Annotated in this window: 31 protein-coding genes and 1 riboswitch (1 of these 32 running past the window's edge); of the genes, 19 read left to right on the top strand and 12 right to left on the bottom strand. The window is 59.7% G+C overall.

Annotated elements, in window-relative coordinates:
- A partial coding sequence (locus AACP59_RS08765) for an InlB B-repeat-containing protein (RefSeq protein ID WP_339352940.1) occupies window positions 1-840 on the bottom strand: 840 nt, incomplete at its 3' end.
- Between the two features lie 315 nt (window positions 841-1,155).
- Here AACP59_RS08765 and AACP59_RS08760 point away from each other — a divergent pair.
- Both AACP59_RS08760 and AACP59_RS08755 read left to right on the top strand, forming a co-directional pair.
- Entirely contained in the window at window positions 1,156-2,283 is a 1,128-nt protein-coding gene (locus tag AACP59_RS08760; protein WP_297317414.1) for an ABC transporter ATP-binding protein, read from the top strand.
- Between the two features lie 164 nt (window positions 2,284-2,447).
- Window positions 2,448-3,959: a DUF4032 domain-containing protein gene (locus AACP59_RS08755; RefSeq protein WP_297317413.1), complete on the top strand. Its 1,512-nt coding sequence runs from the start codon at window positions 2,448-2,450 to the stop codon at window positions 3,957-3,959.
- 89 nt (window positions 3,960-4,048) lie between these two features.
- Here AACP59_RS08755 and rlmB read toward each other — a convergent pair whose 3' ends face one another.
- The 3 genes from rlmB to AACP59_RS08740 all read right to left on the bottom strand — a co-directional run bounded on the left by rlmB (window position 4,049) and on the right by AACP59_RS08740 (window position 6,826).
- Entirely contained in the window at window positions 4,049-5,032 is a 984-nt protein-coding gene (gene rlmB / locus AACP59_RS08750; protein WP_339350879.1) for a 23S rRNA (guanosine(2251)-2'-O)-methyltransferase RlmB, read from the bottom strand.
- Window positions 5,033-5,309: 277 nt separating this feature from the next.
- A complete protein-coding gene (locus AACP59_RS08745) occupies window positions 5,310-6,077 on the bottom strand; it encodes a carboxymuconolactone decarboxylase family protein (protein ID WP_339350877.1) in 768 nt (255 codons plus the stop codon).
- Between the two features lie 104 nt (window positions 6,078-6,181).
- Entirely contained in the window at window positions 6,182-6,826 is a 645-nt protein-coding gene (locus AACP59_RS08740; protein WP_339350875.1) for an NAD(P)H-binding protein, read from the bottom strand.
- A gap of 250 nt (window positions 6,827-7,076) precedes the next feature.
- Here AACP59_RS08740 and AACP59_RS08735 point away from each other — a divergent pair, with 250 nt between their 5' ends.
- Window positions 7,077-10,298, top strand: a complete 3,222-nt coding sequence (locus AACP59_RS08735) for a cation-translocating P-type ATPase (RefSeq protein ID WP_370466006.1) — start codon at window positions 7,077-7,079, stop codon at window positions 10,296-10,298.
- A gap of 20 nt (window positions 10,299-10,318) precedes the next feature.
- On the opposite strand, the gene AACP59_RS08730 is transcribed toward AACP59_RS08735, so the two are convergent.
- On the bottom strand, window positions 10,319-11,989 hold the full coding sequence (locus AACP59_RS08730; protein ID WP_339350874.1) for a sugar transferase: 1,671 nt from the start codon (window positions 11,987-11,989) through the stop codon (window positions 10,319-10,321).
- A gap of 615 nt (window positions 11,990-12,604) precedes the next feature.
- On the opposite strand from AACP59_RS08730, the gene AACP59_RS08725 reads away from it, so the two are divergent.
- The 4 genes from AACP59_RS08725 (at window position 12,605) to AACP59_RS08710 (ending at window position 17,311) form a co-directional block, all read left to right on the top strand.
- On the top strand, window positions 12,605-13,414 hold the full coding sequence (locus tag AACP59_RS08725) for a glycosyltransferase (protein ID WP_297317280.1): 810 nt from the start codon (window positions 12,605-12,607) through the stop codon (window positions 13,412-13,414).
- Window positions 13,411-14,556 (top strand): glycosyltransferase, encoded by a 1,146-nt coding sequence (locus AACP59_RS08720; protein WP_339350873.1) that lies wholly within the window; start codon window positions 13,411-13,413, stop codon window positions 14,554-14,556. Before AACP59_RS08725 ends, AACP59_RS08720 begins: the two co-directional genes overlap by 4 nt.
- Window positions 14,557-14,760: 204 nt before the next feature.
- Window positions 14,761-15,843, top strand: coding sequence for a polysaccharide pyruvyl transferase family protein (locus AACP59_RS08715; RefSeq protein WP_297317278.1), 1,083 nt, complete (start codon window positions 14,761-14,763; stop codon window positions 15,841-15,843).
- A 61-nt stretch (window positions 15,844-15,904) separates the two neighbouring features.
- Window positions 15,905-17,311, top strand: a complete 1,407-nt coding sequence (locus tag AACP59_RS08710; protein ID WP_339350871.1) for a lipopolysaccharide biosynthesis protein — start codon at window positions 15,905-15,907, stop codon at window positions 17,309-17,311.
- Here AACP59_RS08710 and AACP59_RS08705 read toward each other — a convergent pair whose 3' ends face one another.
- The 5 genes from AACP59_RS08705 to AACP59_RS08685 all read right to left on the bottom strand — a co-directional run bounded on the left by AACP59_RS08705 (window position 17,312) and on the right by AACP59_RS08685 (window position 24,296).
- The gene (locus AACP59_RS08705; protein ID WP_297317276.1) at window positions 17,312-18,520 is read right to left on the bottom strand and encodes an EpsG family protein; all 1,209 of its coding nucleotides are present in this window, start codon (window positions 18,518-18,520) and stop codon (window positions 17,312-17,314) included.
- Between the two features lie 147 nt (window positions 18,521-18,667).
- Window positions 18,668-20,401, bottom strand: coding sequence for a DUF4012 domain-containing protein (locus AACP59_RS08700; RefSeq protein WP_339350869.1), 1,734 nt, complete (start codon window positions 20,399-20,401; stop codon window positions 18,668-18,670).
- Between the two features lie 253 nt (window positions 20,402-20,654).
- Complete coding sequence (dcd, locus tag AACP59_RS08695) at window positions 20,655-21,236, bottom strand: dCTP deaminase (RefSeq protein WP_297317274.1); 582 nt, start codon at window positions 21,234-21,236, stop codon at window positions 20,655-20,657.
- 636 nt (window positions 21,237-21,872) lie between these two features.
- A complete protein-coding gene (locus AACP59_RS08690; protein WP_339350868.1) occupies window positions 21,873-23,291 on the bottom strand; it encodes an MFS transporter in 1,419 nt (472 codons plus the stop codon).
- A 12-nt stretch (window positions 23,292-23,303) separates the two neighbouring features.
- Window positions 23,304-24,296 (bottom strand): nucleoside hydrolase, encoded by a 993-nt coding sequence (locus tag AACP59_RS08685; protein ID WP_297317272.1) that lies wholly within the window; start codon window positions 24,294-24,296, stop codon window positions 23,304-23,306.
- Between the two features lie 311 nt (window positions 24,297-24,607).
- Here AACP59_RS08685 and fbaA point away from each other — a divergent pair, with 311 nt between their 5' ends.
- The 5 genes from fbaA to ilvC all read left to right on the top strand — a co-directional run bounded on the left by fbaA (window position 24,608) and on the right by ilvC (window position 31,572).
- Complete coding sequence (gene fbaA / locus AACP59_RS08680; protein WP_297317271.1) at window positions 24,608-25,669, top strand: class II fructose-bisphosphate aldolase; 1,062 nt, start codon at window positions 24,608-24,610, stop codon at window positions 25,667-25,669.
- A gap of 254 nt (window positions 25,670-25,923) precedes the next feature.
- Window positions 25,924-27,225, top strand: a complete 1,302-nt coding sequence (locus AACP59_RS08675; protein ID WP_339350867.1) for an adenylosuccinate synthase — start codon at window positions 25,924-25,926, stop codon at window positions 27,223-27,225.
- 13 nt (window positions 27,226-27,238) lie between these two features.
- Window positions 27,239-28,363: an FAD:protein FMN transferase gene (locus tag AACP59_RS08670; protein ID WP_339350865.1), complete on the top strand. Its 1,125-nt coding sequence runs from the start codon at window positions 27,239-27,241 to the stop codon at window positions 28,361-28,363.
- Between the two features lie 564 nt (window positions 28,364-28,927).
- A complete protein-coding gene (locus tag AACP59_RS08665) occupies window positions 28,928-30,202 on the top strand; it encodes an MFS transporter (RefSeq protein ID WP_339350884.1) in 1,275 nt (424 codons plus the stop codon).
- A gap of 320 nt (window positions 30,203-30,522) precedes the next feature.
- Window positions 30,523-31,572, top strand: a complete 1,050-nt coding sequence (gene ilvC / locus AACP59_RS08660; protein WP_297317161.1) for a ketol-acid reductoisomerase — start codon at window positions 30,523-30,525, stop codon at window positions 31,570-31,572.
- A 143-nt stretch (window positions 31,573-31,715) separates the two neighbouring features.
- On the opposite strand, the gene AACP59_RS08655 is transcribed toward ilvC, so the two are convergent.
- Entirely contained in the window at window positions 31,716-33,188 is a 1,473-nt protein-coding gene (locus tag AACP59_RS08655) for an amino acid permease (RefSeq protein ID WP_297317162.1), read from the bottom strand.
- A gap of 528 nt (window positions 33,189-33,716) precedes the next feature.
- On the opposite strand from AACP59_RS08655, the gene AACP59_RS08650 reads away from it, so the two are divergent.
- From AACP59_RS08650 to AACP59_RS08620, 7 genes are all read left to right on the top strand, one after another.
- Window positions 33,717-35,042, top strand: coding sequence for an extracellular solute-binding protein (locus tag AACP59_RS08650; protein WP_297317163.1), 1,326 nt, complete (start codon window positions 33,717-33,719; stop codon window positions 35,040-35,042).
- Between the two features lie 225 nt (window positions 35,043-35,267).
- Complete coding sequence (locus AACP59_RS08645; protein WP_297317174.1) at window positions 35,268-36,134, top strand: carbohydrate ABC transporter permease; 867 nt, start codon at window positions 35,268-35,270, stop codon at window positions 36,132-36,134.
- Window positions 36,131-37,066, top strand: coding sequence for a carbohydrate ABC transporter permease (locus AACP59_RS08640; RefSeq protein ID WP_297317164.1), 936 nt, complete (start codon window positions 36,131-36,133; stop codon window positions 37,064-37,066). The genes AACP59_RS08645 and AACP59_RS08640 overlap by 4 nt, the downstream gene beginning before the upstream one ends.
- Window positions 37,067-37,148: 82 nt before the next feature.
- Window positions 37,149-39,314, top strand: a complete 2,166-nt coding sequence (gnpA, locus tag AACP59_RS08635; protein ID WP_339350863.1) for a 1,3-beta-galactosyl-N-acetylhexosamine phosphorylase — start codon at window positions 37,149-37,151, stop codon at window positions 39,312-39,314.
- A gap of 94 nt (window positions 39,315-39,408) precedes the next feature.
- Window positions 39,409-40,491, top strand: a complete 1,083-nt coding sequence (locus tag AACP59_RS08630) for a phosphotransferase enzyme family protein (RefSeq protein WP_339350862.1) — start codon at window positions 39,409-39,411, stop codon at window positions 40,489-40,491.
- Window positions 40,491-41,996 carry a UDP-glucose--hexose-1-phosphate uridylyltransferase gene (locus AACP59_RS08625; RefSeq protein ID WP_339350861.1) on the top strand — a complete coding sequence of 502 codons (1,506 nt, stop codon included), beginning with the start codon at window positions 40,491-40,493 and terminating at the stop codon, window positions 41,994-41,996. The genes AACP59_RS08630 and AACP59_RS08625 overlap by 1 nt, the downstream gene beginning before the upstream one ends.
- A 223-nt stretch (window positions 41,997-42,219) precedes the next feature.
- Entirely contained in the window at window positions 42,220-45,594 is a 3,375-nt protein-coding gene (locus AACP59_RS08620) for an endo-alpha-N-acetylgalactosaminidase family protein (protein ID WP_339350859.1), read from the top strand.
- Here the strand turns inward: AACP59_RS08620 and AACP59_RS08615 are convergent.
- Window positions 45,589-47,091: an amino acid permease gene (locus tag AACP59_RS08615; RefSeq protein ID WP_339351235.1), complete on the bottom strand. Its 1,503-nt coding sequence runs from the start codon at window positions 47,089-47,091 to the stop codon at window positions 45,589-45,591. The two genes, AACP59_RS08620 and AACP59_RS08615, sit on opposite strands and share 6 nt — an antisense overlap.
- A 107-nt stretch (window positions 47,092-47,198) precedes the next feature.
- A riboswitch (Lysine riboswitch) is annotated at window positions 47,199-47,314 on the bottom strand; it runs 63 nt beyond the window's last position.

Raw genomic sequence — 47,314 nt, 5'->3', positions numbered from 1 at the left:
GGGTGTGTTCCGCTGGTTGGTGGTGCCGTCGCCGAGCTGGCCGTAGTAGTTGTATCCCCAGGCGTATGCGGCGCCGTCGCTGCCCAGGCCCAGCGAATGGTTATTACCCCCGGACACCTGCGCGAAGCGGACGGGGTCCGTGGGCGACTGCGTCCTCACGTCCGTCCCGCCCTTCCACGGGCCCCGCTCGGGACCCGACGACCACCGGCCCCACCGGGCCGTCAGCGTCACATCACCCGTCACGGGCCGGGTGAAGTCCCAGGCGACGTCCCCGTCGAACCAGCCGTCGAAGGTCCAGCCCGGACGCGACGGATCGTCATGCGGCCAGGCGGCCGGCCTGCCGTCGGGCACGCGCTGATCGGCCGGCATGCCCACGGCCCCCGCCTCGGACGTGAATCGCACCGTACGCAAGACGGCGCGGGGGTTCGCGCCACCGGAACGGGCCTGCGTCGCGGGCGAGGAGACTCCGGCCGAGGGGCCCGGTGTCGCCAGCGGAGAGGACACGGCCCCGAGTCCCTGCGGGGTGGCAGGTGCTGTCGCCGGCGCGTCGGAGGATGGTGCGGATGTGGTGGGCGATGGCGCCGGGTCCTTACCTAATGTCGGGGTCTGACGACCCCCCCCCCCCGTTGATTTCAGCGTGCTGGGACTGTTGGGTCTGATCCGTGGCCTGATCGGCCCTCGCGCTGCCTGTCGCGCCAGCCAGTCCCAACCCCATGGCGGCCAGAACAGCGAAAGTGGCGATAAACGAACGACCGGTATGCTTACCGGTGGTGATGCTGTGGCGCATGGGTAACAGGTCTCCTCCCCCAACAGCCATTCCCCGCGTATGCTGCCCCGCATGTCCCCGAACCCCGTCACCCCCATGACGGAATGAATGGGAACCAGGAATGGCCCCTTCAACAAAAAGCTATCAGAATTGTAGCATACCCGTGTCTGGGCCCCGATGGACATCGATTACAGGTCCGGAAGGTGCCTGTTCCGGTTACTGGTGTATAGTGGGCCTTGGCTCAAGGGAGAGTTTCTCTTAACCGCAAAACAGAAGACCGTTGTACGGCCCTGCCGAAGTCGGCCTGGTCCCAAGACGGAAACCACAGTGAAAAATCAACCCTTCACTACGGATCGTTCGGCACGTACCTGCCGATGAAAGGATGAACAATGGCAGAAGTGGTATTCGACCACGTCACTCGTATCTACCCGGGCAATGACGAGCCCTCGGTGAGTGACCTCAGTCTTGATATTAAGGACGGCGAGTTCCTGGTCCTGGTTGGCCCCTCGGGTTGCGGCAAGTCCACGACCCTGCGCATGCTGGCCGGCCTGGAGGAGGTCAACAAGGGCCGCATCCTCATTGGCGACAAGGACGTCACGACCATGCAGCCCAAGGACCGTGACATCGCCATGGTCTTCCAGAACTACGCCCTCTACCCCCACATGACCGTCGCCGACAACATGGGCTTCGCCCTGAAGATCGCCGGCACCCCCAAGGACGAGATCCGTCAGCGGGTCGAGAAGGCCGCTGAGGTCCTTGACCTCACCGAGTACCTGGACCGCAAGCCCAAGGCCCTCTCCGGTGGTCAGCGTCAGCGTGTGGCCATGGGTCGTGCAATCGTGCGTCAGCCCAAGGTCTTCCTGATGGACGAGCCCCTCTCCAACCTGGATGCCAAGCTCCGTGTGCAGACCCGTACGCAGATCGCCGCCCTGCAGCGTCAGCTGAACGTCACCACCCTGTACGTCACCCACGATCAGACCGAGGCTCTGACCATGGGCGACAGGATCGCCGTCATCAAGCTGGGCGTCCTGCAGCAGGTCGGCGCCCCCACCGAGCTGTATGACCGCCCCGAGAACGTCTTCGTGGCGGGCTTCATCGGCTCGCCTTCGATGAACATCAACATCCACCCGGTGGTCAACGGCCAGGCCAAGATCGGTGAGGACACCGTCAGCCTGCCCCGCGAGGCGGTCGACAAGCTGACCCCCGAGGACGAGGGCAGAATCGTCGTGGGCTTCCGTCCCGAAGATGCCACCCTGGCCGGTCCGGCCGAGCCGGATGCCTTCTCCCTGAAGGTCGCCAACGTGGAGGATCTGGGTTCCGACGGATACATCTACGGCAACATCCTGACCGACAACAGTGCAGCCGAACAGACCACCGTCATGTCCGACCAGAACAAGCTGACCACGATCCGCGTCAACCCGCGTGACCTGCCCAAGGTCGGCGATGTGGTGAAGATCCATATCGATCCAGCGAAGATGCACCTCTTCTCCCCGGCCACCGAGCTGCGTCTGAACTGATTCCACCGTGTTCCTTGTGGCCGTGTCCGAATGAATCGGATGTGGCCACACGGTTCCTTTCCTTCTTCTCCTTTTCCTATTGGTCGGGTGACCAGGAGCCCTGTGCGAGAGGTTCGCGCGGGGCTCTTCCCGTATGGGAAGGGCGACGATTAGATTGGTGAAGCATGACCAGTGTGAATCTCAACCGGGCCACCGCCTCCTCCCTGGACCCCAGAGCCGTCAAGGCCACATCCATCCAGGCACCGGATGATGCCCTGCCCGAGCGGGAACCCGCCGCCCTGCACATCACCGCCTCCAGTTCCAACCCGAAGATGTTCACCCTGCCCTGGGAGAAGCCGCTGGCGACCTGGCCCCAGGAGCTCCTGGCCAACCTGCCCCGGGGCATCTCCAGGCACGTGGTCCGCTTCGTGCATGTGGGCGACGATGTCTATGCCATGAAGGAGATTACCCAGCGGGTGGCCGAGCGGGAGTATGAGCTCCTCCGGAAGCTCCAGAAACTGGAGCTGCCCACGGTCAATCCGATTGCCGTGGTCACTGGGCGCCACACCCGTGACGGCCAGCCGCTGGAGGCCATGCTGGTTACCCAGCACCTGAAATTCTCCCTGCCCTACCGGGCGCTCTTTGCCCGCAACCTCCGCCCCGATACGGCCGAACGCCTGATCGACGCCCTGGCCGTCCTCTTGGTCAGGCTCCACCTGGGTGGTTTCTACTGGGGCGACGTGTCACTGTCCAATGTGCTCTTCCTGCGCGATGCCGACGCCTTTTCGGCCTTCCTGGTCGACGCCGAGACCGGCGACCTCCATGCCAGCCTGACCGATGGCCAGCGCGAATACGACATCGACCTGGCCCGGACCAACATCATCGGCGAGCTGATGGATCTCAATTCGGGCAACCTCCTCTCCGGCGACGTGGACGAGGTGGACGTGGGCAATCGCCTGGTGGACCGTTACCACTCCCTGTGGAGTGCCCTGACCGACGTGGACAGTTTCGACCCGGACGAGATGTGGAAGATCGAACGCAGGGTCAACAAGCTGAACGACCTGGGCTTCGACGTGGACGAACTGGAGATGAAGACCGAGGAGGGCGGGAACCGTGTACTGGTGCGGCCCAGGGTGGTCGATGCCGGGTACGCCTCCCGGAAGCTCCTGCGCCTGACCGGCCTGGATGTGCAGGAGAACCAGGCCCGCCGGCTCCTGAACGATCTGGATGCCTACCGGGCCTCGACCTGGCGGCAGGGCGAGGACCTGGAGATTGTGGCCACCGACTGGATGCGTGAGGTCTTCGAACCCACCGTGCGGATGATTCCGGCCGAATACCGCAGCCAGATAGAACCGGCCCAGTTCTTCCACGAGGTGTTGACCCACCGCTGGCTTCTGGCGGAGAAGGCCGGGCATGATGTGCCCATGGCGGAGGCCGTGCAGAGCTACATCAATGAATCCCTGCCCGAATACAAGCTGGACTCGGAAGACATGAAGACCATCAATGAGGAGGCCGACTCCGGTGTCGTCGATGATGAGATGCACTGGAAGAAGCAGGGTGGCGATGGCGGCCAGACCGAGATTGGCCAGACCGGTACCGTGAATCCCCCAGCCTCCCGGCACGGGTTCGCCCCCGGGAGTCTGGAGGCCGCCGCAGACCAGGACGATCAGGATGACGCGGTATGGGCTTCCAGCTGACGACCGTTCGCTGATCAACGATTCAGCCGACCCCGGGGCCTGACACCCGGAGGTCGGCTGAATGCGGTCTGGATGGTTCTGGTGACCGCCTACTCGACGGACTTCCGCCGGGCTGTGGACACGGCATAGAGACTGATGCCGGCCGCCACCGAGGCGTTCAGGGATTCCACCGAGCTGGAGATGGGGATGGAGGCCAGGGCATCGCAGCTCTCACGGACGAGGCGGCTCAGCCCCTTGCCCTCGGATCCCAGGACCACAATCAGGGGATCGGTTTCGAAACCTGTCTCGCCCACAATCGCCCGGCCCTCACCGTCCAGCCCCACGGCATAGTAGCCGCGCTCCTTGAGCCCCTGGATGGCCTTGGTCAGGTTGACCACCCTGGCCACGGGCAGGTGGGCGGCCGCTCCGGCCGACACCTTCCAGGCCGCTGCGGTGACCGAGGCGCTGCGCCGCTCGGGCAGGATGACCCCGGAAGCTCCGAAGGCCGCCGCCGAACGGATCACGGCCCCCAGGTTCTGCGGGTCGGTTACCCCGTCCAGGGCGATGAAGAGGGGGCGGGCATTGACCTTCGCGGCCCCCTCGGCCTTGTCCAGGGCGGCCGCGTGCTTCTCGGCCCGGTCGACCAGTTCCTGCAGGGAGGAGTACTGGTAGGGCTGCACCTTGAGCACCACGCCCTGATGGTTGCCGGACCGGGCTATGCGGTTCATCTCCAGGCGGTCGGCTTCGAGGAGGTTCAGGCCCTCCTGCCCGGCCAGACGGACAATCTCCCTGGTCCGGTCGTCGTGCTCCATCCGGGCGGCCAGGTAGAGCTGGCTGGCCGGCACACCCACCCGCAGGGCCTCCAGTACGGCGTTCCGGCCAATGACCAGATCATCGGAGTCCGAGGTGAACCGGTCGGCACGACGGCGTGCCGCCAGGCGTGGGTCGGCGGCCTGACGGCGGCGTGCCGCCAGCTTGGCCTTGTAGGCCTTGTGGTAGACGCGGTCCTCGGCCTTGGGGGTGGGCCCCCTGCCGCGGAGCTTGTTGCGGTGCTTGCCGCCCGAACCCTTGGTCGGGCCTTTCTTCATAGCCATGTCTTCCATACTAGGGGCAGGCTGGAACCGACCGGCCTGCCGTGAAGAGCAGGCCGACCTGAGAGGTCTGCCGGGCGATCAGGTATTGAAGATGCTTGTCCATGCGATCGAAGGCTTTCGTGATGGCGGCTCGGTGGCGAGGCCCGGAAGGACTGCCTGCGCGGTTCCGGGGATTCTTGCGGATGGTCCCTTGGATTTGCCCGGGTCCGGCAGACCCCATGACGACCCGTCCGAAGAGTCCGGAGGAACGTCTGCCGTCACTCTGTGCGTCTTGGTATCAGCCCAGGGCTGCCACCTGCTCGGAATCGGGGAAGTCCAGCCACTCGACCGGGGACTGGCCGTTCTGGGCCGGGGTGATGGCGACGTGGGTCATGGAGGAGTTCCTCGACGCCCCGTGCCAGTGCCTGACCCCCGCAGGGCAGAAGACCACATCGCCCGGCTTGAGCTGCCGGGGTTCATGACCCTCCTCCTGTTCCCAACCCAGGCCGGCCGTAACCAGGAGGAGCTGGCCATGGGGGTGGGTGTGCCAGCGGTTGAAGCAGCCGGGGGCGAAGGTGACGTTGCCTGCCGAGCATTCCGCATCCGGTTCGGTCAGGTGGTGCAGCCAGGCATGACCGGTGAAGTTGGGGCCATCGGCCGGGTCGCCCAGGGGGTAGGGGCCGGAGTCGGGAAGATCGCTGGTCTGGTCTCCGGCCCGGGTTCCGCCCTCGCCTGCCGCCGTGTCCTCGTTGCCGAAGATCTCCTTGGCCAGGTTGAAGGCGCTCCAGGCCTTGGGCCATCCGGCATAGAAGGCCAGCTGGGTGATCAGTTCCACCATCTCGGATCGTGTGACCCCGTTGCGCCTGGCCAGGTTCATGTGGCTCTGGAGCTGGGGGAAGAGGCCCATGGCCATCAGCCCGGCGCAGGTGATCATGCTGCGATCGTGGGCCGAGAGCTCCTTCTCTCGGGACCAGACCTGGCCGAAGAGCACATCGTCGTTGAAGTGGGCGAAGAGGGGTGCGAAGTCGCCGAGCTGGTCGTGCCCAGCCGTCTGTTTGATTGCCATGATGGTTTCTCCTTCTTTCATATCTGCCGTCGTCACTGATACATCAACGATATCCGGCCCTCCCGGGTCTTGCCTATCAGGGCACTCGGGTGCCCGGAATGCCGTCAGCCCACCCAGACCGGCCTGTCGCCGTCTGTGCCTGGTCGGGATATCCCCAGGCTGGCGCGGCTGTGTTCGGCAGGGCAGGCCAGGATCTTTTCAATCAGGTCCGCTATGGAATTCCGGGATACGGTCGTCCCCCTGTACGGCTGACCCTTCTCGGTCAGTTCGTAGTCCCTGTCGGGCTGGTCATCCATATAGGCGGCGCGGATGATTGTGTAGTCCAGGTCGGAATCCTCGATGATCCGTGCCGCCCGGCGGGTATCCTCCATGACCTCATGACCGCAGGACTCCTCGACCCACCGGCCGAATTCGCCCGGCACCTCATGGTAGAGCCCGAGTCCGGTAATCCAGATCAGACGCTTGACCCCTGCCTGGTCCATGGCCCGGACCGTCTTCTTGGCCATGGGTTCGAATCGGCCACCCAGATCGGCGAGGACCATGGTCTGGCCCTGCATCGCTTGGAGAAGATGGGGGTAGTCGTTCACGTCCCCTTCGGTGATGGTCTCCCTGGATGGGTCGAGGACGGGAAGTCGGTCGGCGCTGCGCAGGTACTCGGTCAGGTGGGTGTCGTCCTCGCCGGCCAGCAGATCCTTCCGGACCAGGCGGGCTATACGACCATTGGCGCCCAGTATCAGCAGATTTGTCATGGTGCCTCCCGATGGCGTGTTCCTGAACTCCATCTATACGCCTTGAAGTGGGCTTGAAGTCAAGGGGCCTGCGCAGGTGAAGGATTCGTCTCAAAGCGAGAGTCGGAACTGGAGCTTGTGCGGGCATCTGTGTAATATCTGATACCAACTTGGTAGATATCCACGCAGCGTTTCGGGTTTGGCCCCTTCCGACTTCGTTCGACAGGCCCCCGAAGCGTTGACTACTCCGTGGCATGAGCAGGAGAGTGGTATGACTGGGTCAACCAGCGGTTCCAAGCAGACACAACCCCTCGTAACAGGCGGAACTCCGTCCGGACAGGGGCATCCCTTCCCTGATGGGGCCGCCTCGGTGGCCCCGGCCGACCAGGCGGCGACCGCCCGGTCGGGGAATTTCGATGCCCGACTGGATGATCCCTCGGTGCTTGAGGTGGATCAGGTCTGCAAAGCCCTGAATGTCGATCCGGCCCACGGGCTGGATGAGGACGAGGCCGCACGGCGGCTGGGGAGGTTCGGCCCCAACGAGCTGGCCGGCGCCCCTCCGGTGCCAGCCTGGCGCAAGTTCCTCCAGCAGTTCAAGGACCCCCTGGTCTACCTCCTCCTGGCCGCCACGGCCATATCCCTGGTGGCCTGGGTGGTGGAGCGGTCCCACCCCTCGGCCGGTGGGGGCGAGCCCCTCCCCTTCGATGCCATCGTGATTGTGGCCATCCTGCTTCTCAACGCATGTCTGGGTTATGCCCAGGAGGCCAAGGCCGAACGTGCCGTGGATGCCCTGGCCGGCATGACGGCCCCCCACGCCTCCGTCCTGCGTGGGGGGCAGGTGGTCAGTCTGGAAACCAGCCTGATCGTTCCGGGTGATGTGGTCATTCTGGCCGAGGGTGACACGGTCAGTGCGGATGGCCGCCTCCTGACCGCGGCCGGCCTACGCGTGGCCGAGGCCTCCCTGACCGGCGAATCCCTGCCCGTAAGCAAGCGACCGGCCAGGCTGAGCGGGACCACCGCCCTGGGTGACCGGACCAACATGGCCTTCAACGGCACCGCAGTGACCCAGGGCACGGGCCGGATGGTCGTGACCTCCACCGGCATGGGCACCCAGGTGGGCCGCATCGCCAGTATGCTGGCCAACACCGAGGAGGAACCCACTCCCCTCCAGAAGGAGATGGCCCGGGTTTCCAAGATCCTGGGCCTGGCTGTCTGTGCCATCGCCGTCCTGGTTCTGGCCGCCCTGGCCGTCATGGAAGGCTTCCATACCATCCAGGACCTGATCGACTCCCTCCTCATGGCGGTCTCCCTGGCCGTGGCGGCCGTCCCCGAGGGGCTCACCGCCATCCTGACCGTGGTCCTGGCCCTGGGTGTGCAACGCATGGCCAAGCACCATGCCATCGTCAAGAAGCTCAGCTCGGTGGAGACCCTGGGGTCGGCCTCGGTCATCTGCTCCGACAAGACCGGTACCCTGACCCGTAACGAGATGACCGTGGAGCGGGTCGTGGTCCCCTCCGGGCAGGTCAGCCTCACTGGCACCGGGTACAATCCTGAAGGGTCGATGACCCGGGTGGCCTCGCAGGGACTGTCGGCCGATACGGATGTGGACCCCTCCCTGGTCGACGAGGTCATGCAGACCCTGATGGTCGGGTCCGTCGCCAACGATGGAGGTCTGCGCCAGGAGGCTGGTGACTGGTCCGGGGCCAACCACGGCTCGGGCTCAGGTCCCCGATCCGGCTCGGGCTCAGGTTACGATTCCGGCTCGGGTTCCGGCTTGGGCTCGGCTGCCGCCGACCAATGGCGGCCCATCGGCGACCCCACCGAGGTCTCTCTGATCGTGGCCGCCCGCAAGGTCGGGGCCGACACCCGGGCGAACGGGTACGACCGTCTGGCCGAGATCCCCTTCACTTCGGAGCGCAAGCTCATGTCGGTCCTGGCCCTGCCCAGGCAGGGGTCCGGCGACTCCCCCCATGCACAGGGTGCCCGGCTCTTCTGCAAGGGTGCCCCCGACGTTCTGCTCGGGCGTTGTGACCGGATACTCCAGAAGGGCCGAGTGCGCCCTCTGACCGACGGGGACCGGGAGGGAATACTGGCCCAGGTCAGCCACCTTTCCGGTGATGCCTACCGTACCCTCGGGCAGGCCTACCGCCCCCTGTCCATCCGAGAGCTGGCCGACCTGGCTGACCCGGATGCGGGCCGGTCGGTGGACGGAGTCCGTACCGAGGCCCAGGGCCAGCCGACAGACACACTCGCCCTATCGGCAGATGCAGTGGTGGAAAGGGGCGAGTCCCTGGAATCAGGTCTGATCTGGACGGGCATGGTCGGCATCATCGACCCGCCCCGTACCGAGGTTCGCCAAGCCGTGGCACAGGCCCACAAGGCAGGCATCAGGACCGTCATGATTACCGGTGACCACCCTCTGACCGCGGCCAGGATCGCCGGTGACCTGGGTATCATCGAACCCGGTCAGCCCGCCTGCACCGGCGACCAGCTGGATGCCATGGACCAGGACCAGCTGAGGGAGACCACCTCCAAGGTATCGGTCTATGCGCGTGTGGCCCCAGAGCACAAACTCAAGATCGTAGACTCCCTTCAGTCCCAGGGCCGGGTCGTGGCCATGACCGGCGACGGCGTCAACGATGCCCCGGCCGTCAAGGCCGCCGACATAGGCGTGGCCATGGGGATCACCGGAACCGAGGTGACCAAGGAATCGGCCAAGATGATTCTGGCGGATGACAACTTCGCCACCATCGTCGAGGCCGTGCGCGAGGGCCGCGGCATCTTCGACAACATCCGCAAGTTCCTGCGCTACCTGCTCAGCTCCAACATGGGTGAGGTCTTCACGGTCTTCGGAGGCGTGGTCTTCGCCGGCCTTCTGGGCATCTCCCAGCCCGGCAGCCTGGGCGTCACCGTCCCTCTCCTGGCCACCCAGCTCCTCTGGATCAACCTCCTGACCGATGCGGCCCCGGCCCTGGCCATGGGCGTGGACCCCCAGACCGACGACCTGATGGACCGCCCGCCCCGCAGGGTGATCGATCGGGTGATCGATCGGGACATGTGGATCGACATCATCTACATCGGCCTGGTCATGGCCCTGGTCACCCTGATCGGCATGGACATGCACCTGAGCGGGGGGCTCTTCACCGACCGTTCCCTCCAGGCCATCGGCCATGAGGCCCAGATGCGGGAGGCCCGGACCATGGGCTTTACCATCCTGGTCTTCGCCCAGCTTTTCAACGCCTTGGCTTCGCGCTCGTCCCGGAAGTCCGCCTTCGTCGGCCTCTTCAGCAATGCCTGGCTGTGGGGCGCCATCGGCGTCTCCATCCTCCTGCAGATGGCAGTGATCTACCTGCCCTTCCTGGGCGAGGCCTTCGGTACCGTGCCCCTTCAGCCCCAGGCCTGGCTGGAGTGCATCGGCCTGGCAGCCTTGGTCCTGGTCGCCTCGGAGCTGCGCAAGCTGGTCATATGGGGTGTTCGCAGGTTGCGGAGATGAAAGGCTGTGCACATGCGGGTTCAGTATGAGCCGCGGTGACTCAGAACCGCCACCACGGTCTTGGCCAGAATCGCGATATCTCCGGTGATGCTCCATCGTTGGATATAGGAGACATCAAGCTGCTCGGCTTCTTCCCTGGTCAGGTCCGAACGGCCTGATATCTGCCAAGGGCCGGTAATGCCAGGCTTGACCAGGAGCCGTGTGGAATAGAGAATGCCGTAGGTGTCGACCTCGTACTGTCGCTGGGGACGAGGGCCCACCAGAGACATATCGCCTTTCAGCACATTGAAGAACTGAGGGAATTCATCAATGGAGTATTTACGGATGACCCTGCCGACCTTGGTCACTCGCGGATCCTCCTTGACCTTGAAAAGAGCATTCAGATCCTGTCCTTGTTGCTTAGCCAGCCGAGAATCCATCTTTTCGGCATCCAGGCACATGGAACGTAGTTTGTAGCAGTCGAACGGAACCCCGTTCATCCCTATCCGCTTCTGCTTGTAAAACACAGGCCCATGATCTTCGTGTTTGATGGCGATTGCCGCGGGCAGTATGACAAATGGCACGGAGACGATCAATGCCGCAAGAGAGCCGATGATGTCCATGGTTCTCTTGATGAAACGTGTGGTTGTGGAGTATTGCGGGAGGCTTGCCACCATGATGGGTTGGAAACCGGAATGGTCCAAGTCGATGCGATGGCTGCCGATGTCCGCGACAGTAATGGAAAGGGCGAACTCGACACCGAGTGATTCCACAGCCAGTGGCAAGGCGTGCATGATCTTGCTGTCGCGGGTGATGACATCGGCGATTATGACGATCTGTGCCCCGAGGAGTTTGACAGTACGGGGGAAATGCGAATTGAAAGCAATGACTTTCGGCTCTTCCGGTTGTGACGGATGAGTCTGATAAGGAACGGATATGATGCTTCCATCATGTGCGTTGGGATCCGGTGCTATGGGGCATATTGCGATAGGCCGGTAACCGCTGGCCTGGCTGCTGCCCAGTGTCGCCAGCATTTCGTCGATTCCCTCGGGGGACCCGACTATCACGGCATCGTAGCGGCACAGTCCACGTAACCGACAGCGATGAAGTAACCGCCGCAGGAGCCATCGCGCCACTATATCGAGCGCACAGGCCAGAGCAGGAGCCGCGATGACCGAAGTGCGGGGGAAGTGCAAATCGAGCATATATACGGCACAACTGGTGAGTACTATGGTCAGCAGACCCGAGTTGATGATTTTGGTATACATGTCATATCCCTCCGACATGACATGTCGGTGATAGGTGCCGCAGATCAATAGGCAGAGTAGCCAAGTGGCACATTGGAGGATGCTGAATTGCCAGAGGGATATCTCGGACTCCAATGAGCCCAGGGAAGAGGGATTGAGAACAGAGCAGATTCCCAATGAGACAAGCATGATGAACACATCGGTAATAATCAGCAGTGTTATGTACAGGTATCGCCAGGTTGGCACAAAAGAACGATCGTGGGTTTGCGCGCGAGATTGGTCCGTCGGGCTGAACGGCGAATTGATAAAAAGCAGTGGTGGTTCTTCCACGCCAGCTTCAGGCGAATTGGATTGGAACCGCATCTCGGGAGAATCATCTATCCCGTAGCTGCTCACTCTGCGGCTGACGAACGAGGATCGTCTTGTGGTAAAGTTATCTGTCCTGTGAACATTGTTCCTGGCCATCCTCGTTCAGTTCCTCTTTAGGGCGCTTCCTAGTACCGTTCCATTCTCACGTCACTGCGATGTAACCTTGACGATTACTGATAGCAAATAATTTATCATACGTACGTTGAGTTTCAAAGTCGCGAACGCGGCCCTCGTATGGTTGCAGTGTCTTGAAATTCGCGAACTTAATGCCATCCGGGAGCGGTGTGGCCATCAAATAATCATTGAAAACACACTATTTCTGACTGTGGTTGCGGGACCAATGCGACCACCGTCCGCGGGGATTTGTGAACCGTTCGGACACCACATGACGGTGGCAGGTCCCGCAGATGAGCAGACCGGGAATCCATAAGCAGCGTGGAATCAGGCCGAAGACGGCTCCGCTATTTTCCGGCGGCGATGGAAGAACCCTGGATAGGTCGGTTCGGATCAAGCACGAAGAGGAGCCATGGCTGTTGATACCAGGTGCCCATGCCATTGACCAAGTGCAAGTTTTGAATTGGAAGTGGGAACGACCTGAAAGAATATATTAGTTGCGTTAAATTGACCATGTAATTTTCGTTTATCGCGTAAGCCGGAACCTAAGGAAGGAGCGAAGACTCAATGCTGCGGAGGCCTCGATACAGCGTTCTCATGAGCGTCTATGCGAAGGAGGAGTCGGATAACCTTCGGCTTGCGCTTGCCAGCATTATCGACCAGACCCGGCCGCCTGAAGAAATCCTGCTGGTTGAAGATGGTCCTCTTCCCGATGCCCTCCATGGTCTTATATCGGAGTACGCGGAGGCGCACCCAGGGATGTTCACCATAGTGCCGTTGAAAGACAATTGCGGGCTTGGTAAGGCCTTGTCACAAGGGGTCCTTCGATGCCGGAATGAGATTATTGCACGGATGGACTCCGATGATTACTCATCACCCGAGCGTATGGAGGTTGAACTGCGAAAGATGGACTCGGAACATTTGGACCTGGTAGGTTCCCAGGTCACGGAGTTCATCGGCGATATGCATCATCCCATTGCCCGTACGGATCTGCCCGTGACACAGACAGGAATCAGGGCGTACTCGAAACGTCGGAATCCCTTCAGGCACCCTTCTGTCGTATTCAGGAAGAGCATTGTTGAAAAGGCGGGAAACTACAACGGTGATTACCCGTATTTCGAGGATTGGGATCTCTTCAATAGGATCATCGGGATTGGTGGCAGGGTCGGGAACATCGACAAACCGTTGGTGGCTATGCGGGTGAGCGAGGATTTCTATGTGAGGCGCGGGGGGTTCAGGTACCTGTCGGATATGTGGAGGTTCAAATATGGCCTTTGGAGACGTGGCTATTCGAGCTTTGCAGACTTCTGCATCTCCACTTTTCCCCACATGATTATCTGCCTGCTGCCGAATCGTATACGGCGAATCATCTATACGCAGGTTCTGCGTAAGGAGGTCGAGGCATGAGCGGAGCAAGGGTTCGAGTTCTGCAGGTCGTGCCGAAGATGCAGCAGGGGGGCCTGGAGAACTTCATCATGAGCCTGTATCGCAATGTCGATAGGGATCAGGTGCAGTTCGATTTCCTGGAGCATTACTCGGATGATCAGTTCTTTGATGATGAGATTCGTTCCTTGGGGGGACTGATTTACCGCATTCCTTACATGGAACGCAAGGACAGGTTCTTCGATTACCGCAACGACTTGGATCGGTTCTTTAACGAGCATCGAGAGTTCTCTCTGGTGCATGGACACATGGGCACCACAGCTCTCTTCTACTTACAGGCTGCGCAGAAGTGGGGTGTCGCCAATAGGATTATCCATGCTCATGAGAGTTCATATATCAGAAGTGTGAGAGGATATGTAAGGAAAGCCCTGATCCAGCAGTCCTGGCGGCATGCGACTCAGTTGCTGGCCTGCTCCGGCAGCGCGGGAGAGTACTACTTCGGTAATAGGCCCTTCCATATTGTTCGTAACGCGATTGATGTGCAGCGGTTCCGATTCGACATGGATACTCGAATCCGAATCCGCCAGAACCTGCATATTGATGAACAAGCCTTGGTTCTGTGCCATGTCGGGCGGTTTGCGGCCGAGAAGAACCATGCATACTTGATTGACGTGCTCGAAGCGGTAAAGAAGCTGGTCCCCTCGGTCGTGCTGGTTATGATCGGCGAGGGTGAAACCAAGGCCGATATCCAAGCCCGTGTGGCTCAGTCCCATCTGGAGGAGAACGTACGTTTCGTTGGTGTATCGGCGGATCCTGAATGGTACTACTCCGCCTCTGACGTTTTCCTGCTTCCCTCCCTCTACGAGGGGCTTCCTCTAACGGGAGTGGAGGCTCAATGCAATGGTCTGCCAAGCATCTTTTCGGAGACGGTCCCCTCCGATGTCTTCATCTCTCAAGCCGCGCATTATTGTTCGATTACCGGTCCCGCAAGTGGATGGGCGGAAGAGATCGTCAAGGACTGGGACAGGGACCTGTCGAACCGCGCCTCAGGTCTGAAAGCGGTACAAGCTGCAGGGTTTGACGTCCGGGAGACAGCGAAACACATGCAGGATTACTACCTGCGTCTTGCCAGTGGAGACAAGGCGACCAAGGCGGGAGGGCAATGATGCTGCTGGTGTGCCACAACCTGTTACTTCCGATACGAGGCCGTTGTACTGCGAGGTCGTTTTGTTTCCGGGCGCCTTCCACTGCCTGGGGTTAGCCGCATCTTGCTGTCTTTCCGGTATGCCAAGCGCCCCGGTACGAATCAGGTGTTGTTGCGGTAATGAATGGACGAGAAGAGTTTACGGTATTTGCGAGAGGGTAGGACAATGAGTCGAGACGGTACTAGTACATATGCTTCCACCGTGCAGAAAGGGCTGAAGTACCTGCGCCAATCCGCCGTGTATCTGAAGTACGAGTGCAGCACCCCACGCGATACGGGTAGCGGGCATGGGGGAGACCCGATTCTTCTGGATACCGGAATGCTGAGCTGGAACGCCGGCGACGATATCATCATGCACTATGCCAACAAACAGCTTTCGCGGTTGTTCAACCTGGAGCATATCCGCCGAATTCCAGTGCATGGGGGACGGGTTGATGTCGGTCCTGATGTGCAGGGCAGGCTCAAGATACTCTGCGGCACCAATGCCTTGAACACGCACATGAACAGACATCATTCGATAGCCCTGCCCGGGCATGTGAACTACTACCGGAACTCTGTGTTGCTGCTGGCTGTTGGACTGGCCGATGCCGCTGAGGGAACGGGATTCAATGCGCCGACCCGAAGAATACTCAGGAATCTGCTGGCTGGCGACCATATCCATTCCGTGCGAGATGGCCATACGGAGAAGGCGCTGAAGGACATCGGAATCACCAATGTCCTGAATACCTCCTGTGTGACGATGTGGGATCTGACCGAGCAGTTCTGCGCATCCATCCCACGTAAGAAGCATACTGATGTATTGACATCCATAACGGATTACAATTTCGACCCGACAATGGACGGCTATATGCTCAGGAATCTGCAGAAGCACTATCGTACCGTGTATCTGTGGGTCCAAGGAACGCAGGATGAAGACAGGTTGAGGCTCCTGCCCCATATCGGAGGGATAGAGCTCATCCGTACCGGACTGCCGGGGCTGAGGGAATTTGTCGCCACCCATAAGGACATCGATTATTTCGGCACCCGCCTGCACTGTGGTATATACTGCCTCAATCACCGCATACGTTCCAGGATTGTGTCCATCGATAACCGTGCGGCCGACATAGCAAAGGACACGGGTCTTCCCATCGCCATGCGTGCTGATTTGAAGGATTCCATGGACGATTTCATCGAGCAGGAAACGACCTTCGGCATTCACATTCCCGACCAGGCAATACATGATTGGAAGATGCAGTTCGCTGCTGAGTAAGGGCGTGGATGCATGCCGGTGCTGACGAACAGCCGTAGGCGGATGGAGTGGCTTGGAAGCTATGTCTAAGTATGGCAGACTGATTAAGAACGTTGGCGCGTTCACCGTAAGCAATGTGGCGATAAAACTCATATCATTCCTGCTGGTACCGTTCTATACGTATTACTTGACAGCCGTCGAATTCGGCATAACCGATATGCTGAACACGGTTACCGCGCTTGTTCTTCCCATAGTGACCGGTTCCGTTGCCGACGCTGTTCTGAGGTATGCCATTGACGACCGGAGCCGGGCGAATCAGTACATACGCTTTGGTTTTCTCGTCACAGGTGCCAGTTGTATCCTGGTGGCTCTTCTCCTGCCTCTTCTGGACCTGGGCTTCTTTGGCGGTCTGGGGGCCTACAAGGTCTGGTTCATCGCCGCTTATGCGACCATGGCCATCCACAACTACCTATCCGTCGTGGCCCGCGGTCTTGACAAGATGCGGACCATGATGGTCGCATCGATCCTGTCGTCTTTGGTGAATATAGGGACGGCCGTGGTTACCATAGCCGTTCTTCATCTGGGGGTTGTCGGGTTCTTCCTCTCCTGGGTCCTGGGTAATACGGCCGGATGCCTGTGGTATCTTCTGGTGGGCGGATTGCGTCATCAGTGCTTTGGGACATTTAATCTGTCCAGGAGCCTCCTCTCCCTCTTCGCCTATTCCCTGCCCCTTGTGCCCAATGCCCTCTTCTGGTGGGTCAGTCAGAGCATCAACAGGTTCTTCATCACCGGTTTCATCGGTATCGGCGCTTCAGGGCTATTCGCAGCCGCCAGCAGGATTCCGGGAATTTTGAATATGGTCGCTTCCATTTTCCAGCAGGCATGGAATCTTTCCGCCTTCCAGGAGTACCGGGAGAAAGGACGTGACGCATTCTTCAGCACGGTCTTCAAGGTGTACCAGTGCGGCTTGGCCATAACCACGATCCTGCTGATTTGTTCCTCCAAGTGGATCGCAACCCTGCTCTTCCAGAAGGACTTCTTCCAGGCCTGGACCCTCGTGCCTATCCTTCTGGTGGCCTTCTACTTCAGTGCCCTGAACACTTTCTACGGGTCGGTCTACACGGCCAGTATGAAGACCCAGTACCTGTTCGTCACCACGGTGGTTGGTGCGTTGGTTTGCGTAGCGGGGACCTGGATCCTCCTGAAATTGATTGGCTTGCCTGGGGCCGGAATCGCCACGGCGCTCGGTAATGCCCTGGTCTGGCTGATGCGGCTGTTGGACTCTCGGCGTTTTGTCACTATCGATGCATCACGTACCGTAACCGTCATGACCATCGTACTGTTGCTGGTATCGTCATTCTCGATCTGCATGGACCAAACGCCATACAAACTGGTTGCCTATGGCTGCCTCCTGGCTGTCGTTGCTGTACAGATCTGGCAGGTAAAGGATATCTTGGTACATCTGTTGCGGCGAGGCCGACGGCGGTAGTTAGATCCGTGGAGCTCCCGAGTACAGCGCGTATGGGTTGATTCCGAACCAGCGTTGCGGTACGAGCAGGAAAGCCACGAAAAAGAGCACCAGGGCCAGGGCGCACAAAGCGTGCATGATCTTTTGCGGTGTCGTCTTCGGTTTGGTCATGAACAGCGTGGGGATGACCAAGGTCAGGAAGGGCAAAAGCTCATACATCAGGCGGTACAGGACATTGGTGAACAGAACGCTGGTGCCTACCAGTATGCCGCATGCACAACTGTATGTCGCCAGGTTCCAGAGCAGGCCGGTCTGCCGCCTCCCCTCCACATCGTAATAGGACGGCTTGGCATGCCGGCTGATGATGCTTCTGGGGCCCTTAGGGATTATCCGGGGCCTGGCGGCTTCTGCATGTGGATCTTCCCGCGTATTGCCGACGATGAGAAGGTCGGCCAGGAATATGCCGAAGAACAGTATCTGAATGGCCGGCATCAGTCTGCCGGGCTGCAGGAAGTGAAGACCATGGGTGGCGTACCCCCGGTACTTCGGTATCATGCCGATGATTGTCGGAAGCATCGAACCTACTATCGCAATCAGAGCTGCGAATATCAGCATGACCACGACTGTGGTTCTTGTCTTTGGTCTGATCCTGGCCACCATGAACAGAGGGATCACGATGATGGCCGTCAAATGGAACATGGCTGCCACGACCACCAGAAGCATGGTGACCCATATGTTCTGTGTACGGGTGAATACGAGTATGGCTATGAAAATGATCGCAATGGCGATGCATTGCCGCATCGCCGTCAACGATGTGAAGTACTGCGTGGTCATGAAGTAGGCGCAGTACACCAGGGCCGGCCGGTCTGTCAGTGCGTAGATGGCAAAGAACGGTAAGACGCAGATGATGATGGATGAGACGATGATGAGGATACGAGCCGGGTTGGCGAACCGAGAGCATAGGCGCAGGAGTATGACGAACCCGGGCTCATAGTTCGAGTACATACCCTTGCTGTGGTATTGCCCATAGCCCAGTTTCTTGATGAGGAGGACCGCATAGACGTACTGTTTGGTGTCTGTTCCTACTTCAACCGATCTCAGCGCAGCAATCATTGTCGCTGGAATGACCGAGCAAAGGAACTCTGCAAGTCTTCGTGCGTGTCCAGGGAGTTTTAGAAAGACGATTGAGCAAACTATTAACCAGATGAAAAGCAGAAAATAGATTGTCATAACGTTCTTTCCTATCAGGTTCTTGTTTTGTCAATTAGCGTCCACTTGATCACGAAGAAGTTTCAATAATCTTCCATATGACATACATTACCTTGTACCGCGCCGGCGGGCGATCTCATCAATGGGCGGGGGGGGGGGTTGATGAAGTCAGCCCTTCTGCACCGGACAAAGGCCGGCACTGTTGGTGATTCCCGGATCCGTCCTTCCCATGGGGGTCTGGTCGAGCATGAGATCGCTGGTGGCCTTATCCGATGTCGTAACATCGAATTCGAGCGTGACGGTACCGTTGGGCGGAATCGATGAGACTCCGGTCATAAGGGGCTTGCCATTCAACGTGGCCTGCTGGAATTCACCTCCCTTGATATTCGAAATGCTCCCACCGGCAGGGGCATAAATCAGGATTCGCTCAAGAGCTGTACCGGACTGGGTGAAGGGTAGTGTGCCGCCGAGGATGTACCAACCTGCTTCGTTCAGATCCTTTTGGGAGATCTCATTGGTCATGGAGAAGCTGACATGATAAGTCTGAGCACCTCTGGATGAGCATGAGGTACGGGTGATGGTGGTCTTGCGATGTATGTACCAATCCATTTTCGATGGATTGTTTTCGTTCAGATAGATGCCGACCTCAGGCCGTTCCTCGCTCTCGGGTGCATTCTTGGCCAATCCTGCGCCTTGGAAATGTGCCGCCTCGTCCTCATGGAAGGTATACAGGTAAAGATGTCTATCCTTGGCGAGGGGAGCGATGAGATTCGCCAGTTTCATAAGCTTGTCCATGTCCAGATTCGTAAGGACATTGTTCAGCGCATCTCGCGAGGCACTGGCGAAGACGGCATCCTGTTGGAGGATAGGGATTTCCTTATATATCGTGTTGGAGAAGTACTCGGCTGCGTTGTCTCCGTTGAGCAGCGTTCCGGAGGAGAGCCTGACCTGGCCGCCGATTTTCAGCATCTCCTGCACGAAGACAGGGTCAATCATGATGACACCATCCACGGGTCCGGCATAAGGAGACCGTTGCCATCGGGTGTTGACAGTCTGTGCGGTCTGCGAGAAATCCGGATATGCCGTCAGGTCGCGAATATCGAAGCTCATTTTCAGGGGACCGGAGAAGATGCTTTCGGCATCAGCTTCCGCGCCGCCTCCCAAGGGAATAAACTCGCTGTTGGGGTGAAAGTCGTTGACTGTTATCTCGCCGTTTACAGCAGTCATCGAGCCCATGGAGCCAATCAGACCTCCGCCGGAGCGCGACTCGGAGGTGGTCTGAGCCACGATGATATAGGTGCGTTCTCCTGATTCACCCATGAACTGGGGGAGAACCTGAATGCCATTATTGAGCTCGTTGATCTTGTCGGAGACCTTGGTGAGCTTTTCTATGCTTTCTTGGTAGGTGGCGTTTACGAATCCGATCTTTGGTTGCGGAAGGGACTTCAGCGTCTGTAACCGATTTTGCACGCCGGTGTTGGTTTTGTTGAACTGTGCACTTGCCTGGCTGATGGGTTTAAGATTTATCTGACCGTCTTGGGTGTTGAGAGAGGCCGTCGACAGTTGCCGAGTGATGCTGCTCAATTGTGGTAGTGTCTCCTGGGTGATTCCATCGGCCGCATCGACCATCCCCTGGACCGCCTTGACATCATTGCCATAGACCGGCAAATGTGCAATCATGCTTATCAGGGGTCCATGTACTATTTTCTCGGCTTGCGAGGATTCGCTTTGAGCCTCGGCTATGGTCTGATCCATGGTGTCCGCCTTCTTAAGGACACCATCGTCCCGGAAGGAGTTTATCAGGGACAGTGTGTGTTCTTCGTGGTCCTTGATTTGTTTAATGTCGCGGAAGAGCTGGAAGGCGGCAATGCCGGCAAGCACGCTAAGAAGGAGCAGTACCATCAGGATCGTGACCAGTGTCCTGTGTGTGCGCGTTCTTCTCAATTCCTGTTTCCTGATGAACGCGGTGCTGGAGTCGGCCTGACCGTGACGGGTACTATGGTTGAAGTGCTTAGCGGCTCTCGACATGGTCTGCTTCCCGTAAAATTGGCATTTTCAAGCGCTCTTATTCTGTCAAGTCAAGTACTCAAACGCACGGATAAAAAGATATCTCTACAATTTCCTGCTATGCGGAAAAGTGGATGCAAGGTGGAGCTCAGTCGGAGACGTCGGCCTTGTAGAAGTTGACGAACGAACGGGATGGGGTCGGACCGCGCTGCCCTTGATAATGGGATCCGTTGTGCTTGGACCCGTAGGGGTACTCCGCCGGCGAGGAGAGCCTGAAGAAGCACATCTGGCCGATTTTCATGCCGGGCCAGAGCTTGACCGGCAGGTTACTGACGTTGGAGAGTTCCAGGGTGATGTGGCCCTCGAAACCGGGGTCCACGAAACCGGCCGTTGAGTGGGTCAGAATACCCAGTCTGCCCAAGGAGCTCTTTCCTTCCAGTCGTGCGGCCAGGGTGGAATCGAGCTTGACGTACTCCCAGGTGGATCCCAGCACGAACTCGCCAGGGTGGAGAATCCAAGGTTCCCCCTTGGCCACCTCGAACTGCTCGGTCAGGGCACCCTGATCCTCGGCCGGGTCGACATAGGTGTACTGGTGGTTGTTGAAGATGCGGAAGTACCTGTCCAGTCGCACGTCAATACTGGAAGGCTGAACCATTTCAGTGGTCCAAGGGTCGAGATCCAGGTGTCCGCTTTCGTGGGAATCCAGAATGTCATGGTCGCTGAGCAACATGCCTATTTGATCTCCTTATGGTGATGGGGAGAAGCACCCCAACTACGAGGGCGATTCATCTGTTTTCAGTCTACAACCTGGTATGGCGGGATTCCTTGCCGGGATGCCCCCCCCCCCACGTCTGTTCTCAGCGAATTTTCAGGTAACCCCATCATCCTCTTAAGGTGCACGTTGTTTACTGTGATTGTCGGCAATTGACAAGGTCGACCTGGCGTTGTCAAGACGGCAGTATAACTGATTTCCCTTTCTTCTCTCTCGCCCGGCGGATTCGATTCCGCCGGGTTCTCTTTTATATCAGGATTGCATGGGCCGTCGATTCTGCGACCATGAGATGATTCCTGCCTGCTGTCGGCTTGTGCCTCTGTGCGTACGGCGCCGGACCGGAGTAAGGCACCGGAGCCGAAGATCGGTTCGGCGGGTATAGAGAAAGGCCCCGTCGTTATGGCTTGACGGGGCCTTCCTTACTTCTGGGGAGGGGTGGACGTTGTCTCGTCACATCCGGCGGCTGAGGGAAGAGGGGGATATCACAAGCCGGATGTGAATCGACTTCCACTTCCTCCCCGGTCTAGGCGGTCGGATTCCGGCATGATGCGCGGTACCCGGCCAAGTCTTCTATGTTGATTCCCTTGAAGGGGTTCACTGGTCCTCCTTGGGGGCCTGCGCCGACATGTTCCCGTGAAAGACCAGGACGATGACCAGGGCAAGGACGGCGGTCAGTCCCATGACCCAGAACATGTTGGACGCCTGGGCGTGGGTACCGGGTTGGACGCCCAGGAACCCGCGGGAACCGAAGCTCTCGTCGGCCATGAGACCGCTGTAGACGGCCATGCCGATCGAGGCCGAGGTGTTCATCATCAGGTCGCCGATGCCGATGCCGCGTCCGTTCTGATCCGTCGGCAGGGTGGCCGAGAAGGAGTCGTACAGGGGGGTGTATGACATGGTGATACCTGCGATGGAGACGCATGCCAGGACGGTCAGGGTCCAGAAGCCCGAGGAGATGAAGATGGCCGATCCGAAGCTGCCTGCGATCATCAGGACCGCGGAGAGGACCAACATGGGGAGCCTGCCGATGGTCGAGAGGATTGTTCCGGACAGGCATCCCACCAAGGTGGCCACCAGGTAGACGATGGTCAGGCAGATGGAGACCTGGCTCAGGGAGATCCGGTAGATCTGGTCGCCGATTACGTTGTAGATCGGCACGCAGGCGAAGTTGAAGAAGTAGAAGATGAAGAGGGCCAGAAGAACAGACATGTAGGCCCCGTTGGTCACGAACCTCCTGCTCAGGAAGGGGTTGCTGCCCTTCCAGACGTAGACGGCGAAGACGGCGATCAGTACGGCCAGGACGCCAAGCATCCATGTGGCGGGGAAGGAGAAGTACACGGCCACGAATCCGGCGATCAGGGCAAAGATGGCGATGCCGAAGGCATCGATCCGTTCGCCCTTGACGCTGGTGTCCGGAGTGTTCTTCAGGACCTGGGGAATCAGCAGGACGGCGATCAGGGGGACCAGGAAGAGGTACTTCCAGTCGATGGAGGTGATCAGTCCGCCGGCGAAGATGCCTACGGCCGAGGAGGCGTAGTAGACCGCGTTGAAGACGCCCAGGTAGAAGGCTCGCTCCTTGTCGTTCAGGTACTTCATGGCCATGACCAGGAAGACTGATCCTGCCACCTGGCCACCCGCGGTCTGGATCATCCTGGCCAGGACCACGGCCCAGAAGTTCGAGGCGCCCAGGAAGCCCAGAAGGCTGCCGATGATCAGGGCGCCCACTCCGAAGAGGGTCATCTTGCGCGGGGAGATGTAGTCGCAGAGCGTCCCGTAGAGCATGCAGACCACACCGAGGACGATGCCGGGCAGGGTACTGATCAGGGAGGCGTTTGCGGACATTCCCAGGGAGTCGCCCACGTTCTGGAAGACCAGGTTGAAGGCCTGGATCATCAGGGTTCCCAGGAGGAAGATGGCCAGGAGGGCGGGCAGGGCGCGCTTGGTCCTTGACCTGTTGTCATCGGCCTCGGTGGCTGGGATTCCGGTGGTTCCGGTCGTAACGGTTTCGGTCATCGTATGCCCCTCCTATTGTTCGTTCCGCTGTGTGGTGACCAGGGTCCTCAGCCTGTCCACGAACTGTTTGGTGAAGCGCTCGGCATCCACCGAGAGGGCCACCTTGGTGTTCTTGGTCTCGTCCAGGAGCCTCTTGGGGTCTCCGATTGTGCGGCCGCGCTGAGGGCCCTCGGTCTCCACCATCAGATTGGTGGCGAAGGTGGTGACCAGGGTGGGGTCGATGGCCACGGCGGCGGCCAGGGGGTCGTGCAGGTTGCATCCGCCCAGGAAGACCCCTTCCTCCTGCTCGCTGATTCGGATGTAGTAATCCGTCATGTCGGCCAGGAACCTGCCTGCCTCTGTGCCGGTGCGGCGCAGGGAGTCGGTGTCCTCCTGGCTCATCAGGACCTGGGTGGTCACGTCCAGGCCGATCATGGTGATGTCCGCCTTGGTGGCGAAGATCTTGTTCGCCGCCTCAGGATCCTGGTTGATGTTGGCCTCGGCAAAGGGGCCCACGTTGCCGGGCTGGGTGAGGCTGCCGCCCATCATGACAATGGTGATCTTGTCGATGATGTCGGGGGCCTGCTCCAGGGCGGCGGCGATGGTGGTCAGGGCGCCCGTGGGTACCACAACCAGCTCACCCTTGGGGTAGCGGCGGACCGAGTCGATGATGAAGTCCACGGACCCCTGATCCCGGGGCTTCGCGTCCGAGTGGGCGGGTATTTCGACGTTGCCGGTTCCGTTGGCACCGTGGAAGATCGCCGAGTCGGGCGGCACCGAGAACGAGTCCGCGGTGCTGGGATGGTCGATGCCCTTGAAGACGGGGATGTCCTCACGACCGTACATGGCCAGCAGGTTCAGGTCGTTGGTCACCCCCTGCTCCACCACCACGTTGCCGTAGGTTCCGGTGATGCCAATCAGTTCGGCATCGGGCGAGGCCAGCACGTAGGACAGTGCCAGGGTGTCGTCAATGCCCGTGTCGAGGTCCAGAATGATTTTCCTGTGGGTTTCGCTGCTTGCTGACACGGTTGCTTCCTTCCCGGGAGGGGCGGGTGCGGGCCACCCTTGCTTCCCTTGCGGGGCCGTTTCCTTCATACGGCCGACCGACAGGGGAGGCTGTATCTTCACATTGATGTAACGTTTCATCAAGACTGCATCTTGACAAACTACTAGGGGTCGATATTCTTGTCAACCTTTGGGCATGTACGTTCGCCAAGAGAAATTAATCGTGAGACTTTTGGGCAAACCGGCTCGACTTGTCCGCATGGGGGGAATCGGGCGCGTCGACATGCGGGTCAGAGACCCCGAATTTCGCGGCATGCTGGGATAATGAAGGCATGACCCTTGCAACCCCTGAACGGTACGTGCAGATGCTCGATGCAGCCAGGCGCGGCTCCTATGCCTACCCTGCCATCAACGTGACCAGTACCCAGACCCTGAACGCCGCACTGGAGGGGTTCGCCGAAGCGGAATCCGACGGCATCATCCAGGTCTCGGTTGGTGGTGCATCCTACCTGTCGGGGCAGCGCCTGGCCGATCGGGTGACCGGCTCCATCGCCTTCGCCCGTTTCGCCCAGGAGGTGATCGACCATTATCCCGGGATCACCGTGGCTCTTCACACCGATCATTGCGCCCCCCAGTACCTGGACGAATGGGTCCGTCCCCTCCTGGCCTATGAGAAGGACCAGGTGAAACACGGCCAGGAGCCACTCTTCCAATCACATATGTGGGACGGTTCCTCCATACCCTTGGACCGCAACCTGGCCGTCGCCAAGGGACTGCTGGAGGATTCGCAGGCCGCCCACACGGTTCTGGAGATTGAGGTGGGCACGGTCGGTGGTGAGGAGGACGGCCACTCCGCGCAGATTGACGAACGGCTCTATTCCTCGCCTGATGACGGGCTGAAAGTGGTCGACGAGCTGGGCATGGGTGAGTCGGGTCGGTATATGGTGGCCTTCACCTTCGGCAACGTGCACGGGGCCTACAAGCCGGGGGTGGTCAAGCTTCGTCCCGACCTCCTGGGGGAGATTCAGGGCCGAACCGCCCGGGCCGTCAGTTCCGGTCAATTCCCTTCTCCGGGCCCCGAAGTTCCCGGCGACAAGCCCTTCCTCCTGGTCTTCCACGGTGGGTCCGGTTCCGAGCCGGCCGACATAGCCAAGGCGGTTTCCTGCGGCGTGGTCAAGATGAACGTCGATACCGACACCCAGTACGCCTTCACCAGGGCCATAGCCGGCCATATGTTCACCAACTACGATAAGGTCCTCAAGGTCGATGGCGAGGTCGGCGCCAAGAACGAGTATGACCCCCGGTCCTGGGGCCGGGAGGGCGAGGACGGCATGGCGGCCCGCGTGGTCGAGGCCTGCCGGGAGCTGGGGAGCGCCGGTCGGGCCTTGCGGTGATATGGATGGGTTGTGACCCAAGTATGTCGATGGGAATTGGCGGAAAAGCGCAGTGGACAGGCCGGTCTACGGCCTGCCGGGGAACACATCGGATCCGGGCCCGACATTCGCTGGTTTCGCTTTCCCCTGACCTGCTCTGAAATGGTCTCCTGTCCTCCGTGGAGGGGGTCGCCAGCTCCATACGTGGGGATAGGCTCATTGGTGGATGGTCCGCCCTCTCCAGAGGGGGATCGCTGGAGAAGGGAGTGTGTCCTATGCCCGGAATCGTGGTCGTCGGAGCCCAGTGGGGTGACGAGGGTAAAGGCAAGGCAACGGATCTTATCGGCGAGCGCATGGACTATGTCGCCCGGTTCAACGGCGGCAACAATGCCGGCCATACCGTGGTCGTGGGCGACCAGGAGTATGACCTCCACCTCCTGCCCTCCGGCATCATCCATCCATCCATCACGCCGGTCATCGGCAACGGGGTGGTGGTGGACCCCCAGGCCCTCTTCGAGGAGGTTGACGGGCTGGAGTCGCGAGGCGTGGATTGCAGCCGTCTGCGCGTCAGTGAGTCCGCCCATATCATCGCCCCCTACGACCGGACCCTGGATAAGGTGACCGAACGCTTCCTGGGCAAGCGCAAAATCGGTACCACCGGTCGTGGCATCGGCCCGGCTTACGCCGACAAGATCAACCGTGTGGGTATCCGCGTGCATGACCTCTTCAACACCGACCACTTGCGCGACAAGGTCGAGGCCAGCCTCCACCAGAAGAACCAGATGCTGGTCAAGCTCTACAACCGTCGTGCCATCGACGTCGATGCCACTGTGGACGAACTGAGCGAATACGCGGATCGCCTGCGCCCCTACGTGGCCAACACCTCGCTCATCCTCAATAATGCCCTTGACCGGGGCAGGAACGTCCTCTTCGAGGGCGGCCAGGCCACCATGCTGGACGTGGACCACGGTACCTACCCCTTCGTCACCTCTTCGAACTGCACGGCCGGCGGTGCCTGCACCGGAACCGGGGTCGGCCCCACCAAGATAGATCGTGTGGTCGGCGTGGCCAAGGCCTATGTGACCCGCGTGGGTGAGGGGCCCTTCCCCACCGAGCTCGACAATGAGCAGGGCGAATGGCTCCGTAAGCAGGGCCATGAGTTCGGGGTCACCACCGGTCGCCCCCGCCGTTGCGGCTGGTTCGATGCCCTGGTGGCCCGCTATGCGGTCCAGATCAACGGCTTGACCGACATCGTCCTGACCAAGCTGGATGTCCTTTCCGGGCTGGAGACCATCCCCGTCTGTGTCGGCTATGACGTGACCGGGGCCGACGGTTCCCGGGTCCGTGTCAATGAAATGCCTACCGACCAGGCTGAATTCCAGTCCGCCCAGCCGGTCTACGAGGAGCTGCCGGGCTGGGGTGAGGACATCTCCGGAGCTCGCAGTTTCGAGGAGTTCCCCGTCAAGGCCAAGGACTACGTCCACCGCCTGGAGGATATCTCCGGCTGCCGCATCTCGGCCATCGGCTCGGGCCCCGGCCGCGACCAGATCGTTCAGATCCACTCCCTGACGGACTGACCGGTATCCGGCCATGGCACGGGAGGTGGGCTCTTCATCCATGCCCCACCTGACCGCCTTCCCGGAGGCGTTGGGGACCGGCATCATCATCAACACCGCCAAGCCTGTCGGATCAGGGCTCAGAGCCAGGATGGGCCACCTGATCGAGGCCTATGAATCGACCCTGTCCAGGTTCCGGGATGATTCGATACCGGCAGCCATGGCCGAGTCTGATCGGGGCGGAAGCTTCGATTTCCCCGAATACTGCCAGGGTCTGTTCGACCTGTATGACTGCTTGTATCTCGCCACCGGGGGCGCCTTGGATCCTGCTGTGGGCGCCGACCTGGTCCGTCTGGGCTATGGCAGGGATATGACCTTCCGCATGAGTGCCGATGCAGTCGACCATCTCGGCAGGATCCGGGGCAGGGCCACCTGGGGCGATGACGTTGAACGTGTGGGTACGACCCTGAGGACCACGGGGTCGGTCCAGCTGGACTTCGGTGCCCTGGGCAAAGGGTATCTGGTCGACCTCTTGGCCGGTATTCTGGAGCATGCCCAAGGCACCTACCGGGTCGGGGACTATCTGATTGACGCCGGCGGCGACATGAGGATCCATGCTCCCAAGGCCGTTTCCATCGCCATGGAGGACCCGGATGATCTGACCAAGGCGGTTGGGTTGGTTTCCATGGTATCGGGGTCCCTCTGTGCCTCGGCCCCCAGCAGACGGCGGTGGACCGCTCCTCGCAAGGACGGGGCGGCGGGCGGTTTGATGGTCCTTCACCACATTGTCAACGCCATTGATGGCTGGCCGGTCCGTCGGGTCGAGGCCACCTGGGTGGTGGTTGGCCGGGACGGGAACGATGGCGAACAGGGCGCGGGGGCATCGATATGTAATCAGGGGCAATGCTCGCCGGAGCGCTCGGGACGGGATTGGACCCCGGATCGTGTTCCGAGGAAGGGCCAGAATCCGGGCAAGGGCAAGGATGGTCGTTTGGCGGATTTGTACCCGACCGCCCTGGCAGACGGCTTATCGACGGCCCTCTTCCTGGTTGATGCCAATGACCTGGCCGAGCACTTTTCCTTCGCCTGTGCGACGATTGACGACAATCGTCGGGCCGTGGTCTCCAGGGGATTTCCGGGAACTATCTTCACGGGCTGAGATCGTGGACCGTGCTTTAGAACCGGTTCCCTGTCTTGATCGGCAAGGCATGATCCGCGGCAAGACTGATTCTCGGACATCGGAAACTTGGCCCGGCTTGAATTGTCGGCCCATCAATGGACCAGTTCGTCCATATATTGGACGCATAGTCCGGTCGGGTGATTACCCGGGCCTAAGGTCAAAACCAATCCGGATGCAGGACGCATTCGAAGGGAAGACTGCGAGAGGAGGTTCGCCGCGATGACAAGGAAATTGAGCACAGGTCGATTCGGTACTGTGTCCGTACGAATTATTAGCCCGTCTTCGTTGGCGGACTGATTCGGCAATCCTCATATTGTTCGACCCCGCCAGAAGGCAGGGTTGAACAAGCATCGCTTCATTTCACCAGACCCTGCCAACGGCGGGGTCTTCCGTAATGGTCCGGTTCCGTGGCTTCAGGCCAGGAGCCGACCGGGAGAAGGAGATGAAGTGATGACGGCAAGTGATACCGACGCCGGCTCTTTGGCCGGTGACGAAACCAAACAAGCCGGTCGGCCGCGCCAGGTCACCCGTAGCTCGGTCCGCATGGTCATAGGGGCATCCATGGTGGGTACCGCCATTGAGTTCTACGACTTCTATGCCTACGGGACCGCCTCGGCCAACTACTTCCCCAAGCTCTTCTTCCCCAAGACGGACCCGACCGTGGCCCTCCTGGCCTCACTGCTCACCTTCGCCATCGCATTCATCGCCAGACCCCTGGGGTCCCTGATCTTCGGCCATTTCGGCGACAGTCGGGGCCGCAAGACCACCCTGGTGGTCTCCCTCCTGACCATGGGCTGTTCAACCGTCCTGATTGGTGTCCTGCCCACCTACGCCACCTGGGGCCTCTGGGCCGTCGTGGTCCTCTGCCTTTGCCGGTTCGTCCAGGGTATCGGCCTGGGCGGTGAATGGTCGGGTGCGGCCCTGGTGGCCACCGAGAACGCCCCCGAGGGCAAGCGCGCCCTCTACGGGTCCTTCCCGGAGCTGGGTGCCCCGATCGGCTTCTTCCTGGCCAACGGGACCTACTTCCTCCTGGAGATGTTCTGCACGCCCGAGCAGATGCTGACCTGGGGATGGCGCGTACCCTTCCTTCTTTCCGCAATCCTGGTCCTGGTAGGCCTGGCCGTCCGCGTCTCCATGCAGGAGACCCCGATCTTCCAGATGGCCCTGGACCAGAAGAAGGTCGTCAAGACCCCCCTGGTCGAGGTGTTCCGCAAGAGCTGGCGCCAAGTGCTCCAGGCCACCTTCCTGGTCGCCGTCACCTACACCCTCTTCTACACCCTGGCCACCTGGTCCCTGGCCTACGGCACCAAGCCCAGGTCTCAGGGCGGTGGCGGCCTGGGCTTCAGCAACCAGGAATACCTCCTCATGCTGATGGTCTCCATCGTCGTCTTCGCCCTCTTCATCGTGCTCTCCTGCGTCTACGCCGACCGGATCGGCAGGCGTCGGGTCCTGGTGGGCAGCTCGGTCATGCTGGTGGTCTTCAGCCTGGCCTTCCCCTACCTGCTCATGGATCACCACAACACCTTCCAGGTCATGGTCTTCCTCTGCGTCGGCTTCGCCCTCATGGGCATGGCTTTCGGCCCGATCGGCGCCTTCCTCCCCGAACTTTTCGACGCCAACGTCAGGTACTCGGGCTCCGGCATCGGCTACAACCTGGCGGCCATAGTCGGTGCGGCCTTCGTGCCCACCGTCGCCACCTGGCTTTCTTCCCACTGGGGTGTGCGCTCGGTCGGCTTGTACCTGGCCGTCATGGCGGTCTGCTGTCTGGTGGCGGTCCTGACCTGCCACGAGACCAGGGATGTGGACTTCACCAAGTGACCGCAGCCCAAGACCTGTCACGGTAGTGATTTCGGATGTACCCGGCTGAGGATGGAGGTGGTTCCCGGCCTGTATGCAGGGTTGGCAACCTGTCGGTGTCCAAACAATGAGTCGCGGAATGCTCGCCTGGCCACGCCACGAGTATGGTTGGAGACAAAGAAGCAGTATCCGTCAATCGACCTGGGCAAAGGACAAAATCCGGAGCCGGAGTTGATGAGCAACGTCCGCTGAACAAGAGCTGATCAAATAGTAAGTAATGCGTCACGATCCCTGGCCGCACTTTATGGACCGGCAGGACCGTTTAAAAAGGAGTAAAGATAATGGCAGCACAGATCTGGTATGAGAAGGATGGGGATCTCTCGGTTCTGCAGGGCAAGAAGGTGGCCATCATCGGCTACGGTTCCCAAGGACATGCTCATGCGCTGAACCTGCGCGATTCCGGTGTTGACGTAGTGGTCGGTCTGCGCGCCGGCTCCAAGTCGGTCGAGTTCGCCAAGGAGCAGGGTCTGGAGGTCAAGACCGTGGCGGAGGCCACCAAGGAAGCCGACATCGTCATGATCCTGGCCCCCGATCAGTACCAGCGCACCATCTGGCGTGATGACATCGAGCCCAACATCAAGGAGGGCGCCGCTGTCGGCTTCGCCCACGGGTTCAACATCCATTACGGATACATCAAGCCCAGCGCCGATCATCCCGTCTTCATGGTCGCCCCCAAGGGCCCGGGCCATATCGTCCGTCGTGAGTATGTGGCCGGCCGTGGTGTGCCGGTGGTCGTTGCCGTCGAGCAGGATCCCCGCGGTGACGGCTGGGACATCACCCTGGCCTACGCCAAGGCCCTGGGCGCCCTGCGTGCAGGCGCCATCAAGACCACCTTCAAGGAGGAGACCGAGACCGATCTCTTCGGCGAGCAGGATGTGCTCATGGGTGGCGTCAACCACCTGGTCGAGACCGGCTTCGAGGTGCTGACCGAGGCTGGCTACCAGCCCGAGATCGCCTACTTCGAGGTCTGCCACGAGCTCAAGATGCTGGTCGATCTGATGAACGAGGGCGGTCTGAACAAGGCCCGTTGGTCCTGCTCCGACACCGCCCAGTACGGTGATTTCACCTCCACCGTGGTCGACGAGTCCACCAAGGATCGCATGCGTCACCAGCTCAAGCGCATCCAGGACGGCTCCTTCGCCAAGGAGTTCATCGACGACCAGGATGCCGGCGCCCCCAAGTTCAAGGAGCTGCAGGAGAAGTACTCCCACGAGAAGATCGAGGAGGTCGGCCCCAAGCTGCGTGCCATGTTCTCCTGGAACAAGGACGTCAAGGATGCCGACGAGGCCCAGTCCTTCACCGGGAAGATCGCCCGCTCCCAGGTTCAGTGATTCCCCGCTTTCACGGGGACCGCATCAGGTCTGAGTGAGAGACCGCCCCGCGGATGGGCTTCGGCTCCTTCGCTGGGCGGTTTGTCATATGTGGCCCTGACCCACAGGGAGTCCGGCGGAATAAGGCCCAGGGCGACGTTTCATCAGCGGGCCGAATCCGTTCCGGAGACGTCCATGTCCTTGAGTTTGACGATCTTGGTGTGATTGACGAACTTGTAACCCAGGTAGAGCACCAGGACCAGGACCACGCTGAAGTAGGTCATGGCCATGTGTGACCAGTTCAGGCTTGCCATGGAGGGGATGTCCTGTCCGGCGATGACGATCAGGCAGAGCGCCATGGCCAGGAGGGGGCCCAGGGGGTAGAGCTTGGAGTGGTACTTGAGCTCGCTCACGTCATGTCCCTGGAGTTTGAAGGCCCTGCGGAAGCGGAGGTGGCTCAGGGCTATGCCGATCCAGGCGATGAAGCCGGTCAGGCCCGTTGCCGTCACCAGCCACATGTAGAAGGTCTGGCCGAAGATGCTGGAGGCAAAGGTGGCCAGCGACATGCAGACCGTGGCCACCAGGGCGGCCATGGGGATGCCCCGCTTGGTGGTCCTGGCGAAGACCTTGGGGGCGTAGTGGTCCTTGGCCAGTCCGTAGAGCATGCGGCTGGATGCGTAGGCGCCCGTGTTGACGGCCGAGAGGATGGAGGTCAGGACCACGGCGTTCATGACACTGGCCGCCGAGGCCAGTCCGGCCCGCTGGAAGACCAGGGTGAAGGGCGACATGGCGATGTTGCCGTCCGAGGCCCCAAGGAGGTTGGGGCTGGTGTAGGGGATCAGGGCCGCGATGACGAAGATGGAGAGGATGTAGAAGAGGAGGATCCTCCAGAAGACCTCATTGATGGCCTTGGGCACGGCCTGGCCGGGGTTCTCCGATTCGCCGGCGGTGACCCCCACCACCTCGGTCCCCTGGAAGGAGTATCCGGCTATCAGGAAGACGCTCATGATGGCCGGGAAGCCGCCCACGAAGGGGGCGTCCTTGTAGGTGAAGTTCCGCAGGCCAACGGCCGGGTGGAACATGATGCCGAAGATCATGGCGAAGCCGATGACCAGGAAGACGATGATGGTGGCCACCTTGATCAGGGAGAGCCAGAACTCCGTCTCCCCGAAGGCCGAAACGGCCAGGGCGTTGATCAGGAAGACGACGACCAGGACCAGGAGGCTCCATATCCAGCCGGGGGTGTCGGGCAGCCAGTACTGGATCAGGAGCGCGGCCGTCGAGATGTCAACGGCCCCGGAAATGGTCCAGTTCAACCAGTAGTCCCAGCCCATGGCGAACCCCAGGGCCGGGTCCACATAGCGGGAGCTGTAGGCGGCGAAGGAGCCGGAGACCGGCATGTGGGTGGCCAACTCGCCCAGGCTGGTCATCAGGAAGTAGACCATGACCCCCATGGCCGCATAGGCCAGGAGACCGCCGCCCGGCCCGGCCGTGGAGATGGTGGAACCCGAGGTCATGAAGAGCCCGGTGCCGATGCAGCCGCCAAGGGCGATCATTGATATATGGCGGGTCTTCAGATTGCGCTTGACTTCGCTCTGGGACTGTCCGGTTTCCCTGCCCTTGTCACCTGAAGACATCTTATCCGCCTTTCGGGTCCACAGACTGTATGTCTGCAGACTGGGTACTGATTTGCTTGTTTGCCCTCCCCGGCGCTTTCGGGGAAGGGGCAGACTGGTCGGATTATTCATCCGACTGATCCCCGATATGAAATACACCGGTGCCTACCCTAAGCCCTTACTTTATTGGCGTCACGGAATCGGCCAGGATGCTGTTGTGGGGGTGTCCGTCCCAATGGTCCACCAGTTTACTAGGTGGTGTGTCCCGGATATTTCGTGGTTTAGACAGTGGGATTACCTGATTCGGGTTTCCACTCCTCGACGCAACGAGCAGAAATCAACTTGCACACGGGGAAGGCACTGGCCCATGGACGGACTTTAATTGTGAGTGGCCATCATCGAATGTAGTTCCACTAGTTCATTTGCATCTCATCATTTTCCGACCTTGCCGGCATAAATTAGTATGCCAACTTTGCAATTGAATCTTGCTATACTGAATCTGCACGTTACAAGTATGACAATGAGGTTATCTGTAGAGGGGTGAGGGTGATGAAATCAGGCAGTAAACGAATGATGGCTGCGGTGGCTGCGGTGGCGGCTATGAGCATGGCTTTGGCGGGGTGCGGTTCCTCGGGCGGGTCCGGTGACGGCAAGAGTGGTGATTCCAAGTCGGGCGGCAAGGTCGAGTTGACATATCTGCACCGTCTTCCCGACAAGCAGGGCATGACCATGGTCAAAGACACTGTTGCCAGGTGGAACAAGGACCATCCGAACATCCAGGTCAAGGCCACCAAGTTCAATGGAAGCCCTGGGGATCTGATTAAGAAGCTCGAGACCGACGTCAAGGCCGGAAATGCTCCCGACTTGGCTCAGGTGGGTTATGCCGAGCTTCCCGAGGTCTATACCAAGGGTATCGTCGAGGATGTTACGTCCGAGGTCGGCAAGTACTCCAAAGACTTCGCTGAAGGTCCCACCAAGCTCATGAGTGTGGATGGGAAGGCCTTCGGTCTGCCCCAGGACACAGGACCCATGGTCTACTATTATAACAAGACCGAGTTCGATAAGCTGGGTATCAAGGTTCCTACTACGGCCGAAGAGTTCGTCGAGTCCGCCAGGAAGGCGGCTGCCCAGGGCAAGTACATCATGACCTACCAGCCCGATGGTGCCGGTATGGCCTTCTCGGCCTTGTCCGGCGCATCCTCTCCCTGGTACAAAATCAAGGACGGCAAGTGGGTCGTCAACGTCGATACGCCCGGCTCCGAGGCTACCGCCGACTTCTACCAGCGCCTTCTCGACGCCAAGGCCATGAACTTGACACCCAGCACCGACCCTTCATACGCCGGTGCCTTCCATGACGGTTCCATCATCGGCAGTATCGATGCCGCCTGGAACGCCCCTATCATGATGGACTGGATCGGTGATGCGGGCAAGGGCCAGTGGAGGGTCGCCCAGATTGGAGACTGGTTCAAGAACGGCAAGAAAACCGGGCCCAACGGAGGTTCGGGCGTGGCCGCCATCAAGGGGACCAAGCACAAGGCCGAAGCCATGGAGTTCCTGGATTGGTTCAACACCCAAGTGCCGGATCTGACATCCCAGGGTTTGATTGTTGCTGCTACCACCGAGAAGGCCAAGACCCCGCAGTCATGGACCGAGTTCTTCGGAGGGCAGGATGTGATGTCCGAGTTTGCCACCGCCAATGACAACATGGGGACCTTCACCTATATGCCCGGATTCTCCGCTGTTTCCAGTGCCGTGGGCGAGGCGGCCGACAAGGCTGGTAAGGGCCAGGGCAAGGTTGCAGATGCCTTCGATGAGGCCCAGAAGACCTCTCTTGCCACTCTGAAAGATTATGGTCTCCCGATCGCCAAGGATTGATCGGTAACCGCTCTTCAGCGGATACGGCAGGCGAACCTCCCCGTCCCCAGTCCGGGGAATCCGAATTGTGTACCCGGGTTCCTCATCTGTGGGGAGGTGCCCGCCTTCTAGGCTCCAAGAGGATTGGTTGGTCACATGAGCCGTCAAGCAACATCCGAGGCAGGACCCCGTAAGAGGCGGGGATCCGAGATAGCCAGACGCAATGAACGGACGGGCTGGGCATTCATGTTGCCCTTCTGCATCCTGTTTGCCGTTGTCTTCATCATTCCCATCGCCTATGCCGTTTATATGAGCTTCTTCCAGCAGGTGGCCTCGGGTGGAGGCGCCTATGGCGGGGGCGAAATGATCAACAGGTTCGTCGGTCTGGAGAATTTCCGCTACGTAGTCACTTCAGGGGCATTCTGGTCTGGAATCGGCAGGGTCCTGCTCTACACGATCATCCAAGTGCCGGTCATGATCATTGCGGCCCTGGCCTTGGCCATGCTTCTGGACTCCTTCATCATCAAGCACGTCACCCCCTATCGGTTGGGTTACTTCCTGCCCTATGCTATTCCTGGCGCGATTGCCGCCATCATCTGGGTCTTCCTGTATAACGATCAGTTCTCGCCCATCGTCAAGGGTCTGGCCGCCATAGGAGTACACGTCAATTTCTTCGCTCCCAATGCGTTGATTGTCTCCATGGCCAACATCACAACCTGGACCTTCACAGGCTACAACATGCTGATTTTCCTGGCGGCCCTCCAGGCCATCCCGCGTGATCTCTATGAGGCTGCCCGGATTGACGGTGCCAATGGCTTCCAGATTGCCATAAGGATCAAGCTCCCCAATGTCAGGGGGGCCGCCCTTCTTGCCATGCTCTTGTCCATCATCGGCAGCATCCAGCTTTTCAATGAGCCCCAGGTCATGCAGACCGTCGACAAGGGCATATCGAACTCCTACACCCCTATGATGATGGCCTTGAATACATCCCGAGGCATCCTCACTCCCAAAGGTGACGGCCCGGCCTCGGCCATCGCCATCGTCATGGCCTTGATCGCAGGGGTTCTTGCCGCCCTCTATGCCTATATTGAGGGGAAGGTGAACGAATCATGACCTCGGCCAATCACGTCCGCGCAGCGAAGCAGCAGCAAAAACCGATAAAGCAGAAGGCCGACGATCTGCCTCGTTCCATGAGGCCCTCCAAGGTGGTCAAGATCACCACAATCGTTGTCCTGGTCTTCGCCCTGATCTACTTCCTCTTCCCTATCTACTGGGCCATCATCGCCTCCACCAAGTCGCCCTCTCAGTTGGTCGGCAGCAATGGTCTCTGGTTTGCGGTCGGTCTGAAGAGGATTCCCGAAGCTGTGGCGACCAACTATTCGATTCTTCTGGGTTGGACCCACTCACAGTTCTGGCACTGGGTTTTCAACTCCCTGATTTATTCATGCATATCCGCTCTGATCGGCACCGTGGTTTCGGTCATGGCCGGGTACGGCACAGCCAAATTCCAGTTCCGTGGCAGGGGTGTCGTCATGGCCATTGTCATGTCGGCTCTCTTGATGCCTTCGGCCTTGATGACCATTCCACAGTACTCGATCTTCAACGCCCTCCATCTGAGCAACACCATGCTGGCGGTGATCATCCCCTGCTCGGTTTCCCCATTCGGATTCTTCCTGGGGAGGGTTTACGCCCAGAGTTCGGTTCCGACTGAGCTCTTGGAGGCCGCCCGGATCGATGGGGCTGGTGAAGCGAGGATCTTCTTCACAATCGTGCTGAGGATTCTGGCGCCTGCCATGGTCACGATTTTCCTTTTCCTCTTTGTGGCCACCTGGAATAACTTCCTCCTGCCCCTGATGATGCTCTCCAGCGAGAATCTCTTCCCTGTCACCCTTGGTCTCTATGGCCTGGTCTCCCTCCCGGTCTTCACCGATAGAGGGGCATTGATGATGGGGTCCCTGCTGGGCGTTCTTCCGGTGATCATCCTCTTCTTCTGCCTGCAGCGGTTCTGGCAGGCAGGGTTGACCGCAGGGTCAGTCAAGGAGTAGGGCCCGGCTCGGGAGGTATCCGGCCCGGGCAGTACGCAGTTTCCAGATAACCCGTTTGAGATATCCGAAGGAGATTTGATCAATGACCACGACCGGTCGCTTTACCCTGCCGAGTGAGGAGAACTTCGCCCGAAAAACCGAAGAACTGGCCGAGCTATGGGGGGCTGATGCAATTCGCAACTCGGACGGTACTCATTTGGACCAGGCGCTGATGCACCTGGGCAGGAAGGTCTACAGTGCCTACTTCCCTGCCAGGGCCCACAACGAGTGGATCAGTCAACATATGAATGAGACCCCTCAGGTCTATCTGATGTCGGAGCGTATTCTGGCCCATGGCGGCCGGGTGGACGTTCCTCTGATGGACCACTACTTCGACCAGCAACTCAGGCCCAATAGGGATGCGGACCCTCACCGGTACTGGGAGATCATCGACCGTACCACCGGTCGTGTTCTGGACCTGGAGGAGTGGAGCCTGGACCCGGACCGGGATCTGGTTCACGTGACCGGGGCGACCCCCATGCACGAGTACACGGCATCCTTTCTGGCCTACATCATCTGGGACCCGGTCGAGATGTATAACCATCTGACCAACGATTGGGGTGACAAGGAACACGAGATTCCTTTCGACATCTACCATCCGGCCACCCGCAAGTTTGTCATGGACGCCTATCGCCAGTGGCTGGGGCAGAACCCGGCAACCGACGTGGTCCGGTTCACCACCTTTTTCTACCAGTTCACGCTGATCTTCGACCAACATCATCGTGAGAAACTGGTGGACTGGTTTGGGTATGCCTGTACGGTATCCCCCGAGGCCCTGGATGACTTCGAGACCCGCTATGGCTATCGTCTACGTCCTGAGGACTTCATCAACAAAGGTAGCTATAACTCCTCTTTCTGTATTCCCAGCAAGGCACAGCGGGACTGGATTGACTTCCTTTCGGGTGTCGTTCGGAAGAATGTGAAGACCATGGTCGATATGACCCATCAGGCCGGCAAGGAAGCCATGATGTTCCTGGGTGATCAATGGATAGGGACTGAACCCTACATGCCCGGATTCGAAAACCTTGGCTTGGATGCCGTGGTCGGATCTGTGGGTGACGGCACCACCTTGCGCATGATTTCCGACATTCCCGGCGTCCGTTACACCGAGGGTCGTTTTCTGCCCTATTTCTTCCCTGACACGTTCTATGAGGGCAACGATCCCAGTGTCGAAGGGCTCAGCAACTGGCGTAAGGCCCGCAGAGCCATCTTGCGCAGTCCCATATCGCGCATGGGCTATGGCGGCTACCTGTCCCTGGCTGCCAAGTTCCCCAGGTTCATCCAGACCGTGACCCACATCGCCGACGAGTTCCGCGACCTGCATGACAGAACTAACGGGAAGGCGGCTCAGGGGCAGCTCAACGTGGCTGTGCTGAATGCCTGGGGTGCCATGCGCTCCTGGATGGCCTATACGGTGGCCCACGCCTTGCCTAACAAGCAGACCTACTCTTACTACGGAGTCTTGGAGGCCCTGTCCGGTATGAGGGTGAACGTCCGTTTCATCAGTTTCGATGACGTCCTGGCTCAAGGCGTGGATCAGGACTTGGATGTAATCATCACTGGTGGCCCGGCTGATACGGCCTTTAGTGGCGGTACAGTCTGGAAGAACCCGGCCTTGGTGGAGACTCTACGAACCTGGGTCGATGGGGGAGGGGCTCTGGTCGGCCTCGGTCAGCCCGCCGCTCTGGATATGGAGGGGCGTTTCTTCCAGCTGGCCGATGTACTCGGCATCGACCAGGAACGCTTCCACACCCTTTCGGTCGACAAGTACTTCCCGACCATCACGGCCAGGCATTTCATTACCGAAGACCTGCCTGAGGGTGGCGGTGTGGACTTTGGAGAGCAGATTGCCAATACATACCCCCTCAATGAGGAGGTCACGCTTCTCAAGGCCGACCAGGGTCAGGTACAGCTGGCCGTCAACCAGTACGGAAAGGGGCGTGGGATATATCTGTCAGGTCTTCCTTACTCAGCGGCCAATGCCAGGCTTCTGGAGCGGATACTCTTCTACGCCAGTAGGCATGAGGACCGGTATGCGGACTGGAGCTGTACCAATCCTCACTGCGAGGTGGCCCACTTCCCGGAGGCCGGCAACTACTGCGTCATCAACAATACCGATTTGGTCCAGAAGACCAGCGTCCGCCAGGCTGACGGGCAGGTCAGGGACTTCGTACTGGAACCTGGTGCCATGGTCTGGCAGCAGGCATAAGTGCAAGTCCGGCCGGGGCCGGCTCAATGGTTTCTTCCGCCGGCATGGCTACAGGTAGAGCTAGGGCCGGTGGACATGGAGAAAAGAGATCGTCATGACGATTCAAGATCAGGAGCTGGCTGGTATAGCCGCCCTCTACTGCCTTGAGGGACAGGTGGTGAGCATCGCGCCGTACGGCAACGGGCACATCAACCAGACCTATCTCATACGCACGGACAAGCGTCGTTACATCCTGCAGCGGATGAACACCTCGGTCTTCCCCGACACAGCCTCTCTGATGCGCAACATCGAGTTAGTCACCGAATTCCTGCGCTCGCAGAACCAGGAGACCTTGGATATCATACGCAACAAGGACGGTGAAACCTACTGCCAGCTCGAGGATGGAGCCTGGCGGATCTATGCTTTCATCGAGAACACGGTTTCCTACGACCTGGTTCCAAACGGGGAAGTCTTCAAGGAGGCCGGCCAGGCATTCGGGCGATTCCAGAACTCGCTGGCTCTCTTCGACGCCTCTCAGCTGACCGAGACCATCGCCCACTTCCATGACACCCCAAAGCGGTTCGAGACTTTTAAACAGGCGGTTCTGGAGGACACCGAGGATAGGGTCTCTACCTGCCGGTCCGAGATTGACTGGTACATGAGCCGGGCCGACCAGTACCCGGTCATCATGGAGGGATTGGCTGATGGGTCCGTCCCACTCCGGGTCACCCATAATGACACCAAGCTCAACAACATACTGATGGATGCCGCCACCGGGAAGGCCAGGGCCATCATCGACCTGGACACTATAATGCCCGGATCCATGCTTTTTGACTTCGGAGACTCCATTCGCTTCGGTGCCTCCACAGCCCTGGAGGACGAACAGGACCTGGACAAGGTCCATTTCAACCCTGACCTCTACCATGCCTATACTCAAGGATTCCTAGGTGCAGTGGCCAGCAAGGCTGTCGGCCGCGAGCTGGCCCTCTTTCCGGCCTCCTGCCGGATCATGACCATGGAGTGTGGGATGCGCTTCCTGACCGACTACCTTCAGGGCGACATCTACTTCTCAACCGCCTATTCGGAGCACAACCTGGTGCGAACTCACACGCAGATGCGCCTGGTTGAAGAGATGGAGGCCGCAGACGCTCGTATGCAGGAGATAACCGCCCAAGTGGCCGAGGAGGTGGGGGTTTGATGGGCGCGGGCGAAAGGTCCGGGGACGAATTCAACGAGTTCTGCCGGAGTTCCGATGCCCTGATCCGGTACGCGTGTGCTTACTTGGACCTGGACCAGGCCGATACTGACTGGGCCCGCAATCAGATCCTGGCCCTTTTCTCATTGGATTCATACGGTTCCGGGGATGGTACGGCTACTACAGCCTCATCTGAGGGCGATGTGGATGCCCTCTTGGATTCCTTCCTTCGCGCCTCGGCCGGCGCTGGCCTTATGACTCAGGATGATGCCACCTCCATAGGGGATGCGGTCATGGGGATTCTCTCCTCCAGGCCCTCCCATCTTCAACGGCGCTTCGTTCAGATGGAAGAGGACCAGGGCGGGATGGCAGCCATGCACTGGTTCTATGACTACTGTGTCAGGAACACCTACATCAAGAAGGACCAACTGGACCGGAACCCCCGTTTTCCCTCTCGGGGCGTGGAGATCACCATCAACCTGGTCAAGCCTGAATTCAAGAACATGAAGAAAGCCGCGGCGGGCAACAGCACCGCAGGTGGATACCCCAAGTGCACCATCTGTCACGAAAACGAGGGGTTCGCCGGACGTGACAAACGCACCCTGCGGACCATTCCCATGATTCTGGGCGGGCACAAATGGTTCTGGCAGTTCTCGCCTTACGGTTACTTCCATGAGCACGGTATCTGTGTCAATGCCGAGCACACCCCCATGCATGTGGACCGGGAGACCTTCGGCAACCTGCTGGATTTCGTAGACCGCTTCCCTGGTTATTTCCTTGGCTGCAACGCCGCCCTGCCGCGCATAGGCGGCTCCGTTCTGGTCCATGACCACTACCAAGGTGGCGGAGAGCACCTCCCCATGCACCGGGCGGGGACCTGGCGGACACTCCATCTGGATGGACATCCCGATACCCCGGTTGAAATCCTGGATTGGCCGGGAACTGTTATCAGGGTGGTATCATCCTCCCGTCAGGAAATCACCGAGGTCAGTGAAGCAATCAGACAGGCTTGGGCGGGATATGACAATCCCGATCTGAATATTGCCAGCCAAGGGCCGGAGGGACCACAGTCGGCCCTCTCGCCCAGCCTGATCAGGACCGACCGGGGCTATGAAATGAGCCTGATACTTCGCAACAACGGAACCAGTCCGGAACTGCCGGACGGGATTTTCCACGTGCATCCGGAATTCTATCCGGTTAAGCAGGAGCCCATCGGCCTGATTGAGGCCCAGGGGCTTTTCGTCCTGCCCGGTCGACTGGTCAGTGAGCTCTCCTGTCTGGAGGAGGCCCTGGTGGCGGGTGCCGGATTACCTCAACGGATTGCTGATTTTAGCCTGGAATATGACGAAATCATCCGGGCATTGCGGGGCTCACGTGAGCCGGGCAAGGTCCACACGGCCGTGCTTGACGAGATAGGTAGCGTATGTTCTCGGATTCTCGGCAACACAGCAGTGTTCAAGCGACCTGAGCAGACCGAGGAATTCTTGAGGGGGTTGGGTTGCCGATAGCCAGCAGAGGGAGAACACAGCTTTTGAGCCGGTAAGGCGTCGGAAACAGTTCTCGAAACGAAAGGTTGCAGTACTGGATATGGATATGGATTAGACGGATTCGGCTTGATTGGGTGTGGCTCGGAACCCATGCCGAGTTCATGAAGCCCGGGAGCGAATCGTAGCCGTAACACGACCGTCATGAAGGCACCACTCATGACCACGATGACGAGGTGGATGACTAATGGACAAAACAAGCTTGAGGGGAAACCACTCGAGTGGGGAATCGGGTGTCCCTGGTTCCTGGGAAACCCTCCGTACCCAGATGATGGAGGTCCGTGTCAGGCCTCATTTCCCATCGGTGATTGATTACCGTTTAATTACCCCCGAGGCCAAGGGGACCATGCTTGGGCAGGTACGGGACCTGAACCTGGTTGCCATCAATGGGGATGAGCTTGAGCTGGGTTCTGACCAGGTTGAACTGAACCGGGAGAATCAGGCCAGTCTCGTCTACCGTCTCCATGCAGTGTCTGTCGATCGGGGGATTGACGCTGTAATAGCCGTCCGTCTATCGGCCAGGGATACCTCTCTCCGTTTCGAGGTAATCTCCATCGATAACCAGGCCGGATCCAATCATCCGGTTCAGACGGTGGCCTTCCCCGGGCAGTGTCTGATTTCAGTGGCCAGCACACAGGCGGATGCAGAGTTCACCGGCGCTCGCATGTCTGTAGACGTCTCCATTAGCGGTGATGTGCACCGGGCCGTCACCGAGCAGATGGTGGAGGATCCCATCGGGCAGGACTACATGTATGGGTTCCTTTCCGCAGACGGTCTCAGTGCCGGTCTCTGGAGCAACTCCGAGCACGAGGGGACAACGGCCAGCAAGACCGGGACGGGTGGAGCTCAAAACACCAGGGTCATGACCATCCGCGACCAGATGGACGGGACTACCGTCCTTGGTCTGACCAGCGCGCCTTGGATATACACCCGGGTTGTCCGGGATTCCAGAGGCCGTTCCTATACGGTCGGACAGACCGAGATGCCTGCCATGGCAGTGGCCCTGGCGGGTGATCTGAATGGGGACGGGCGAGTCAACTGGCAGGATGGAGCCATCGCTTTCAGATGCATCATGAACAACCCATATGGTTCTGATGACATTCCTGATCAGGTGGCTCGGCGTATTGCCATGAATTTCGGTTCCCAGGCCCAGAACCCCTTTATGACTACCCTGGATAACGTCAAGAGGGTTGCTCTGGCCACTGACGGTTTGGGGCAGTCTGTCCTTCTCAAGGGATACGGAAACGAGGGCCATGATTCCGGGCATCCGGACTATGCCGACATTGGTCGTCGAATTGGTGGGGCTGGAGACCTGAATGCGCTGATGGACAAAGGAAGGGTTTACGGGGCTCGGTTCGGGGTCCACGTCAATGTGGACGAGATGTTCCCTGAGGCTCGGGCCTTCGCAGAGGATATGGTCCGCAGGGATGACAAGGGTGACCTCTGCTATGGCTGGAATTGGCTGGACCAGACAGTGGGCATTGATGGCATCTACGATTTGGTCTCGGGTGCCAGGAAGGACCGTTTTGACGCGCTCGGCCGCAAGGTCGGCGGCAGGATGGATTTCGTCTACGTGGATGTTTGGGGTGATGGGACTTCGGGGGCTGAGGACTCTTGGGAGACCCGCAAGCTCTCGAAAATCTTGACTGACAACGGCTGGGGGATCGGCACCGAATACGCCTCGGCCAACGAATATGACGCCACCTTCCAACACTGGGCCTTGGACCTGGCCTACGGATCTTCCGATCGTAAAGGTCAGAACTCTCAGGTCATGCGCTTTCTCCGCAACCATCAGAAGGACAGCTGGATGGGTGACCACCCGGTTTTCGGCGGCGCGGCCAACGCCCCTCTCCTGGGTGGTTATAGCATGAAGGATTTCGAGGGGTGGCAGGGACGTAACGATTTTGATGCCTACTTGGACAATCTGTACACTTATGACCTCTCGGCCAAGTTCATCCAGCACTTCCGTGTCGATGCCTGGTATAACGACCCCATAAATGTTGATTCTGTCCAGGATTCTGCCATGAACCAGGGGAATGAACAGGTCGAGCTTGTCAATGACCAAGGTGACAAGCTGGTCATCACCAGGAATTCCAATGATCCGGCATCGCCCGCCTACCGCGAGCGCACGATGAAGTTGAATGGCCGGGTGATCCTCATTGGAGACCTGGAGGCCGATGACTCCAAGTCTGATAATACCGGGCACGGGGTTGAAACCGGCACGGGAGCCTACCTCTTGCCTTGGATCTGGGATGCCAGGACCGGGGACTTGCTTGATCTTGATAAGCAGCGGCTCTATCACTGGAATACTGCCGGTGGTTCCACAACGTGGAAACTCCCCGAAACGTGGCTTGATTGTTCATCCGTCATCGTCTACCAACTGACCGATCAGGGGAGGATCGCCCCCCATGAGATTCCGGTGGTTCAGGGAACCCTGACCCTGAATGCCAAATCCAGAACCCCATATCTGGTATGTCGCAAGGCGGGTCAGGGAGTCCAAGTGGACTGGGCCGGGGACCACCTGATGGATGCCGGCTTTAATGGTGGCGAGGAGCTTTTCAGGTCCACCTGGACCGTGAAGGGGGCTGGCCATGCTTCGATTTCCCGGGGCCAGTGCGCCAACCCCATGCTCAGATTAGAGGGTTCGGTCAGCACTGAGCAGATTTTAATCGACCTGCTGCCGGGCAGGCGGTATGCCCTGTACCTGGGGCTTGATAACCGTCGTGGCAGGGTCTCTCTGAGTGTGGAAGCTGATCATGGTGGAGTCTTGGCGCGGAACGTCATCGGTCCCAGTATTGCCAAGAACTATATCAAGGCTTACGCCCATAACACTGATGCCTCGACGGTTGACGGCAGCAGCTACTTTCAGAATGCCTACCTCTTCTTCATGGCTCCCCGGGGTGGCCAGACCCGTCTGGTCTTGGCCCATGACGGTGATGGCGCCGCCTACTTCGATGACATTCGTTTGGTTGAAAGCGGTTACACCGGTATCAGACTGGACCAAGATGGTTATCTGGAGGAGCTTGCCTGCGACTTTGAGGATAATATCCAGGGAATTTGGCCCCTGGTGGTGGCCGGAGCCGAGGGAGTGGAAGACAATCGGATTCATCTGTCCCAGCTGCATGCCCCCTTCACCCAGGCCGGTTGGGAGGTCAAGAAGATGGATGATGTCCTCCAAGGTGATTGGTCGCTGAAGATCAGTGGACTGACTGGGAAGAGAGCCCTTCTCTGCCAGACCATCCCTCAGAACGTCCCCTTCAAGGCTGGCCGATCCTATAGGATTTCCTTCGACTATCAGTGCGGCGCGGACGGCATCTACGCCCTGGCTGTCGGGCAGGGTGAAGTGACCAAGGATGATATGAGCCTACAGCCGCTGCGCAAGGCATTGGGAACTACCGCTAGGTGTGAATTCGATCTGACAGGGGGTCCGGATGAGGATACCTGGTTCGGCATCTATTCCACCGACAAGGAGCCGGACATCAAAGGTATCGGCGACGCCGAGGCCAATATGGCCGGATACCGGGATATCATCCTCGATAATATACGAATTGCTCGGCTATAGTGAGTAATCAGCCGAGGACGGGGAAAGGTCCATCCTGTCCAGGGGCACGATTTTGGTGTGGTGCCTGATCTTGTAGCCCAGATAGAGGATCAGGACCAGGGGGATGCTGATGTAGGTGACCCCAATCTCCTGCCAGTTCCAGCTGACGAAGGCCTCGATGTTCTGGCCGCCGATGACCACCAGGCAGAGGACCAGGGCCAGGATGGGGCCCAGGGGGAAGAGCTTGGCGTGGTACTTGAGTTCGCTGACCTTGTGCCCCTGGACCACCCAGGCCCGGCGGAATCGGAAGTGGCTCAGGGCTATGCCTATCCAGGCGATGAAGCCGGTCAGCCCGGAGGCGGCCACCAGCCACATGTAGATCCGCTGCCCGAAGATGCTGGAGGCGAAGGTGGCCAGGGAGACCACGGTTGTGGCGGCCAGGGCCATCAGGGGGATCCCATGGCGTGTGGTCCGGCCGAAGATGCGTGGGGCGTAGTGTTCATGTGCCAGGGCATAAAGCATGCGGGTGGCGGCATAGGCTCCTGAATTGGCCGCGGACAGCACCGAGGTCAGGACGATGGCGTTCATGATGCTGGCGGCCGCGGCCAGTCCAGCCCGCTGGAAGACCAGGGTGAAGGGCGACATGGCGATGTTGCCGTCGGCCGCACCGAGGAGGTTGGGGCTGGTGTAGGGGATCAGGGCCGCGATGACGAAGATGGAGAGGATATAGAAGAGGAGGATCCTCCAGAACACGTCTCGGATGGCCTTGGGCACGGCATGGCCGGGGTCCTCGGATTCACCCGCCGTGACCCCGATCAGCTCGGTGCCCTGGAAGGAGAAACCGGCGACCAGGAAGACGCTGAGGATGGCCGGGAAGCCGCCGACGAAGGGGGCGTCCTTGTAGGTGAAGTTCTTCAGTCCAGCCGCCGGATGGTACATAATACCCAGAATCATGGCAAAGCCGATGACCAGGAAGACGATGACGGTGAGGACCTTGATCAGGGAGAGCCAGAATTCGGTCTCGCCGAACGCCGAGACGGTCAGGGCATTGATCAGGAAGATGACAATCAGGACCAGAAGGCTCCAGACCCATCCCGGGGTGTTCGGCAGCCAGTACTGGATCAGCAGGGCCGCGGTCGATATGTCGACCGCCACGGTGATGGCCCAGTTCAGCCAGTAGTTCCATCCCATGGCGAACCCCAGGGCCGGGTCCACGTACTTGGCATCATAGGTGGCGAAGGAGCCGGAGACCGGCATGTGGGTGGCCAGCTCGCCCAGGCTGGTCATCAGGAAGTAGACCATCAGGCCCATGGCCGCGTAGGCCACCAGTCCACCGCCCGGTCCCGCCTTGGAGATGGTGGAACCCGAGGTCATGAAGAGTCCGGTGCCGATGCATCCGCCCAAGGCGATCATGGAGACGTGCCGGGTCTTCAGGTTGCGCCGGACCTGGTCGCCCGTGCCCTGTCCGGGCTCTCGCTGTGAAGACGGATTTCCGTGCCCGTCCCGACTGGTCGCCATAGCTATCTTCTCCTCGACACGTTCTGAGGCTGCCATGGCGGCGGTATCACGCGCGGTTTTGCAACCGCGTACCGGTGCAGACTGCCAGGGGGCAGTCAGCCTGCGACAAGGTCCATAGCGCTCCGCGGCATCGAGCCGCGACAGTCCCGGACTTCTTCAGCCCGGACCCAACGAGCCGGCAGTGCAGAACCGGACCGTTTCGGCCGAACTTCCTTTCGCCGGG

The sequence above is a fragment of the Bifidobacterium indicum genome (assembly GCF_036987015.1).
In the GTDB taxonomy this organism is placed as follows: domain Bacteria; phylum Actinomycetota; class Actinomycetes; order Actinomycetales; family Bifidobacteriaceae; genus Bombiscardovia; species Bombiscardovia indica.
Note: the sequence above shows the minus strand (reverse complement) of the source record. Positions and strands in the feature narration are given on the sequence as shown.

Bases quoted from the DNA above. Each gene is read 5' to 3' on its own strand.
- AACP59_RS08760 (WP_297317414.1), top strand. From the start codon at position 1,156: ATGGCAGAAGTGGTATTCGACCACGTCACTCGTATCTACCCGGGCAAT.
- AACP59_RS08755 (WP_297317413.1), top strand. From the start codon at position 2,448: ATGACCAGTGTGAATCTCAACCGGGCCACCGCCTCCTCCCTGGACCCC.
- rlmB (WP_339350879.1), bottom strand. From the start codon at position 5,032: ATGGCTATGAAGAAAGGCCCGACCAAGGGTTCGGGCGGCAAGCACCGC.
- AACP59_RS08745 (WP_339350877.1), bottom strand. From the start codon at position 6,077: ATGGCAATCAAACAGACGGCTGGGCACGACCAGCTCGGCGACTTCGCA.
- AACP59_RS08740 (WP_339350875.1), bottom strand. From the start codon at position 6,826: ATGACAAATCTGCTGATACTGGGCGCCAATGGTCGTATAGCCCGCCTG.
- AACP59_RS08735 (WP_370466006.1), top strand. From the start codon at position 7,077: ATGACTGGGTCAACCAGCGGTTCCAAGCAGACACAACCCCTCGTAACA.
- AACP59_RS08730 (WP_339350874.1), bottom strand. From the start codon at position 11,989: ATGGCCAGGAACAATGTTCACAGGACAGATAACTTTACCACAAGACGA.
- AACP59_RS08725 (WP_297317280.1), top strand. From the start codon at position 12,605: ATGAGCGTCTATGCGAAGGAGGAGTCGGATAACCTTCGGCTTGCGCTT.
- AACP59_RS08720 (WP_339350873.1), top strand. From the start codon at position 13,411: ATGAGCGGAGCAAGGGTTCGAGTTCTGCAGGTCGTGCCGAAGATGCAG.
- AACP59_RS08715 (WP_297317278.1), top strand. From the start codon at position 14,761: ATGAGTCGAGACGGTACTAGTACATATGCTTCCACCGTGCAGAAAGGG.
- AACP59_RS08710 (WP_339350871.1), top strand. From the start codon at position 15,905: ATGTCTAAGTATGGCAGACTGATTAAGAACGTTGGCGCGTTCACCGTA.
- AACP59_RS08705 (WP_297317276.1), bottom strand. From the start codon at position 18,520: ATGACAATCTATTTTCTGCTTTTCATCTGGTTAATAGTTTGCTCAATC.
- AACP59_RS08700 (WP_339350869.1), bottom strand. From the start codon at position 20,401: ATGGTACTGCTCCTTCTTAGCGTGCTTGCCGGCATTGCCGCCTTCCAG.
- dcd (WP_297317274.1), bottom strand. From the start codon at position 21,236: ATGTTGCTCAGCGACCATGACATTCTGGATTCCCACGAAAGCGGACAC.
- AACP59_RS08690 (WP_339350868.1), bottom strand. From the start codon at position 23,291: ATGACCGAAACCGTTACGACCGGAACCACCGGAATCCCAGCCACCGAG.
- fbaA (WP_297317271.1), top strand. From the start codon at position 24,608: ATGACCCTTGCAACCCCTGAACGGTACGTGCAGATGCTCGATGCAGCC.
- AACP59_RS08675 (WP_339350867.1), top strand. From the start codon at position 25,924: ATGCCCGGAATCGTGGTCGTCGGAGCCCAGTGGGGTGACGAGGGTAAA.
- AACP59_RS08670 (WP_339350865.1), top strand. From the start codon at position 27,239: ATGGCACGGGAGGTGGGCTCTTCATCCATGCCCCACCTGACCGCCTTC.
- AACP59_RS08665 (WP_339350884.1), top strand. From the start codon at position 28,928: ATGGTCATAGGGGCATCCATGGTGGGTACCGCCATTGAGTTCTACGAC.
- ilvC (WP_297317161.1), top strand. From the start codon at position 30,523: ATGGCAGCACAGATCTGGTATGAGAAGGATGGGGATCTCTCGGTTCTG.
- AACP59_RS08655 (WP_297317162.1), bottom strand. From the start codon at position 33,188: ATGTCTTCAGGTGACAAGGGCAGGGAAACCGGACAGTCCCAGAGCGAA.
- AACP59_RS08650 (WP_297317163.1), top strand. From the start codon at position 33,717: ATGAAATCAGGCAGTAAACGAATGATGGCTGCGGTGGCTGCGGTGGCG.
- AACP59_RS08645 (WP_297317174.1), top strand. From the start codon at position 35,268: ATGTTGCCCTTCTGCATCCTGTTTGCCGTTGTCTTCATCATTCCCATC.
- AACP59_RS08640 (WP_297317164.1), top strand. From the start codon at position 36,131: ATGACCTCGGCCAATCACGTCCGCGCAGCGAAGCAGCAGCAAAAACCG.
- gnpA (WP_339350863.1), top strand. From the start codon at position 37,149: ATGACCACGACCGGTCGCTTTACCCTGCCGAGTGAGGAGAACTTCGCC.
- AACP59_RS08630 (WP_339350862.1), top strand. From the start codon at position 39,409: ATGACGATTCAAGATCAGGAGCTGGCTGGTATAGCCGCCCTCTACTGC.
- AACP59_RS08625 (WP_339350861.1), top strand. From the start codon at position 40,491: ATGGGCGCGGGCGAAAGGTCCGGGGACGAATTCAACGAGTTCTGCCGG.
- AACP59_RS08620 (WP_339350859.1), top strand. From the start codon at position 42,220: ATGGACAAAACAAGCTTGAGGGGAAACCACTCGAGTGGGGAATCGGGT.
- AACP59_RS08615 (WP_339351235.1), bottom strand. From the start codon at position 47,091: ATGGCGACCAGTCGGGACGGGCACGGAAATCCGTCTTCACAGCGAGAG.